The 57,671-nt window shown below is 38.7% G+C and carries 55 protein-coding genes (2 of these 55 cut by a window edge); 25 read left to right on the top strand and 30 right to left on the bottom strand.

Annotation, left to right across the window (positions count from 1 at the left end):
* The 6 genes in view from QJV27_RS04330 to QJV27_RS04305 are tightly spaced (at most 11 nt apart) and all read left to right on the top strand, a layout consistent with a single transcriptional unit that may run on beyond the window.
* Positions 1-648, top strand: partial view of a hypothetical protein gene (locus QJV27_RS04330; protein ID WP_281447747.1) — the 3' portion only. It extends 1,152 nt beyond the left edge of the window; the window shows 648 of its 1,800 coding nt (coding positions 1,153-1,800); its start codon lies beyond the left edge, outside the window; its stop codon occupies positions 646-648.
* A gap of 4 nt (positions 649-652) precedes the next feature.
* Positions 653-1,597 (top strand): hypothetical protein, encoded by a 945-nt coding sequence (locus QJV27_RS04325; protein ID WP_281447746.1) that lies wholly within the window; start codon positions 653-655, stop codon positions 1,595-1,597.
* 2 nt (positions 1,598-1,599) lie between these two features.
* Complete coding sequence (locus tag QJV27_RS04320) at positions 1,600-2,133, top strand: hypothetical protein (protein ID WP_281447745.1); 534 nt, start codon at positions 1,600-1,602, stop codon at positions 2,131-2,133.
* Between the two features lie 2 nt (positions 2,134-2,135).
* Positions 2,136-3,464, top strand: a complete 1,329-nt coding sequence (locus tag QJV27_RS04315) for a hypothetical protein (RefSeq protein WP_281447744.1) — start codon at positions 2,136-2,138, stop codon at positions 3,462-3,464.
* Positions 3,461-4,999, top strand: coding sequence for an NADH-quinone oxidoreductase subunit D-related protein (locus tag QJV27_RS04310; protein WP_281447743.1), 1,539 nt, complete (start codon positions 3,461-3,463; stop codon positions 4,997-4,999). The genes QJV27_RS04315 and QJV27_RS04310 overlap by 4 nt, the downstream gene beginning before the upstream one ends.
* Before the next feature lie 11 nt (positions 5,000-5,010).
* Positions 5,011-5,553, top strand: a complete 543-nt coding sequence (locus QJV27_RS04305) for an NADH-quinone oxidoreductase subunit B family protein (RefSeq protein ID WP_281447742.1) — start codon at positions 5,011-5,013, stop codon at positions 5,551-5,553.
* Here QJV27_RS04305 and QJV27_RS04300 read toward each other — a convergent pair.
* From QJV27_RS04300 to QJV27_RS04290, 3 genes are read right to left on the bottom strand one after another with little or no spacing between them, the layout of a single operon-like run.
* Complete coding sequence (locus tag QJV27_RS04300) at positions 5,438-6,346, bottom strand: CDP-alcohol phosphatidyltransferase family protein (protein WP_281447741.1); 909 nt, start codon at positions 6,344-6,346, stop codon at positions 5,438-5,440. The two genes, QJV27_RS04305 and QJV27_RS04300, sit on opposite strands and share 116 nt — an antisense overlap.
* Positions 6,330-7,007 carry a phosphatidylserine decarboxylase gene (locus QJV27_RS04295; protein WP_281447740.1) on the bottom strand — a complete coding sequence of 226 codons (678 nt, stop codon included), beginning with the start codon at positions 7,005-7,007 and terminating at the stop codon, positions 6,330-6,332. Before QJV27_RS04295 ends, QJV27_RS04300 begins: the two co-directional genes overlap by 17 nt.
* A gap of 27 nt (positions 7,008-7,034) precedes the next feature.
* Entirely contained in the window at positions 7,035-7,784 is a 750-nt protein-coding gene (locus QJV27_RS04290; protein WP_281447739.1) for a hypothetical protein, read from the bottom strand.
* Positions 7,785-7,852: 68 nt separating this feature from the next.
* Between QJV27_RS04290 and gloB the strand changes: the two genes are divergently transcribed.
* Entirely contained in the window at positions 7,853-8,590 is a 738-nt protein-coding gene (gene gloB, locus QJV27_RS04285; protein ID WP_281447738.1) for a hydroxyacylglutathione hydrolase, read from the top strand.
* On the opposite strand, the gene QJV27_RS04280 is transcribed toward gloB, so the two are convergent.
* The 6 genes from QJV27_RS04280 to QJV27_RS04255 form a co-directional block, all read right to left on the bottom strand.
* A complete protein-coding gene (locus QJV27_RS04280) occupies positions 8,578-9,480 on the bottom strand; it encodes a hypothetical protein (protein WP_281447737.1) in 903 nt (300 codons plus the stop codon). The genes gloB and QJV27_RS04280 overlap by 13 nt on opposite strands.
* 371 nt (positions 9,481-9,851) lie before the next feature.
* Positions 9,852-10,547 (bottom strand): lysophospholipid acyltransferase family protein, encoded by a 696-nt coding sequence (locus tag QJV27_RS04275; protein WP_281447736.1) that lies wholly within the window; start codon positions 10,545-10,547, stop codon positions 9,852-9,854.
* Between the two features lie 16 nt (positions 10,548-10,563).
* Complete coding sequence (locus tag QJV27_RS04270; protein WP_281447735.1) at positions 10,564-11,184, bottom strand: YdcF family protein; 621 nt, start codon at positions 11,182-11,184, stop codon at positions 10,564-10,566.
* A 2-nt stretch (positions 11,185-11,186) separates the two neighbouring features.
* On the bottom strand, positions 11,187-12,146 hold the full coding sequence (locus QJV27_RS04265; protein WP_281447734.1) for a cell division protein FtsX: 960 nt from the start codon (positions 12,144-12,146) through the stop codon (positions 11,187-11,189).
* Positions 12,136-12,801, bottom strand: coding sequence for a cell division ATP-binding protein FtsE (locus QJV27_RS04260; RefSeq protein ID WP_281447733.1), 666 nt, complete (start codon positions 12,799-12,801; stop codon positions 12,136-12,138). Before QJV27_RS04260 ends, QJV27_RS04265 begins: the two co-directional genes overlap by 11 nt.
* Positions 12,802-12,898: 97 nt before the next feature.
* On the bottom strand, positions 12,899-13,333 hold the full coding sequence (locus QJV27_RS04255) for a hypothetical protein (protein ID WP_281447732.1): 435 nt from the start codon (positions 13,331-13,333) through the stop codon (positions 12,899-12,901).
* 289 nt (positions 13,334-13,622) lie between these two features.
* Here QJV27_RS04255 and QJV27_RS04250 point away from each other — a divergent pair, with 289 nt between their 5' ends.
* The 6 genes from QJV27_RS04250 to QJV27_RS04225 all read left to right on the top strand — a co-directional run bounded on the left by QJV27_RS04250 (position 13,623) and on the right by QJV27_RS04225 (position 20,125).
* Positions 13,623-15,188, top strand: a complete 1,566-nt coding sequence (locus QJV27_RS04250) for an ATP-binding response regulator (protein ID WP_281447731.1) — start codon at positions 13,623-13,625, stop codon at positions 15,186-15,188.
* 277 nt (positions 15,189-15,465) lie between these two features.
* Complete coding sequence (locus tag QJV27_RS04245; RefSeq protein WP_281447730.1) at positions 15,466-15,852, top strand: response regulator; 387 nt, start codon at positions 15,466-15,468, stop codon at positions 15,850-15,852.
* Between the two features lie 47 nt (positions 15,853-15,899).
* Complete coding sequence (gene hslV / locus QJV27_RS04240; RefSeq protein WP_281447729.1) at positions 15,900-16,484, top strand: ATP-dependent protease subunit HslV; 585 nt, start codon at positions 15,900-15,902, stop codon at positions 16,482-16,484.
* On the top strand, positions 16,484-17,806 hold the full coding sequence (gene hslU, locus QJV27_RS04235) for an ATP-dependent protease ATPase subunit HslU (RefSeq protein ID WP_281447728.1): 1,323 nt from the start codon (positions 16,484-16,486) through the stop codon (positions 17,804-17,806). Before hslV ends, hslU begins: the two co-directional genes overlap by 1 nt.
* 36 nt (positions 17,807-17,842) lie before the next feature.
* Positions 17,843-18,280: a SufE family protein gene (locus QJV27_RS04230; RefSeq protein ID WP_281447727.1), complete on the top strand. Its 438-nt coding sequence runs from the start codon at positions 17,843-17,845 to the stop codon at positions 18,278-18,280.
* Positions 18,281-18,427: 147 nt separating this feature from the next.
* Positions 18,428-20,125 (top strand): alpha-keto acid decarboxylase family protein, encoded by a 1,698-nt coding sequence (locus QJV27_RS04225; RefSeq protein ID WP_281447726.1) that lies wholly within the window; start codon positions 18,428-18,430, stop codon positions 20,123-20,125.
* 74 nt (positions 20,126-20,199) lie between these two features.
* Here the strand turns inward: QJV27_RS04225 and minE are convergent, their stop codons facing one another.
* The 3 genes from minE to minC all read right to left on the bottom strand — a co-directional run bounded on the left by minE (position 20,200) and on the right by minC (position 22,081).
* Positions 20,200-20,466 (bottom strand): cell division topological specificity factor MinE, encoded by a 267-nt coding sequence (gene minE, locus QJV27_RS04220; protein WP_281447725.1) that lies wholly within the window; start codon positions 20,464-20,466, stop codon positions 20,200-20,202.
* On the bottom strand, positions 20,463-21,278 hold the full coding sequence (minD, locus tag QJV27_RS04215) for a septum site-determining protein MinD (RefSeq protein WP_281447724.1): 816 nt from the start codon (positions 21,276-21,278) through the stop codon (positions 20,463-20,465). The genes minE and minD overlap by 4 nt, the downstream gene beginning before the upstream one ends.
* Positions 21,279-21,373: 95 nt before the next feature.
* Entirely contained in the window at positions 21,374-22,081 is a 708-nt protein-coding gene (gene minC, locus QJV27_RS04210; protein ID WP_281447723.1) for a septum site-determining protein MinC, read from the bottom strand.
* Positions 22,082-22,358: 277 nt separating this feature from the next.
* On the opposite strand from minC, the gene QJV27_RS04205 reads away from it, so the two are divergent.
* The 6 genes from QJV27_RS04205 (at position 22,359) to QJV27_RS04180 (ending at position 30,563) form a co-directional block, all read left to right on the top strand.
* Positions 22,359-23,027, top strand: coding sequence for a glutathione S-transferase family protein (locus QJV27_RS04205; protein WP_281447722.1), 669 nt, complete (start codon positions 22,359-22,361; stop codon positions 23,025-23,027).
* 19 nt (positions 23,028-23,046) lie between these two features.
* Positions 23,047-24,213 (top strand): glycosyltransferase family 4 protein, encoded by a 1,167-nt coding sequence (locus tag QJV27_RS04200; RefSeq protein WP_281447721.1) that lies wholly within the window; start codon positions 23,047-23,049, stop codon positions 24,211-24,213.
* Entirely contained in the window at positions 24,210-25,127 is a 918-nt protein-coding gene (locus QJV27_RS04195; protein WP_281447720.1) for a glycosyltransferase family 9 protein, read from the top strand. The genes QJV27_RS04200 and QJV27_RS04195 overlap by 4 nt, the downstream gene beginning before the upstream one ends.
* Before the next feature lie 49 nt (positions 25,128-25,176).
* Positions 25,177-27,144 carry a threonine--tRNA ligase gene (gene thrS / locus QJV27_RS04190; RefSeq protein ID WP_281447719.1) on the top strand — a complete coding sequence of 656 codons (1,968 nt, stop codon included), beginning with the start codon at positions 25,177-25,179 and terminating at the stop codon, positions 27,142-27,144.
* Between the two features lie 167 nt (positions 27,145-27,311).
* Positions 27,312-27,848: a translation initiation factor IF-3 gene (gene infC, locus QJV27_RS04185; protein WP_281448969.1), complete on the top strand. Its 537-nt coding sequence runs from the start codon at positions 27,312-27,314 to the stop codon at positions 27,846-27,848.
* Between the two features lie 138 nt (positions 27,849-27,986).
* Positions 27,987-30,563 (top strand): glycosyltransferase family 2 protein, encoded by a 2,577-nt coding sequence (locus QJV27_RS04180; RefSeq protein ID WP_281447718.1) that lies wholly within the window; start codon positions 27,987-27,989, stop codon positions 30,561-30,563.
* Positions 30,564-30,565: 2 nt separating this feature from the next.
* Here the strand turns inward: QJV27_RS04180 and glyS are convergent, their stop codons facing one another.
* Positions 30,566-32,626 (bottom strand): glycine--tRNA ligase subunit beta, encoded by a 2,061-nt coding sequence (glyS, locus tag QJV27_RS04175; RefSeq protein ID WP_281447717.1) that lies wholly within the window; start codon positions 32,624-32,626, stop codon positions 30,566-30,568.
* A 1-nt stretch (position 32,627) separates the two neighbouring features.
* The gene (locus QJV27_RS04170) at positions 32,628-33,512 is read right to left on the bottom strand and encodes a glycine--tRNA ligase subunit alpha (RefSeq protein WP_281448968.1); all 885 of its coding nucleotides are present in this window, start codon (positions 33,510-33,512) and stop codon (positions 32,628-32,630) included.
* Positions 33,513-33,716: 204 nt separating this feature from the next.
* Here QJV27_RS04170 and QJV27_RS04165 point away from each other — a divergent pair, with 204 nt between their 5' ends.
* On the top strand, positions 33,717-34,652 hold the full coding sequence (locus QJV27_RS04165; protein ID WP_281447716.1) for a DUF2076 domain-containing protein: 936 nt from the start codon (positions 33,717-33,719) through the stop codon (positions 34,650-34,652).
* A 74-nt stretch (positions 34,653-34,726) separates the two neighbouring features.
* Here the strand turns inward: QJV27_RS04165 and QJV27_RS04160 are convergent, their stop codons facing one another.
* The 3 genes from QJV27_RS04160 to alaS form a co-directional block, all read right to left on the bottom strand.
* A complete protein-coding gene (locus tag QJV27_RS04160; RefSeq protein ID WP_281447715.1) occupies positions 34,727-35,605 on the bottom strand; it encodes an endonuclease/exonuclease/phosphatase family protein in 879 nt (292 codons plus the stop codon).
* Between the two features lie 23 nt (positions 35,606-35,628).
* Positions 35,629-36,303 (bottom strand): carbonic anhydrase, encoded by a 675-nt coding sequence (locus tag QJV27_RS04155; protein WP_281447714.1) that lies wholly within the window; start codon positions 36,301-36,303, stop codon positions 35,629-35,631.
* Between the two features lie 155 nt (positions 36,304-36,458).
* Complete coding sequence (gene alaS / locus QJV27_RS04150; protein ID WP_281447713.1) at positions 36,459-39,104, bottom strand: alanine--tRNA ligase; 2,646 nt, start codon at positions 39,102-39,104, stop codon at positions 36,459-36,461.
* 158 nt (positions 39,105-39,262) lie between these two features.
* Here alaS and tenA point away from each other — a divergent pair, with 158 nt between their 5' ends.
* A complete protein-coding gene (tenA, locus tag QJV27_RS04145; protein ID WP_281447712.1) occupies positions 39,263-39,967 on the top strand; it encodes a thiaminase II in 705 nt (234 codons plus the stop codon).
* 5 nt (positions 39,968-39,972) lie between these two features.
* Here the strand turns inward: tenA and QJV27_RS04140 are convergent, their stop codons facing one another.
* From QJV27_RS04140 to aroB, 3 genes are all read right to left on the bottom strand, one after another.
* Positions 39,973-40,425 (bottom strand): GtrA family protein, encoded by a 453-nt coding sequence (locus QJV27_RS04140; protein WP_281447711.1) that lies wholly within the window; start codon positions 40,423-40,425, stop codon positions 39,973-39,975.
* A 78-nt stretch (positions 40,426-40,503) separates the two neighbouring features.
* Positions 40,504-41,646, bottom strand: a complete 1,143-nt coding sequence (locus QJV27_RS04135; RefSeq protein ID WP_281447710.1) for an OmpA family protein — start codon at positions 41,644-41,646, stop codon at positions 40,504-40,506.
* Positions 41,647-41,952: 306 nt separating this feature from the next.
* Positions 41,953-43,599, bottom strand: a complete 1,647-nt coding sequence (gene aroB, locus QJV27_RS04130) for a 3-dehydroquinate synthase (protein ID WP_281447709.1) — start codon at positions 43,597-43,599, stop codon at positions 41,953-41,955.
* A 185-nt stretch (positions 43,600-43,784) separates the two neighbouring features.
* On the opposite strand from aroB, the gene QJV27_RS04125 reads away from it, so the two are divergent.
* The 3 genes from QJV27_RS04125 (at position 43,785) to QJV27_RS04115 (ending at position 46,316) form a co-directional block, all read left to right on the top strand.
* Positions 43,785-44,348: a hypothetical protein gene (locus QJV27_RS04125; protein ID WP_281447708.1), complete on the top strand. Its 564-nt coding sequence runs from the start codon at positions 43,785-43,787 to the stop codon at positions 44,346-44,348.
* Positions 44,349-44,367: 19 nt separating this feature from the next.
* Positions 44,368-45,270 (top strand): site-specific tyrosine recombinase XerD, encoded by a 903-nt coding sequence (locus QJV27_RS04120; protein WP_281447707.1) that lies wholly within the window; start codon positions 44,368-44,370, stop codon positions 45,268-45,270.
* An 89-nt stretch (positions 45,271-45,359) separates the two neighbouring features.
* A complete protein-coding gene (locus tag QJV27_RS04115; RefSeq protein ID WP_281447706.1) occupies positions 45,360-46,316 on the top strand; it encodes an acetyl-CoA carboxylase carboxyltransferase subunit alpha in 957 nt (318 codons plus the stop codon).
* 2 nt (positions 46,317-46,318) lie between these two features.
* Here QJV27_RS04115 and QJV27_RS04110 read toward each other — a convergent pair whose 3' ends face one another.
* Complete coding sequence (locus tag QJV27_RS04110) at positions 46,319-47,074, bottom strand: competence/damage-inducible protein A (protein WP_281447705.1); 756 nt, start codon at positions 47,072-47,074, stop codon at positions 46,319-46,321.
* A gap of 74 nt (positions 47,075-47,148) precedes the next feature.
* Between QJV27_RS04110 and QJV27_RS04105 the strand changes: the two genes are divergently transcribed.
* Entirely contained in the window at positions 47,149-48,069 is a 921-nt protein-coding gene (locus QJV27_RS04105; RefSeq protein WP_281447704.1) for an SMP-30/gluconolactonase/LRE family protein, read from the top strand.
* Here QJV27_RS04105 and QJV27_RS04100 read toward each other — a convergent pair.
* The 9 genes from QJV27_RS04100 to QJV27_RS04060 form a co-directional block, all read right to left on the bottom strand.
* Complete coding sequence (locus QJV27_RS04100) at positions 48,049-49,053, bottom strand: bifunctional GNAT family N-acetyltransferase/(deoxy)nucleoside triphosphate pyrophosphohydrolase (RefSeq protein WP_281447703.1); 1,005 nt, start codon at positions 49,051-49,053, stop codon at positions 48,049-48,051. The two genes, QJV27_RS04105 and QJV27_RS04100, sit on opposite strands and share 21 nt — an antisense overlap.
* Positions 49,054-49,097: 44 nt before the next feature.
* Complete coding sequence (locus QJV27_RS04095; RefSeq protein ID WP_281447702.1) at positions 49,098-49,838, bottom strand: TlyA family RNA methyltransferase; 741 nt, start codon at positions 49,836-49,838, stop codon at positions 49,098-49,100.
* A gap of 76 nt (positions 49,839-49,914) precedes the next feature.
* Positions 49,915-50,832, bottom strand: a complete 918-nt coding sequence (locus QJV27_RS04090) for a polyprenyl synthetase family protein (RefSeq protein ID WP_281447701.1) — start codon at positions 50,830-50,832, stop codon at positions 49,915-49,917.
* A gap of 18 nt (positions 50,833-50,850) precedes the next feature.
* Entirely contained in the window at positions 50,851-51,081 is a 231-nt protein-coding gene (locus QJV27_RS04085) for an exodeoxyribonuclease VII small subunit (protein WP_281447700.1), read from the bottom strand.
* Positions 51,082-51,177: 96 nt separating this feature from the next.
* Complete coding sequence (locus QJV27_RS04080) at positions 51,178-51,402, bottom strand: sulfurtransferase TusA family protein (protein WP_281447699.1); 225 nt, start codon at positions 51,400-51,402, stop codon at positions 51,178-51,180.
* Between the two features lie 84 nt (positions 51,403-51,486).
* The gene (locus tag QJV27_RS04075; protein ID WP_281447698.1) at positions 51,487-52,917 is read right to left on the bottom strand and encodes an amino acid permease; all 1,431 of its coding nucleotides are present in this window, start codon (positions 52,915-52,917) and stop codon (positions 51,487-51,489) included.
* A gap of 628 nt (positions 52,918-53,545) precedes the next feature.
* Positions 53,546-55,366, bottom strand: a complete 1,821-nt coding sequence (gene aspS / locus QJV27_RS04070) for an aspartate--tRNA ligase (RefSeq protein WP_281447697.1) — start codon at positions 55,364-55,366, stop codon at positions 53,546-53,548.
* Between the two features lie 131 nt (positions 55,367-55,497).
* Positions 55,498-55,953 (bottom strand): RrF2 family transcriptional regulator, encoded by a 456-nt coding sequence (locus tag QJV27_RS04065; RefSeq protein WP_281447696.1) that lies wholly within the window; start codon positions 55,951-55,953, stop codon positions 55,498-55,500.
* 124 nt (positions 55,954-56,077) lie between these two features.
* Positions 56,078-57,671, bottom strand: partial view of an Rne/Rng family ribonuclease gene (locus QJV27_RS04060; protein WP_281447695.1) — the 3' portion only. 1,055 nt of this gene lie beyond the right edge of the window; the window shows 1,594 of its 2,649 coding nt (coding positions 1,056-2,649); its start codon lies beyond the right edge, outside the window — the gene reads right to left on this strand; its stop codon occupies positions 56,078-56,080.

Below are 57,671 nucleotides of genomic sequence, written 5' to 3'. Positions count from 1 at the left end.
TTTATTTTGTCGATATTAGGATGGATGCGATTGATTTTAACTGGTGGTATTCCTGCTCTACAAAATGCTGTTATAACTTTTCCTGATTATTTTTCCCGTCGTAATTTTGATTCTGTTAAGGGTTGGTTGCTGCTTTTATTATTGTTTTCACTGGTCCCTGGCTTGATTTTAAGTATGGCGCGTATGATTTCAACGCAAGTTATGGGATTAACTGATTATTCACATGCTTTTCTTACTTTCAGTAATGTCGTTAATCATGTGACCTTTACACCCTGGGAGGTCATCTTACTATTTATTGGTATTGTAATGGTCATTGGCTGGATAGCGAAGCGCGAGCATAAAAAGAATTCAAATTTACCCATTAGTTCTTTTAAAGGGGCAACCTATTCGCCACGTATAAAAAATATTGATGAAACTTCTTTTGGATTTGGCCAAGCTAGCTTTCAATTTATGCTAGAAAGCCGCTTTCCTTTTGTTCATCCCGCTATTACCAGCGCACGTTATTTAGGAATACAATGGATTTATTTCCAGCGTAGGTATTTTAGGTTTACGAACAAAGTAAATATAGTGATTTGGCAGTATCAGGACCAATTAATATTGGTAATGGTTGGATTGGGATTATTATCAATTAGTTTGATCGCACGGTAAAATCATGGGGTTTTGGTTAATTGTATTGGTTGCAACGATTTTTCACTTAGCAATTATTTTATTAATTGCCCCTTGGATTATGGGGGTTGAAAAATGGATGGAATCAAAAATTCAAGGCTTGCCAACAGTACCATTTTGGTTTTACTGGGGTGAAATTTATTCAGTAAATATAAAAAAATTATCAGGTTTTTTGACAAGCAGTTATTCATATACCTCTTTATTACCTTTTATTGCATTGGGATCGGTAATTATTGCCGCTTTGTTGGTGCCCAGCTTTACAGCGGGGATGATTACTGCATCAATATCTGATTTTTTGCTTGTTACTTGTTTATTAATGATTATTCCCATATCCTTTTTTTTAATTGCTTTGCGATATCCATCCTTAAAAAGTTTGAAATTATTACAACGTAACTTAATAGATATGTTGTTCTTTTTGCCTGTGTTATTATTTATATTAACCATTTTACGCTTCAGTACAGGCAGTACTTTATTAAATGAAGTTGTTGTTTTTTTCCATCAACCCGGCGACTTTCAAATTATGGCTTTTTGCCCATTACTTATTGGGGCAAGTTCCCTATTTTTTTTGATATGGGACATGCCAAATTTCCCAAGCAGAGAAGGAATGGATGGTTTTGGTGGTGCAGATCGTGGATTGTTATTATATGTTAATGATGTGCAATTCTTGGTGTGGCTATCGCTTATCGCTTTTTGTCTGTGGCCACAAAGTATAGCCATTTTGGATGATAATCCTCATAATTTAATGGTTTGGTTGAAGGCTGTGCCTTTTGCTTTGATGGCATGGTTAACCAAAATTATATTCGAATGTTTTGTCTTGGCGATGATGCGCAGTTTATTGTTAGTATCTAATGGTATTTATCGTGTGGGGATCGCTGTAGTACTAAGTTTTTTGGCGATTATTGTGTATTTCGCGGGATTGAGTGGAGAGTAAAGATGTGGCTTTCCTTGTTTATGAGTATCTTGTTACTAGCAACAATTGGTGGGGTATCACATCCTTCTGTTCAGGTTATCTTTCATGCGTTTTTAACAGTATTTTGTCTGTGGGCGGGGTACGCCACTGCCCTAGATCCTGTGATAACATTGTGGTGCATGGGTCTGTCATGTGTTTCAGGGATCAGTTTGACCATTATTTTGAGATGGCAATCCTTTTATCGCTCGTTTGTTGAGTTATTTTTGGCCCTAGTATTTATCATTTTGGCTGTATCTTTAATTGTTTATATTTTACCGCCATCCCTTCCCAGGCTGGAATATGGCATTGTGTTTTCAATTATTCTTGTAGGAATGGTGTATAGCATCTTAAGTAAAACGATCGGAGGGCAAATTGTAGGTATAGCCTGTGCATTGAATGCCTTATCTTTGGTGGTGGGATTAAACGGCCAATTTTTTGCCTTTATTACGCTTATGGTGTTTTATGGGGTATTTTTACTTATGTCTTTTATTATTGTTCATAGAATAGGGCGGTTTTAATTGTGCAAACATCCAATGATTTGGCAAAAATACTTTATTGGGCTTGTGTGATTTGGCCATTTGTTGGGGTTATTGGAATCTTTGCCTGTGAGGGGGCCGCGGCGCGGGCAAGGTGCCATTTTATTGTATCTGGTATCTTAGTCATTTTAACAGGACTTTCAGCCTGTATGGCTGACAATTTCTTTCTATCTGTGGTGTGGAGCAGCGATGGTTTAACCCGTTTTTTACGGTTGATTATTGCAGTGGGGGCGGGGGTATCGACCCTGTTATTAACATTTTGGTCACCACGCAGTCTGTTTTTTGATAAATCAGAAAAACGGCACTTATGGACGTTGTTATTATTTCATATTATTACCGCCACAGCAATTTTGGCTGTAGGGGTTAATAATCTTTTTATTGCACTCCTCTTTATTGTGGTTTTAGCTGCTTTATTGATGATGGGATGTATTTTAAATCAAGGAGGAAGCAGTTTAAAAGCAGGGTGGGCGGTTTTTCGATATATATTGTTATTAATTATTATGGCGTTGATAGGAGCTTTTTTACTGGCAGCTGTTCCTGTGGACAATGCACCTTTTCTAGCACAGTTGAGTAGTGTCGTTTTAAGTCTTGGTGTGGTGTTAGCAGCAGGGTTGTTTCCAATGTCTATTTCTTTTCTAAGATTAAATGTTGAAATGCCAATTACACTGGGGGGGATCGGTTCATTTATTTTATCGATACCTGTAATTGCAACGTTGTTAAGATTACATCAGATCCCCAGTTATGACCCTTCTGAACCTTTGTTAATGGCTTTAGTGATTATTAGTTTATGTTTTATTTTGTTAAATGAGCAAAATCGTGAACGGTCTTCTCTTTACTTAAGTGCTAACTTATTGATTACTTTGGCTATTTGTGGCGGTATTTTTGCTAATCACCCCGAAGGTGTTTATATATCTTGTTTATTTATGATGGCACTGGTGATTTTTGCCCCACTTGGATATATGGTCAGTAAAAAAGAAACAAATAATTTGTCTTCATTTGAAAGCTGGATCATGTTGGGATTATCGGGGTTTCCCCCGATTGGAATATTTTGGGCTTGTTCCTTATTAATGTCATATTTAATGATCTGGATGCCTTGGGTTGGAATCGGTGTTTTATGTCTATTGCTGATTAGGGGATACGTTTTATTTCAAAGAGGAGGTGTATTTTTCTTCCCTAAATTTCCATTAACGAAAGAGGCAAAAGTCATTATTGGTCTACTGATATTACAGACAGTATTACTGCCTATTTTTACATCCAAGTGGCTACATATGATTGCAATTGAATTTGTAAAACTTCATGGAGGTTCACCTTGACCTCTTTATCTCAGGCTCCAGTGACGCACACGAAAGCGACTGATTTAATTAAAAAACATCAGCGTGAGAGCAAGTTTTTCTTTCGGGTCGAGGAACCAGAATGGCGGGAAATTATTTCAAAATTATTGCATGATCGTCTGGTCTTTTTGGCAATGTGGTGTGATCAGATGGATTTAAATGTTTTATTTTTGGAAAATGGTTTTCGTCCCTTAGGTGTAAAAGTTGCGTTGTCTGTTGATCGATATTGGGCTGTGTCATCTGTCAGGCCCGCAGCTATTATCTATGAGCGTATGATTTGGGATTTATGGGGTAAAGAAGCTATGAACGCCATAATGGAGCTGCGCCCTTGGCTGGATCGAGGAATGTGGAAAAATACGTGGCCATTATCTGACAAACCTGGGCCTGTTGCCAGTTCGATTGAACCCTATGACTATAATATTCCTGGTGATTTAGAACAAAAAGGAGGGGAGGTTTCTATTATTGATCCCTCTTCTTGTAATGGTATATCTCCGTCATTATGGCATTTTTCTGTAATGGGGGAACAAATTATGAAGGCAAATGCCTTGTATGGTTATACCCACCGCGGGATTTTATCTAATTTATATGGCAAGAATGTTTTACAGGTACAACCTCTAATCAGTCGAATTAATGCTGTCGATAGTATTGCCCATCAAATTGCATTCTCTCACGCGATAGAGGATGTGGCACAATTTATTCCCAGTACGTATGTTTTACGTCAACGTGTTATTTTATCTGAAATATCCAAAGTTATTGCCCATTTATTATATTTATCTCATTTATTTAGGGGGTTAGGTATTGGTATTATTGCAACCCGTTGTGAATTAGCGCGCGAGCTTTTAATGCGTTGGTGCGCGCATTATTATGGTCATCGCTGGTTGATGGATTGTGTTTTCCCTGGCACAGTGCGTCCCTCAACTCTCAATGGTGAAGAAGATAAGGAAACATTACCAAATAAGGTTAAATATCTTTACTGTGAGGCTAAGAAATTAAGCCAAGGTTTCCCAGGGTTAATTGATAGCTTGCAATCGGTTGGTGTGTTAAGTGTTGAGCAAGCCATTCGTTTTAATATTGGGGGTATAATCGGCCGGGCATCGGGAAGGGATATTGATATCCGTCGTTATATGCCTGAATACCGTTTGGAATGGCTATCCCCGCGTACTTTTACAACTGGGGATGTTTTAGCGCGCATGCAATTGCGATTTCAAGAAATTGACAATGCGTTTGAAATTATTGAAACCATTTTGCAAGATGTCGAGGATGAAGATTCAAGCCAACCCAATAAAATCATTGTTGAAACATTATACGGAGAGGGGATTGGTGTTTGCGAAGGGGTTCAAGGCGATTTATGGTATTATGTAAAGGTCGAAGCTGGGAAAATTAAGGATATTTTTATTCGTGATCCTGCGGCTAATCAAGCCTATGTTTTACGAGATCTGTTACAAAACGAGACATGGGAAAACCAATCAATAATCAGATCTTCATTTGGTATTTTATCAACTGGGGTTGATTTATAAAAGGACTTTAAATGGCTATTTTACGTGCATTGGTTGATTCTGTTTTTGGAAAAATAAAGCCTCTTGATAAAACCATTGGAAGTAACAATCAGATCTTACATCTATTTCCTGTGCCTTGTGGTGATTGCAATGGATGTATTTTAGAGCTGTTGGCATTAAGGGGAGGGGCATTTGATATCACTGCCAGTGGCATTGCATTTGTTGATCACCCTGCAATTGCAAACATAATGTTAATTAGTGGTGTTTTAACCCGTGCAATGATTCCGTATTTAGAGAAAAATTGGGCTTTGATGCCAGAACCCAAGGCGATTGTAACCATTGGGTTTTGTGCAATTGATAAAGGGGTTTTCGAAGAAAACTATGCCGTTTTAAAAGAAACTACAGGGGGAGATGACTGTATTTTACAAATTGAAGGCTGTCCCCCGGCCCCCCAGCAAATCATGGAGGGGTTGTTAAAGTTGCTTGGTCTTCCTCATCCTGATCATCAGCCTCGTCAGCCTCCTTCTCAAGTGCAGCAGCATCAGCCTTCAGTTGGCGAAAGCTGCGATAGCTAAAGGGAATAGAGCAAAGATATAAAAGACCACTAAAAGCAAGAGTTCCCCACGGATCAGCAACCAGAACTGTTGCATAAATTGCAGTGCCTAAAAACAAAGGTAACAAGTATGCAGCGGGGATCTTAAAGTTTTTAAACGACCATATGGGAACAGTTGAAATTAACAAAAACGAAACAACAACCAAGGTAATCATTGTCAAAATCTGAGAATTGGCAATATCGATTAAGAAATCCCATTGTAATTTTTCAGCTTCTAATCCTAAAAATATCGGAAATAAAACCATCCCAGCCCCGGCAGGCGCAGGAACACCTGTAAAAAAGTTGCTGGCATATTTTGGTTTATCAATATCGTCTAAGGCTGCGTTAAACCGTGCCAATCTTAATGCCATACAAACTGTAAACATGGCACAAGGGACAAAGGCATATCCCCCCCCATCTTTTAAAGCCCACATGTAAAGAATGAAGCTTGGGGTAATTCCAAATGATAAGAAATCAGCCAAGCTGTCCAATTCTGCACCAAATCGGCTGGTGCCACGTAATAAACGGGCAATACGTCCATCCAATCCATCGAAACAGCCTGCAATCAATACAGCAATAGCAGCTTCAGCGAATTGTCCATGAATGGCGCTTCGAATACCAATCAATCCTGCGCATAATCCCAATAATGTTAAAAGGTTAGGAATAACACGGTTGAAAGATATACCTTTGACCCTTGGTCGTATTTTTTGACGCAATAACAATTTACGCCGAGCACGACGTAAGTTAGGACGGATATTATTAGAGTTTAGAGACAATAGTTTCCCCACCGATCATGGTTTGCCCAACCTGCACATTCGGTTGACATCCTTCTGGTAAATATAAATCAACCCGTGATCCAAAACGAATTAAACCATAAATATCGCCCATATTGTAATTATTTTCAACCACAGCGTTACAAACAATCCGTCTTGCGATTAATCCGGCAATTTGAACAACAATTAGTTTTTGCTGATTGGGCAAGGTCAGACAGATTGCATTGCGTTCATTATGTTCTGATGCTTTGTCTAAAGAGGCATTTAAGAATTTCCCTTCAATATAGCTACGTGCTGTCACTTTGCCCTTGGCGGGGATACGTTGTAAATGAACATTCAATACCGACAAGAAAATAGAAACGCGCCAAACTGGTTTTTCATCCATACCTAAATTGGCTGGTGGCATTACACAGTCAATTGAGGAAACCGTTCCATCAGCAGGGGAGACAATATTTTGATCATCAGTAGGAATAACCCGTTTGGGATTACGAAAGAAATACCAACAAAAGCCAAAAAATAGTACACTCAGCTTACCAATTAATCGGGTAATACGCCACGGAGACATACGCCCTAAAATTGCAATAAGGCCAGAACAAATCAAAAAAGGATGGCTTGCGGCATGGGGTTTACAGATACTTGAACGGATCGAGTGCAAAATAGACATTAAAATAACCTTACAGATAATAATCCTCTAGGAGGAATGCTTACGGTTCCAACTAGATTTTGATAATTCACTTTGTAGTATATATTTTTTTTTCAAAGGTGCCACTGTAATTGGCGCACAAAGATTTTTTTCGATTTCAATCAAATGATATCCACCCAAAAAAGGAACAAAAAATAATCCTAAGAACTCGAGTATTCTATTTGAACGTAAGGACATATTATTCATCAGTTTAGGGGGGAAGTACAAAACCCGTTCGTAATGACTGATACGGAAAAGATGTTGGGTTAAAATACGATTAAGTTTTTGCATTAGAAATGTATTGCGATATCGTAAAGAAAGGTTATCGATCAATGACCACCATCCAAGTTTGTTGGGTAGCAGCATAATGATTTTGCCGCTATCATCCAGTGTTTTCCAACATGAACGCAGCAGTTGTTCAAATTGATCTTTGGTGATGAAATCATCGTAAATATATACAATACGATCAAAGCTGCACTCTTGGAACGGAAATGATTCGATTAAAAAACAACAAGCCTGTTGTTTTGATATAGACATAGCATTGTATAAAATCGGGTTATTTGTGTTCAATTGCCCGTGAATGTGATAAGAAGGATACCAAATTGTTTCTGGCGTTAAGGTTGTTGTTTGCCCCAAAGTCAGTAAAGATAAACCATACAAATTAGGCCATATTTGCGCCAGTTTATATTGAATGTAGGTTGCAATTCCGTGTTTTGCATCGGACGATTGTGGTAAAATAGAGTTGAAATCGTAAGTCATTGCAACCTTTGTCCTAGTTGAGCGGTTTAGAGTATAAAAAAGGATAATGGTATAAATAAGGAGGATTGATGTCTGTTGTTATTGAACCTGTTGCGTTTTTTGATACAAATTATGCTTGGCTGTTATATGATAATCATACGAAAAATGCAGTTGTCGTAGATCCTGGTGATGCAGCTCCTGTTTTAAAAACTATAAAGGGTAAAGGTCTTTTACTACAAACTATTCTTATCACACATTTTCATTCTGACCATATTGGGGGTATTGAAGAATTAAAAAAAATTTTTCAATGTAAAGTCATAGCCCCTTTAAAAGAAGAAGGTAAAATTCCCGCTGTTGATCAAGCAGTTCGTGATCATGATACTGTTTCGTTAGAGGTCTTGGGAGTAGGGGATGCGCAGGTTATAGAAACACCAGGTCATACTTTGGGATCAATTTGTTATTATATTCCAGCGATAAAATCTGTTTTTACAGGCGATACATTATTTAGTATGGGATGTGGACGTTTGTTCGAAGGAACAGCAGAACAAATGTATCATAGTTTTGAGCGACTTAAGGTTTTGCCAGATGATACTTTGATTTATTGTGCTCACGAATATACTCAAGATAATGCCCGCTTTGCGGCATCATTGTTTCCAGATAACAGGATTTTACAAAAACGGATCGAACAAGTACAGGCTTTGCGCAAAAGTGATGATCCAACGTTACCCGTATTGCTTTCAGAAGAAAAACAGACAAACCCATTTTTAATTGCAAAAACAGCAACCGAATTTGCCAAATACCGCAATATCAAAGATCATTTTGCATAACGTTTCAATATCGTATCCATATTTTGGAATAATGAGGATTCAAGCGGGATGGTGCCTAGATAAATAGTCCCATCCCGTATTGGTATTGAAATGTATAATTGTGAGGGAACCGGAATTTGCGATAGTTCCCTTTTCAAATTAAAACAACAATTTATTTTTGATATCTCGTTATAAAGAGTCTTTGGGATATTTTGCAGATTTGTATTTAATTCACCAGTAGGACGAAGATTTGGAAAGGGAAAAGAAACTTTTCCCATTGTTGTTACTATCGTTTCTTTCCACGTGAACTTAAGCTTTTGAATAAGTAATTTGTATAAAAGCTGGTTGGATTGCACAATATTTATTGCATCATGTTGTTTGCCTGTAAGGGCAAACTGTCCCTCAATATTGTTAAGATACTGAGGGGTAAGAGAGTTAAAGATAATTAAAGTTTGTTGAATATCAAACTGCGTAAAAAATAGGCTTTTATTGTAATCTGCTTTTAAATTCCAATGAAATTGTCCTTGAATATTTTTCAATTCTATAAGCTGAGGAGTGAAAGAAACATTTTTTGCGTTATTATAAAATGATTGAGGGCATGAAAAAAAGAGTGTGCTTTCTTGAATGTGGAAGAAAAGGGGTATTTGTAATTGCCAAGGATAACCGTGTATTTGAAAGCACTTGTTTGTAAAAGGTGGACAAAAAATTTGTTCCCCGTCCACGGTTATTGAAATGCTTAAAGGATGGCGCAAACTATAAAATAAAGTTACTTTCCTGGCTTGCCAAATAATTTTTGGATGGTTTTGCTCGTCAATAGTTTGGATAATGGGGGATATAACTGTTTTACTTGGGAAAACAGACCAATGATCTTGGCCCTTGCCTTGAAACTGCAAACTTATACGAGATTGCATCAAAGGAGTATTAATGAATTGGCCCATGATATGATTGAGGTAATGGTATACACCCAAGTATAATCCCACAAAACATAATAACCCGATACAGCACTTCACTTTTCTTGATAAAGAACGATCTTGTTTGAATAAGCGTCTGGAGCGATATCGCATACATGACCAACTTTGGTATTTATATTAAAATAGAATGGGTGAAAAAATCCACAAGCTTAATTTTTTTTATTTTCCCTAAAATTAGGTAATTTTTCTTGTTTACTTTTCGAATTAAGTTAGGTGAAACAAGCCTTGTATCGATTCTATTGAAAAGCTGATAGAATCGATATCGTTATATTACCTACAAAAAATCCACCAAGTTATCCACAGGGTATTAACTACGATTCCGTGCTACTCCAACTGCGTTCGATAGCTTCCAGCGTTGCTTTACGGTTACTGGTATCTTGAATAGGGGGATGAATGGTTATGTGGATAATTCCAGGGCGTTTTAGAAAAGCATTTCGTGGCCAATACAAACCAGAGTCAATACTTACTGGCACAATTTTCAGATTTAATTGATTTGCGATGGCTATTGCACCAGCATGAAGTTTGGTTTTTTCGCCAATGTTGGTGCGGGTTCCTTCGGGAAAAATAATGATTTGTCTAAGATCATTAACCGCTTTTTGACATTCTTGTATTAACGTCTTTAAAGCCTTAATCCCTCCTTGTCGATCGAGGGGGATCATTCCTGATAAGAGCAACATGGGACCAACAAGGGGAATGCGTGTTAGCTCTTGCTTCATGATATAAGCTGGTCGTGGTAAAAGATTCATCCATACTAAGGTATCAAAAGCCGATTGATGTTGGGATGCAATTAAGAAAGAAGTATCTTGAGGAAGATTCTCTTGTCCTATAATTTTTGTGGAGATATGACAGATTTTTTTTAATCCAAGTAAGGATAATTTTGTCCATAACTGTGCATAGGAAAGGGCATATTTTTTCGCACAAAACCGAATGAAAAAAGCAATGATCCCCATAACCATCGTTAATAGAAAAAAATAAAGAGCAAATAGGAAAGAGCGAATAAAAATCATAGTATTAAGCTTTGGTTTACAGTGTGTTTTGAAGCAAATTCTCTTTGGATTTAGTTGTATGAATTAATCCAGTATAAGCAGCTAGTAATTTGTTATACTCTAAAAACAATAATCGAAACGAGTGTAAATGCGAAAAAAAATCTTGGTTATCAGAACGGGCAACATAAGGGAACAACTGCACATCATACAATAAATCCTGCATTTCAAGTAGTGCACGTCGAATATGATAACTAGAGGTTACAATAATTAAGGAATTAATTTTATAGTGATGGGCCCAAGCCGCAGTTTCGATTGCATTTCCCATCGTAGAGGTAGCACTATACCCCAAAGTGATGCGTTCTTGATCGCTAGCTGGGATTTTATAAGATAAAATATGTTCTAAGTCTTTTAAAGTTGTTGTTTTCTGAACACCGGAAATTAACAAATATTTTCCATGATGGGATTGTAACAGCTTAATTGCAGTATCAATTCTGCGCGCCCCCCCTGTTAAGACGACGATTCCTTCGGCCGTGGGAATTGGGGGTGTATAAACAAGTGTATCAACAATAAATAGTAAAAATCCACCCAGCCAAAGCCCTAAGACAATTAAAACACCCCAAAATAGTGATTGCTTTGAACGATGATAGAATTTGGTCATGGTTAAGTTAAATGTCTGAGCCAAAAATATACAATGAAAGTGGTTGTAATCCAGCCAATCACGTAATTACATATAGGCAGCAGGATAAAAAGAACAAGCAATTGTAGGGGCATTGCTGTTAAAAAATATAACCATCCCGCATTTGCCAATGCTTGCCAATTGGGATCACTGCTAAAAGGTAAGCTAAGATAGGTTAGAAATAAAAGCAGTGGAATTGAGAAAAAACTCCCGATCCCCCCACCAATGCAGGCCAAACGTGCACTTCTTTTGGCAAAACGAAAGGCAATATATCCATCAGAAGCCCCTAAATTATGCAAGATTTCAATGGTTTGCCGGCATTGCATTAATCCTGTGCGTGTTGATAATGCAATTACAGAAGCAGCAACAGAAATAACAATAAGTAATGAAATAAACGCACTGGTTTGCAAGCTATTTGCCAATGCATTCAAACGCTGATTCCAAAAGTTACTCTGCTCAATCATGATACCAGGGACGATTTCCTGCATAGCAGTCTTCAATTCTTTTGATAGGTGATTACTGTCATCATTAAGGTGCAGCTCGATAATTGCAGGAATAGGTAAAGCAAAAGATTGGATACTTTCGTGCAACCAGGGGGCAAGTAATGTGTCAATTTCCTGGTCTGTCAAACGATGAAAAGATGATAATTCTTTTGACGTGGAAAGCAATGCAATAATTGCTTGTATTTTGGTCTGTGTTACTGGTGTTTTATCTTTATTTTTAGAATCACTATTGGCAGGCGGATCATTGGGTTGAGGTATTTGCAAAATAATCGTGGATGCTGCTCCTGCACTCCACCGTGTTGCTAATTGTTGGCTGGCATAAGCACCGGCAATAGTAATGGCCGCCAAAAAGGTCATGGCTGCAACCAGTGGGATTAAAAACTGTCCAGGCAGGGCACGATGTAGCTTTAAACCGTCAGATGTTTTGTATTTAAACAGCATCACTTGTCCATAATTGTCTGTTTTCCAATTTTAAGCGTGGGGCTGGGAATTGTCGAATCAGGCTGTCATTATGGGTTGCCATAATAATGGTGCATCCTAAATCATTCAGATCATAAAACAAATCCATTAATCGCTTAACTTGGTGTTCATCTAATGCATTGGTCGGTTCATCAGCAAGTAATAAATCAGGTCGATGAATAACCGCACGTGCAATTGCAACCCGTTGTTGTTCGCCTCCAGAGAGAGTTTTGGGATAAATATGTTGCTTATGTTCCAAACCCATCCAGCCTAAAATACGGTTTGTCCATCTTTGCACTGTATCTTCATCGGTATTTTGTAACCTTAAGGGCAGAGCAATATTGTCAAAAACGGTCAGGTTGGGGATTAATTTAAAATCTTGGTAAACGATACCTATGCGTTGTTTCAATCGGCACAGGGTTGATCGGCGTGCCTGATTGGTGGGGGTGTCCAATACGGTCAGTAGCCCTGTGCTGGGCTGCTTTTCTAGATGCAGCATACGTAAAAAAGTGGATTTTCCAACGCCAGATGGGCCAGTAAGCCAGCAAAAACTGCCTTGAGGAATGTACAGATCTACATTATCCAAGAGGGAAACATCATTTTTATAGTTTAAACTGACACCATCAAGTTGAATCATTCGAACACGCGTTACGGAACCTTTGGTAATGTAGAAAGATTAATTTTAGTAGGCTTTAAATAACTTTCCTAGAAAAATTATTATATCTTGATAATGATTATATTCTTCTTCCTAAGAAAGCAGTAATAGTTGCACAGAGCGCTGTTAAGGCCAGCAGTAAAAAACCATCAAAAATCAAAGACGAGGCTGATATAGTGTGGCCAGCAACAGTAAGAGATGTGGGGATCAATTCTGTTCCTCGTCCCACCATGTCACGGATTTGTGGGTCTGCAGAATCTACCATGTGGGTTGCTGTTTGAACTAGGTTTGGAATAATTTTCCATATGATGCCCATAATTAGCAGTATAGGAGCAAATATTTCTGCAACTTGTTGAAGAAAATAGAAAACAAAATGAAAAACTGCCCATATAATGGTTAATATCATTTTAGGAAAAGGTGTATTACGTTTAAAAGACGTGTTTGACATAGAATGTTCGACTGATGAAGAGTGTAAGCGGTCGTTTGCTCGGCCAGGTTCTGTTGGTATATTCACGAAGTAGTCCTCAAATAGATAACGAATTTGGATTGATTATCTTAATCTTGGACTTAATATGCAAGACTTTAAAAAGCAATGTGTTTTTTGTTACAATCAGACAAATATTGTAATAAAAAAAGTGAAATACGAGTAACAATGGTTTGAAAAATTGTAAATTTATCCATGTTTTTATAAATAAATCATAATTTAAATTTCAACTTTTTTGAATAATCATTTTATTCATTATTAAATTAAGATAAAAGCATTCTAATGTGAAAAATAATCATGCAGAAATAGGAGGGCGGGTATGAACACGCTTCCAGCCATTTTGGTGGTGGATGATGACCCGAATATTTTAAAGACCTTAAAAGAAATTTTGAAGCAGCATTTTGATGTGCATGTGACAGAATCCCCTTATTGTGCGTTAGATATGATTAAAAGAGGTGTTCATTTCTCTGCTATTTTATATAATTATTGCATGCCTTCCATGTTTGGAAATGTTTTTTTTGCGCGCGTGCGTAATATTACCGTTGCGACGCGTATCTTGTTGGCAGAAAAAAATAGAACGGATGTACTGATTTCAGCATTAAATCAGGGTGGGATTTCTTTCTTTATTCCAAAACCATTGGATCCTTTTTTAGTAAAGGAAATTGTTCAACGCGCCGTGGAACGATCACAGTATCGTCGTCAATTACGTCATGAAAAATTGCTGCTAACAGGCCTTTTAGAGCATCTGCCTTATGGTTTGGCTTTTAAGGATGAGCAGGGTAAATTTACCCGTATGAATGACCTTGCCGCAGCGCGCAGAGGGTTGACTGTAGAAGAGTGCTTGGGAAAAACAGAGGAAGAGATAGAGCCCTCCTTCAAAGCCCATGAATTAGAAGAATTTAATAACCGTCTTCAAAAAGAGGAGCGTTTTGTTGCAACTTTAGAAGTGCCTTCCCAGCACATGTATGATTCTTCTAAATGGTTTGTTATTACTCGTCTATTACTGGGCAGGGCAAAGGGTGAAATTGCGCGTCCTTCAGTGATTATGGAGTTGGATATTACAGACCAAAAGAAATTAGAATCACAATTACAACAGGCAGAAAAGCTGCAAGCTTTGGGAACAATGGCTGGTAGTATTGCCCATGATTTTAATAATTTATTGACCACAATTATCGGGTCGCTTGAATTATCTGAAGATTTTTTAGATCAGAGTAATATTGGCGATCGCCAAATCCAATCTTTGCAAAAATTATTAGCAAATGCTTTAAATGCAGCTCAAAAGGGATCTACTCTGACTGAGCGATTATTAAGTTTTAGTCGCCGAAAAAAATTATCACTGCAAAAAGTCGATATCTTTCAACTAATCGAAGATAATTACGAGCTTTTGCTGCAAACCTTATCTATGCGTCATTCTTCACGTTCTAAGGAGTTAGGACAGTCAGAAAAAAAACATAAAGTGACGTTAAATGTTCAACGTTTATGTACGCAAACTATTATTGTTAAAACTGATCCTTCTCAATTGGAATTGGCTGTAATGAATTTATGTATTAACTCTGCAGATGCGATGCCAAATGGTGGAGCAATTACAATTATTTTGCGTAAAGAAGCCATTACCGATCCATCGGGGGAATATCATCACTTAGCTGTGGGGGATTACGCGGTTATAACCGTAAAAGATGAGGGAGAAGGTATGTCTGTTGAAACGATCGCACATATTTTCGAGCCATTTTTTACGACCAAAGCGGTAGGATGGGGGACGGGTTTGGGATTGGCAATGGTGTATGGTTTTGCCAAACAATCCGGCGGGGATGTCATTGTAAAAAGTCAAATAGGTCAAGGATCTGCAATTAGTATTTACCTGCCCATTATTGATAAAATTTTTTGATGTAGTGTCGTAAAAACGAAATGAAAATTATTAAATTTTGTTTATAATATTTATGTAAAACATAGTTACTAACCCAAGAGTAAAGATAAGTAATTAAATAGGTTCAATATTTTTCAATAAAGCCAGCTACTAAAAAAGTGACTATGATTTATCGACTCTGATATTGATTTTATAAGTTTTTTCTTGAAAATAAAGGGAGTATTATTTGGGGTGCAGTTAAGATTAAGAGAGGATTTAATAAACCCGATCTTTTTTTTCAAGCTGAAGGAATAAAATAGTGAGTGAAGAAAAAGATAAAAAACTCATTTTGATCGTTGAAGACGATGCTGTCTTGCGTCCATTATTGGTTGAGCTATTATGCGAAATGGAATTCGAAGTTTTGGTTGCTGAAGACGGGCAATCAGCATTATCTTTATTACAAGATTTAAATTATAAACATGATCATATTGATTTATTATTAACAGATATTGGTCTGCCTGGTATGAATGGTAAGGATCTGGCCAAAACAGCGCGTGAGCTGTGGCCAGAACTATCCATATTGTTTATTACAGGATATGCTCATGGAGTTGGTGTTTTGCCAACGGATGAAAAAATTAAGTTAATAACGAAACCTTTTTCATTGGGTGCTTTAACAAAGAGAGTTGAAGAACTAACCACAAGGTAATAAATTAAGGTTAGTTATATATTTTATAAAAAGGCTATTAAATACTAATGCAAAATCATAATTTGTCTTCACATGATCCCATTCAGTGGCATGGAACAACGATTTTGTGTGTCCGCCGTGATGACCAGGTTACCATTGCTGGTGATGGCCAGGTTACGTTGGGACATACAGTTGTTAAGGGAAATGCCAAAAAAGTAAGAAGAATTGGTGCTGGTGGTAATATTTTAGCAGGATTTGCAGGTGCTACTGCAGATGCATTTACTTTATTAGAAAGATTAGAGAAAAAACTGGAACGATACCCAAATCAACTTGAACGTGCCTGTGTCGAATTAGCACAAGATTGGCGAACGGATCGTTATCTGCGAAGATTAGAAGCAATGTTGTTGGTTGCTGACAAAATGCATTCTTATACATTAACTGGTAATGGGGATGTTTTAGAACCAGAAGATGGTGTTGTTGCGATTGGTTCTGGTGGGAATTATGCATTGGCGGCTGCTCGTGCATTATTGGATGTTGATGGTTTAACCTCAGAAGATATCGCGCGTAAAGCGATGGCAATTGCAGGCGATATTTGTATTTATACGAATTCCTCACTTGTTGTAGAGACATTGCCAGCCAAAGGTACTAAATAATGAATATTCCTACTTATTCTCCAAAAGAGATTGTCGCCGAATTAGATCGCTATATTGTCGGTCAAGATGATGCCAAACGTGCAGTATCCATCGCCCTACGTAATCGTTGGAGACGAGCAAAGTTAGCAGATAGTATGCGCGAGGAAGTGGTTCCAAAAAATATTTTAATGATCGGACCAACTGGATGCGGGAAAACAGAAATTGCACGTCGTTTGGCAAAATTATCCCAAGCACCTTTTCTAAAAGTCGAAGCAACTAAATTTACCGAAGTTGGTTATGTCGGTCGTGATGTTGAAAGTATTATTCGTGATTTGGTAGAAGCATCGCTGGTTATGCTGCGTGATATTAAGCGTCGTGACGTCAAAGGAAAAGCCAAAGATGCCGCCAATCAACGTCTTGTCGTCGCATTGGTAGGAGAGGGAGCATCCGCAGAAACGAAGAACAAGTTTTTGCAAATGCTATTAAATGGAGAATTGGAAGACAAAGAAATCGAAATTAGCTTGGCCGATACGTCTTCCCCAGTTAATCAGTTCGATATTCCTGGAATGCCGTCCGCACAGGTCATCAATTTCACAGATATGATGAAGGGATTTATGAACCGCCCTGAAAAATCTCGTAAAATGACCGTAGCAAAGGCAAGGGAAGCTTTAATTCGAGAAGAATCTGACAAGCTCTTGGATAATGATGCTTTGGTACAAGAGGCCATTCAACGTGCCCAAAATCACGGTATTGTATTTTTGGATGAAATTGATAAGGTTTGTGCCCGTTCTTACGAGGGTGGAGGCGGACGTGGAGGCGCGGATGTCTCTCGTGAAGGGGTACAGCGTGATTTACTGCCATTAATCGAAGGAACCACAGTTTCAACGAAATATGGATTGGTAAAAACTGATCATATTTTGTTTATTGCATCTGGGGCGTTTCACTTAGCAAAACCTTCTGATTTACTGCCTGAGTTACAGGGGCGTCTACCCATTCGTGTTGAATTATCGGCATTAACTTGTGAAGATATGCGTCGTATTTTGACCGAGCCAGAACATTCCTTGTTAAAGCAATATATTGCTTTGATGCAAACAGAAGGTGTTCAGTTACACTTTACTGAAGACGCTATTGATGCAATCGCACGTCTGGCAACGGATATTAATGATCGTGTGGAAAATATCGGTGCACGACGCTTGGCAACTGTTATGGAAAAATTGTTGGAAGAGGTCTCTTTCACAGCTTCTGAACGTTCAGGGGAAACGATTGAAATTACCCCAACAGATGTGCAGGAACGTGTTGCTTCTTTAGCTGATAAAAGTGATTTAAGTCGTTTCATTTTATAATTTTTTACCATAGCCAATAACAAGATTGATTTTATAATGTCTGACCCCTTTATTTTACCACAAGAAGAAACCGCGCTTGAGGCTATTGAAGCCATTAAAGATGAGTTGGATTTATTTGATGATTGGATGCAGCGTTATAGTTATTTAATTGACCTTGGGGAAAAACTGCCAGATTTTCCCCAGGATTGGCAAAATGATAGCTTTCGAGTGATGGGGTGTCAAAGTCAAGTATGGCTGAATTTCTGTCAAAAAGAGGATAAAATCTTTTTTGCAGGGAGTTCTGATGCTGCAATCGTGAAGGGGTTGGTATCTTTATTATTGCGTATTTATTCTGGACGATCAGCACCAGAGATTTTGGCAGTCGATCCTGAATTTATTAAAGATTTAGGATTGTCTGGAGCCTTATCAGCCAATCGCAGCAATGGCGTAGCATCTATGGTAAAAGCCATACAATCAATTGCATCTCAAAAATAACAACGCAAGAGATTCTCCTCTTTTGAATTTGGACAAAAAATACAGCTAAACGCAGAATTGTGATTTTCTTTTCCCAATACAACGCGGTAAAGGTAAAAGAAATCCACTTTTTCTTTATATTAAAGAAAAGAATTAGAGAGGCCGTAAATGAAAAGGACTGTAGGGGATTTTCTATTAGACAGATTATCCCAAATTGGTGTTAAAGATATCCTTGGTGTTCCTGGAGATTATAATCTTCAATTCTTAATTCAGATGGAAAGAAGAAAAGATGTAAGATTTGTTGGAACTCGTAATGAGCTGAACGGGGCATATGCTGCTGATGGATATGCGCGGTTAAATGGCATTTCAGCATTATTAACAACATATGGGGTGGGTGATCTTAGCGCCATTAATGGTATTGCTGGTGCTTTTGCAGAATATGTACCGGTTGTATGTATCGTTGGTGCACCTCCTTTGAACAGTGTTAACCGTCATCGTTATCTTCATCATACGACTGCTGAGGGCAATTTTGAAGATATGATGGATTGTTATCGTCCTTTTACGGTAGCCCAGGCTAGGATTACCCCACAAAATGCAGTAGAAGAGATTGATCGTGTGTTGCGTGCATGCGTACGTGAAAAACGGCCCGTTTATTTACAGCTACCTTCTGATATTACGTTTTTTGAAATTGACGTACATAACGAGGTTTTATCATTAAGACAACAAACCAGCGATACCAAGCAATTAAATGCGTTGTTGGATCGTATCACTGAAAAACTTAGCAAAGCTCAAAATCCTTCTGCATTGTTGGGAATGGCATTGGATCGGTTCGGATTACGGGATTTGACACAATCAGCAATCGAAAATTTAAAGATTCCGTTTGCGACATTGTCTGCAGCACAATGTGTGCTGGATGGGGATCATCCCCAATGGATCGGGGGGTATAGTGGCCGTTCCTCCTCTGATGCAGTGAAACACGCTATTGAGCAATCAGATTGTTTGTTTGGATTAAATGTTAAATTCACGGATAGCAATTCCAGTTATTTTACACAAAAAATTCCAGATGATATGATTAATATTCAACCCTTTAGAACCATTATAGGGCATGAGGTATTTGAAGGGGTTTCAGCAATTGAATTACTGGAGCGCCTGTCCGAAATAACTCCTCCGAAACAATATCAAAATTGTAAGCCCCCTGTTGCCAAGGTCGAGGATCCTTGGGTTGCAAAGGCTGGGGAGAAGTTAATTCAAAATCGTTTTTGGAAACGTGTTGAAAAATTTATTAAACCCAATGATGTCGTTGTAACCGAAGCAGGTACTTCAATGCGTGGGGTGAAAATAATGGATATGCCGTCTGGCATTACAATTATCAGTCAACCCTTGTGGTTATCTATTGGGTATTCTTTACCTGCTCTGTTTGGTTCTTTGATGGCTAAACCTGATAGACGTCAAGTTATTTTTATTGGTGATGGCTCCTTCCAACTGACGGCTCAAGAAGTATCTTCGTTCTTTGAACATGATTTAAAACCGATCATTTTCTTGATTAATAATAAAGGTTACACCATTGAACGTGCAATTATGGGCTTTCATTCTGCCTATAATGATATTCCAAATTGGAATTACCGTCAGTTATTTGAAGCTTTTAGTGATGGAAAATCTTTCTTTTCACGCCAAGTCATTACCGAAGACGATTTTGAAAAGGCGTTAAATGACGCTGATAAGGCATCTGATCAGCTGTGTTTAATTGAAATTATGTTTGATCCATTGGATATTCCAAAAGCGGTTCAAACTTCTGCAAATATGGTAGCAGCTTTTAATTATGGACCAAGAGGATTAAAAGAGCTTGATAAGAATATTGACGATTAGTTGATGAGTGATCGTAACATCAAAAAAGCCAGTATTTATACTGGCTTTTTTGCAATTATAGTCACTTTTTTGTTCTATGATTGTATATTATCTTGCTGAGGAACTTCAATATCGATTTCTAAGGTTGAAAAATCGTTTCCTCGATCAACCTTAATATGTATTTTTTCTTGATCAATAGAGATATGTTTTTGGATAACGGCCATAATTTCTTTTTGCAATTTTTGCAAAAGATCAGAGTTCCCCTGCGCAGAAGAACGTTCATGAGCCAAAAGAATTTGTAAGCGATCTTTGGCCACGGGGGCGGTATTTCGTTTGGAAAAAAAATTGGAAAAAAAACTCATGACCCGCTCCTTCCCATTAACCAGTCAAAGAACCCTTTTTTATCTTTAGGGACAGTAACTTCAATCTTTTCTCCTTGTAACCTTTTTACTGCTTCACTATAAGCGCGCGCAGCATTAGAGTTCGGAGAAGATAAAGTAATTGGAGCTCCTAGATTTGATGCTTTTAATACATCTTCACTTTCTGGAATAATTCCAACCAAGGGAATAGAAAGAATATCCAAAATGTCATCTGTATTTAACATATCACCCCGTGCCGCGCGATTGGCTGCATAACGCGTGATTAATAAATGCTTTTCCATTTTTTCGCCTCTTTGCGATTTGGCCGTTGTACTATCCAAAATACCAATAATACGATCACTGTCTCTGACTGATGATACTTCCGGATTCGTAATGATAATCGCTTCATCAGCAAAATGCATAGCCATTTTTGCACCGCGCTCAATACCTGCGGGACTATCGCAGATAATCCAGTCGAATTTTTCTCTTAGTTCTTCGATAACCTTTTCAACGCCCTCTTTGGTTAAGGCATCTTTATCTCGTGTTTGGGATGCGGCAAGGATATAAAGATTTTCAAGACGTTTGTCTTTAATAAGTGCTTGAGATAGGGTTGCTTCACCTTGAATAACGTTGACAAAATCAAAAACAACACGTCGTTCAGCACCCATAACCAAATCAAGGTTTCTTAGCCCAACATCAAAATCAACGACGACAACTTTATTGCCTGTTTGTGCTAATGCAGCCCCAATTGCTGCTGTTGATGTTGTTTTACCAACCCCACCTTTTCCAGAGGTAACTACGATTACCTTTGCCATATTTTATCCCTTTAAATCAAATCTTTATATAATTGATAGAGTAATTACTGTATCACGAAGCAGAGCACCAGAGGTTAAACACGAATGTGATGAAATTATTTGATTTTTAACAAAGGTGCAACGGTCATCATATCATCATCTAGAAAAACTTGTGCCGGTTTTGTATTGAGTTCTTCTGGAATTTCTTCTGCAGTCATATAAAAGCCATCAATAGCCATTAATTCTGCAGCCAGTTGGTAAGCAAAAATTCTGGATTCATGCTGACCACTTATACCAGCAATTGCCCTGCCGCGTAATGCACCATAGACATGAATTGATCCGCCAGCCACAATTTCGGCACCCGAAGCAACAGAACTAGTAATAATAACATCGCCCTCTGGGAAAAAGATGCTTTGCCCCGATCGGACTTGTTCATCAACAATAAAACAGGGCGTGGCCTCAGTTTTTGTGGGTGGATCAGCAGGTAAATCAAGATTATCAATGTCTTTGCCATTGCCAAATATAAAGGTCTTGGGCCAATTTTGTAATGCTGGCCAAGATGAGGAGCCACCTTCTACGCATATAATTTGAATGTTGCGTTGTGCTAGTGCAGTGTGCAACAGTTCTAATCCTTCTTCTTTTCCTGTAAGAAGTTCCAAATTTAAAATAACGGGTTTACCCAAAAAAAAGAATGAGGATCGTTGAAGTTGATTATCTAAGCCTTGTAGCCAATTGGCAAGAGGGGCTTCTGGCAAGAGTACCAATGCTAAAAAAGATCGTCCTCTTATCCGAATTTGGGGCAGGGTTTGGGATGTGTTTGCCACGAATAATAATTCCTATTATACAAGCAGAAAATAATGTCGGGATTAATTTATCGATTTTTTTTTCAGATGAAAATTAAAAATGTAATTTTTTGGTAAAATCCTGAATCCTGTCACTTAATATCTATAATATTGTGATTTACACTATAATAATACTGTAATAATAAAGAGAATTTATATAGATAAACCTTTATAACAATGATAAAGCTGTTTTATCTTGAATTGAAGATGTTATATTATTTTTGGTTAACGATATTATTACAGAAAATGGCCAAGTTACATGCGTATATTGTATCATCTGCCTCTTTGCCCTTTTAGTCGTAAAGTTCGTTTGGTTATGGCAGAAAAGCGTCTGTCATTCGAGCTAATGACTGAGACTGTTTGGAAAAGACGGCCTGAATTCCTTGCAATTAATAATGCTGGATCTGTTCCCGTGTTGGTCGAAGAAACAGGATTAACCATCCCTGATTCTTATGCAATTTGTGAATATTTAGAAGAAGCATATCCAGATACGTCATTGATGGGCAGAACCTTGGCTGAACGTGTTGAAGTACGAAGGCTTACCGCGTGGTTCGATGATAAGTTTAATCGTGAAGTAACGCAGAATTTATTATTTGAGAAAACATTTAAACGCTTCTTTGGCAATAGTAATCCCAATGCACAAGCATTAAGAGAGGGGTATAATAATATCAAATTCCATTTGGATTATATTGCCGAATTAACAGAAAATCGGGTATGGTTGGCTGGCAGCAACTTATCGATGGCTGATTTTGCAGCAGTGGCGCATTTATCAGCATTAGATTATATTGGTGATATTAATTGGGATAAGAACCCTGTTGTTAAAGATTGGTATGCACGTATTAAATCTCGTCCTAGTTTCCGCCCATTATTAAATGATCGAGTTAGCGGTATTATACCCCCTAAATATTATGCTGATTTGGATTTCTGACGGATCAAAGTGAAATTCTATGATATCCAATAAACCTGTGATTTTACAAGTCTTACCTGCTTTGGGAACGGGGGGGGTGGAACGTGGTACGATCGACATGGCGCAGGCAATTATGAGGGCTGGGGGAATTGCTATTGTTGCCAGTGCAGATGGGATATGGAAAAATTCCTTAGAGCGTATGGGAGCTATTTATATCAACCTGCCGCTGAATTCCAAAAAGCCATGGGTAATTTGGAAAAACCAGTATGCATTGGAAAAAATTATACGTTCTTATCATGTGGATGTTGTTCATGTTAGATCTCGAGGTCCCGCATGGTCCGCTTGGCTTGCAGTTAAGAAATGTAAAACCAGCTTTATAACAACGTGGCATGGTGTTTATAGTGAAACTTGGTTGGGAAAGCGCTATTATAATAAAGTAATGACTAAGGGAGAGCGAGTTATTGCCATTAGTCATTACATTGCCAAACGATTACACGATCATTATGGAGTGGAAAAAGAACGTTTGCGTGTGATTCATCGAGGGGTTGATGTAACGGCTTTTGATCCTGAAATGCCTTTGGGGGAGCGGGTTAGCGAGCTTGCAAAGAAATGGCAGATCCCTGAGGATAAGAAAATCATTCTATTACCTGGTCGTTTGACACCTTGGAAAGGTCAAGAATTATTAATACGTGCCTTTGTGACGTTAAAAGAACGATATCCAAATTGGGTTTGTGTCTTTGTCGGTCCCGCGAAAGCTAAAGATCAATTTAGCAAAAGATTACTTATATTAGCCAATCAATTAAAAGTACGTGATCGTTTATATTTTGTTGGTGACTGTCAGGATATGCCAGCAGCTTTGACACTTGCAAATATTGTGGTGGTACCCTCTTTAAAGCCAGAACCTTTCGGACGGGTTGTGATAGAGGCACAGGCTATGGAACGTCCTGTTGTTGTTGCCAATCACGGAGGTGCTGCGGAAACGGTGATAGAAGGACAAAGTGGTTATCTATTTGAACCAGGTAATATTCAAAGTTTTGCAGAAATATTGGAATTCTTGATGCAAAGATCTGAGCCTGATTTGCACTGGATTGGACGTTTGTCCAGAGAGGCTGTTCAACAATATTATACTCTGGATCAAATGCAGCGTGCAACTTTAAAAGTATATAATGAAGTTTTGCCAGATGCTAAACAGTTTGTGATTGAATGAAAAAGCCCTTAAAAATTTTAGTTATTCGTTTGGGTGCATTGGGGGATTTCGTACAAAGTTTTTATCCTTTTGCGGCTATTCGAAAGCATCATATAAATGATCATATCACGTTATTGACCACATCACCTTTTGCTGAATTGGCGCAACAGTCGCCATGGTTCAATCAGGTTGTGCTGGATCATAAACCTCACTTATTAAATATTATTGGGTTTTTAAAATTAAAAAAATTGCTGCAAGGCTATGATTTGGTTTATGATTTGCAGACATCTCGTCGTTCTACACGTTATTTTTGCTTGGCAGGACGTCCTTTATGGTCAGGTATTGCAAAAAAATCCCCATATTTCCATAATAATCCCAATCGAAATAATATGCATACGCTGGATCGGCAAAAAGATCAGCTACAATATGCTGGAATTCAACAGTTTCCAGAACCAGATTTATCATGGTTTATGGATAAAAATGTAGCAATTGACCTACCACGTCCCTATGCAATTTTGGTGCCAGGATGTTCCATCAAACGTCTTGAAAAACGGTGGCCAGTCGAACATTATGCCGAAATTGCACAATTATGTATGCAACGAGGAGTTCATCCCGTGCTTGCTGGTGGCGCAGCAGAGTTGGAATTGGGACAACAGATTAAAATACGTTGTCCTCAAATATTTAGTTTAATTGGACAAACAACTTTGTTACAATTAGGGGCTGTTATGACACATGCGCAATTTGCATTGGGTAATGATACAGGGCTAATGCATATTGCTGCGATGGTGGGATGTCCAAGTGTTGTTTTATTTTCGTCAGCCAGCAACCCATCATTAACAGCCCCACAAGGCAAAAGTGTAAAAATACTGTATCAAGCAGATTTAACCGATCTGAGTGTAAAAAAGGTTGCGCAAGAACTCAACTGGGTTCATTAACGTTTATTATAAAAAGACTTGATTTATATTATGTTCTGGAGATTTGATTATGCTGTCTATTACCTTGCCTGATGGATCCATTCGTCAATATGAGGGACCCACTACAGGACTTTCGATTGCGCAATCTATTGGGGCAGGGTTGGCTAAAGCTGCTTTGGCAATGGAGTTAAATGGCAAATTGGTTGATTTGTCTACGGAGATTGCAGAAGATTCCGCTGTAAAGTTTATCACCAGAAAAGATGAAGATGCTTTAGAGCTTATTCGCCATGATGCAGCCCATATATTGGCCCAAGCAGTGCAAGAATTATATCCAGGAACGCAGGTTACAATCGGCCCTGCAATCGAGAATGGATTTTACTATGATTTTGCTCGTGACGAACCATTTAAACCAGAGGATTTGGAAGGGATTGAACGGCGCATGCATGAAATTGTTGCGCGTAACGAACCTTTTATTCGTCAGGTGATGCCTCGTGACGAAGCCATTCATTATTTTGAAAAAATTGGTGAACATTACAAGGCTGAACTTATTCGAGATTTGCCTGAAACTGAAACTATCTCTGTCTATCAGCAGGGGCCTTGGCTGGATTTATGTCGTGGCCCGCACATGCGAACCACCGCTGATGTCGGTAATGCATTTAAATTGACCAAAGTTGCTGGGGCTTATTGGCGCGGTGATTCTAAAAACGCAATGCTATCAAGAATTTATGGAACGGCTTGGCGCGACAAAAAAGAATTAGATGCGTATCTAACTCAATTAGAAGAGGCTGCACGTCGTGACCATCGACGCATTGGTAAAGAGATGGATCTGTTTCATTTACAAGACGATGCCGCAGGATCTATTTTTTGGCACCCTAAAGGATGGCAATTATACACAACATTGCAAAATTATATTCAACGTATGCAACGTCGCTATGGGTATGTAGAGGTACGGACACCTCAATTATTAGATCGCTCTCTGTGGGAGGCCTCTGGTCATTGGGAAAAATTTAGGGAAAATATGTTTATTGCGTCAGTTGAGGACGAGGATCGTACCTACGCATTAAAACCAATGAATTGTCCATGTCATATTCAGATCTTTAATCATACTTTACGCTCATATCGTGAACTTCCTTTACGTATGGCAGAATTTGGGGCTTGTCATCGTTATGAGCCTTCGGGTGCGTTGCATGGAATTATGCGCGTGCGTTCATTCGTTCAAGATGATGCACATATTTTTTGTACAGAAGATCAAATCACCGATGAAACAGCATTGTTTGTTCATATGCTTTCTGAAGTTTACAAAGATCTAGGGTTCGAAAGTTTTCGTGTAAAATTCTCTGATCGTCCAGAAAAAAGAGCAGGGGACGACGCAACCTGGGATCGTGCTGAAAATAGTCTAAAAGCTGCATGTGAAAAGGTTAATGTAGCGTTCGAACTAAACAAAGGCGAGGGGGCGTTTTACGGACCTAAGTTGGAATTTGTTTTACGCGATGCGATTGGTCGTGATTGGCAGTGCGGGACTTTACAGGTTGATTACGTTTTGCCAGAGCGGTTAAAAGCATCATATATTGGTGAAGACAGTGCACGTCATCGTCCTGTTATGTTGCATCGTGCAATTGTTGGGTCTTTTGAACGGTTTCTTGGAATCTTAATTGAACAATATGCTGGATCTTTCCCTTTGTGGCTTGCACCCGTTCAAGTTGTCGTTGCAACCATTGTTAATGATGCCGAAGCCTATGCCCAAGAAGTTGTTGAGTTGTTGCAAGCAAAAGGAATGAATGTAGAACTTGACGCGCGCAATGAAAAAATTAATGCAAAAATTCGTGAGCATAGTTTACAGCATGTGCCAGTGATTTTAGTCGTAGGTCGTAAAGAGGTAGAAGAACGTAAAGTCGCCGTACGCAGGTTGGGTGGTGCCGCACAGCAGGTCATAGAATTAAACGAAATTGTTGAACAGTTGGGTAAAGAAGCCACACCCCCTGATATAAATCGCACACCTATTGCGAAGCAGAAATTAAATCTTCAATGTGAAGGCTAGATCGTTTAAAAAAAATAGGGTATAATAACCACTGAATCGAAAAATAATTATGATAACCCTTAGAAAAGATTACGCTTATAACGGACAGGCAATTATATTGTCTCATCGTTTTATGCCGCAATTAGGTTATGCTTTTCTAGGGGGCAAGCTTAGAAGGAACAGTAACCATAGTAAAAACATCGACACCCCCCACGACAAACCGCGAAGGTCCGCTTGTTGATGAGGAAATTCGTGCACCTCAGGTTCGTCTTGTTGGTGCTGAAGGCGAAATGTTAGGCATCGTTGCCACGCGTGAAGCTTTGAAAATGGCGCACGCCATTGGATTAAATCTATTAGAGGTCAGTCCAAACGCAGAACCGCCAGTGGCAAAGATTCTCGATTACGGTAAGTTTAAATACGAGCAACAAAAAAAGAAAAATGAAGCGCGTAAAAAACAAAAAGTTATCGATATTAAAGAAATTAAAGTCCGACCAAATATTGATGAAAACGACTATCAGGTAAAGTTAAATGCTGCAAAGCGCTTTATTGGTGGTGGTGACAAGGTTAAGGTAACCCTGCGTTTTCGAGGACGTGAAATGGCTCACCAAGAACTGGGTGTCCAGTTGCTTGAACGTTTTCGTTTAGACATGGAGGCCGACACAAAGGTCGAGCAAATGCCTAAACTTGAAAATCGACAGATGATTATGGTTTTAGCACCACGCTAAAATAACAAAAGGTATGTAAGAAATTACATACCTTTTTTGTTTTTAATTTTAATGTAAATAAATCTCGCTTTTTAAAAGATGATCGACTAGGTTGATATCAATTCATTACGATTACTTAGAAGGTGAAGGGATATCTTTATGAGCATTCAATCTCGTTTTACTGGTTTTTGCCAAGAAGTCAAAGAAGGTATTATTGCTGGTTGGGCCATAAATATTGCTGCACCCAAAAGGCATGCAATAATTTTTGCTTTTATTGATGATTATAAGGTCGCTGAGATCAAATGTGATTTGGTCAGAGAAGATATCCAAGAAAAAATTAACTTTCTACGCAGCGACATTGGATTTGAATTTACTATACCTAATGAATTTAGAGATAATGTGCCACACCGATTACTATTTCGATTTCAAGATGGTAATATTTTATCAATGATAACGTTGCAGCAACCTGTCCAAAAGTCAGGCGAAAATGTTATTTCTATGATGAAGTTAGAACAGCCTACCCAAAAAATAGAAGCATTAATTTTTAAGCTTGAAAAACCAGAAGTTAAAAGTTTGTCTTGTATGGATGGGTGGAAAAACGGGGCCATTCACGGGTGGGTGCTACGGCAAGATAACGTAACAGGGAAATATACTGGCAAGTGTCAAATTATGGTGACAATGGATGGTCGTCATTTAAAAACAATAGAAGCCAATCAATTTCGCGGTGATGTTGCCAGTGCTGTAAACGCGGATGCACGTTGTGGTTTTTCCGTTGTGGTGCCCAGAGCTTTGCGTAAACGGGTGCGTTCTGTATTTCGCGTATTTTTAATGCCAGAACAAATTGAATTACAAGGCAGCCCCTATGAAACAACATTAATTGATGACGTTTTGGAACAGCAGCTGCTAGTGATTAATAATCAGCTGGATTTAATGTTTAAAGAAATGTCATCATTGCGCAAGCAATTTAAACGACTGATCAGCAGCTCTAATTTCATAATTACGGAGTATGGCGCATGGGCAAAGAAATATTATGCGTTATTACCTAAACGTGTTGAAAAATTACATCAAGCGTTACAATTAAAAGATATACAAATCGACCAGTCTATAATCTCGATTATTTGCCCTGTTTATCAACCAGAAGTAGGTTTTTTTAAGACCGCTGTAGAATCTGTCTTGAAACAAACATATCAACATTGGGAATTAATATTAATAGATGATGGTGGGAAATCTGCGGTTATTCAAAAAGAGATAAAACGATTTGTCCAGCAAGATAGCAGGATTAAATCTGTTACATTTAAAGAAAACAAAGGAATTTCAGCGGCAACGAATGCCGGAATTAAGAAAGCCATTGGGCAATGGATTGCTTTTTTTGATCATGATGACGTGTTGGTCCCTCAGGCGTTGGAAATTATGTTACTGTCGGCGCAGTTATACCAAGCACAAATGGTCTATTCTGATGAAGATAAGATCGATAATCATGGTGCTTATATAGATCCGCATTTTAAACCTGATTTTAATTATCGATATTTACTAGGGCTTAATTATATATGCCATTTTGTAATGGTGAAAACAGATGCTGTTAAACAAATAGGGATGTTACGCTCCAAATATGACGGTGCCCAAGATCACGATTTTTTATTACGGTTAACAGAAGTCATTCCTCACGATTCTATTTTTCATGTTCCAGAGGTTTTGTATCACTGGCGAAAAACTGAGGGGTCAACGGCTGAAACCGTGGAAAATAAAGATTATGCAGTCAATGCTGGTATAAGTTGTGTCCAAGATCATTTAAAACGTATTAAAAAACCTGCGATAATATCTTCGATCAACGGATTTACGGCTTACCACGTTGCATGGAAAAAACAACCTTCTGATCTTGTTACTATTATCATTCCGTTTAAAGATCAAGTTCAGACAACCAAAGAATGTGTTGATCGGTTATTGGAATATACCAACTATCAAAATTATCGTATTATTTTGGTTGATAATGGCTCGATAGAATCAGAAACTTTGTCATTCTTGGACGAATATGCGCATCATCATTTAATTGAAGTCTTACCTATTCACGAGGAATTTAATTTTTCAAGGTTAAATAACATCGCAACACAGCAGTATGCCAGTGACTATTATTTATTTTTAAATAACGATGTGTTTGTAGAGGATCCAAATTGGTTATCAATTTTGGTCAATGAAGCCGCATTATCTGATGATGTGGGGATTGTGGGTGCCAAATTATTATATCCTGATGGGCGCGTGCAACACGGTGGCGTGGTTGTTGGCCCTGAGGTTATAGGCGATCATATGAATAGAGGTCTAGAACGAGATGAATTTGGATATGCCTGTCGTTCGGTCCTAACTCAAGAGTTAACAGCAGTTACAGCAGCGATGATGTTGGTAAAGGCTGATCTTTTTCATAAACTGGGCGGGTTTAACGAAAATCACTTAAAGGTCGCATTCAACGATGTTGATTTGTGTTTGCGCGTTAAGATGGCAGGTTATAAAGTCGTTTTTAGTGCGGATTGTATGGCCATACATCATGAAAGCCTTTCTCGTGGCAGTGACGATAGACCAGAGCATGAAGAACGCTTCTCATACGAAAAAGAATATATGAATAACAGTTGGGGGCAAAAGGCGATCTATGCTTGCGATCCTGCTTACTCCCCTAATTTTGTTGTAAGACCTCCGCTTTTTTATGAATTAAGTAATCCTGAAAAAGCAGAGGGAGCAGAGCATTAATCTTATCGTTCGATAAGGTTAAAATCAGCAATCATACTGGCTGCTTGATCAATTTGAGAAAGCAGCTTTAAGCGGTTTAAACGAATATCTGGGTTACTATCATTAATTGTAACTTTGTCAAAAAAGACGTCCAGTGTATTTCTTAATGTTGAAATGCTGTTCATGGCCTCTTCAAACAGTTCTTGCTTCACAGCTTTATCAATATCGGAAATAGCACTTCCTAAAGCTGTATCCAGATCTTTTTCTTCGTTTTGAACGAATAATTTATGATCAGGTTTTCCTTGATGAGGGCCGTCTTTTTTATCTTCAATACGTAAAATGTTACTGGCACGTTTGACCGCAGCTAGCAGATCCTTACCATCACTGGTTTCAAGGAATTTAGTGATGGCTTCGACTTTTTTCAAAAGCTCTACCAAATCTGTAAATTGCTTGGTTGGTGCAACAGCTGAAAGAATATCATAACGAGAGCCTTCGCTACGCAATTGCACATAAAGGCGTTCATAGATAAACTCAACCAATCCATTCATATCAGACGAGGCTTGCAGAGGTGAAGGCAACCCAGCAATTGCAAATTTGAATAAAGCTTTGATATCTAATCGAATTGAGTTTTCACGAATAATTCGAATAATACCCAGTGCTGCCCGACGTAAGGCATAAGGATCACCAGAGCCACTGGGCTTTTCACCAATGGCAAAAAATGCAGTTAACAGATCTATTTTATCAGCTAAGGCAGTAATCACAGATAAAATCTGTGATGGAACCGTATCGCTGGGGCCGCAGGGTTTATAATGTTCTGTAATTGCTAATGCAACTTCGGGGGCCTCTTGATCATGTTTTGCGTAATAGCCACCCATGATGCCCTGAACCTCTGGAAATTCACCAACCATTCCTGTGGTAAGATCAGCTTTACATAAGAGTGCAGCACGTTTTGCTAATTGTTCATCAGCGTTAAGTTGTTGGGCTAAATATCCAGCCAATCTTTCTAGACGTTGCACTCTTTCGTATTGATTGCCTAATTTTGCGTGAAAGATCACGTTTTTAAGATTGAGATTTCTATTTTCAAGTGATGTTTTGCGATCTTGGTCCCAAAAATAACGTGCATCTGCAAATCGGGCACGTAGCACACGCTCATTGCCTGCAATAATCAAGGCACCATTATCATCGGGAATAATATTAGCAACAAAAGCAAAAAAATTAGCGGGGGTGCCATCTTGGTTTTTTAATGCAAAATAGCGTTGGTTAACCCGCATGGAAACCTGCATGACCTCTTGTGGCAGATCCATAAAGATGGGATCGATTTTACCTAATAACGCTACGGGCCATTCTACTAATCCTGTAACTTCATTTAATAATCCCTCATCAGGAACTAATTGTAGATTTTTTTGATGAGCTAGGGCAGTAAGATCAGTTTGGATCTTTTCGCGGCGTTGATCAGCATCGGCAATAACAAAATGAGTATATAGTGTTTCTTGCCATTGTTTTGCATTGTCGATGTTAAATACTTGTGGGGCTAAGAAGCGGTGACCTTCACTTTGACCGCCGGAAACCAAGCCATGCCCGTCGTCATCAATAGTGGCAAGATTAAACGGAATAACCTGACCTTCCAGCAAACAGGTAATGCGATGTAAGGGACGTACCCAAGTAAACTGGCTGCCATTTCCCCAGCGTTGAGATTTAGGCCATGGAAATTTCCATAAAATTTGGGGTAAATTTTGAGCAATAAAATCTGCTGCAGAAACAGCAGCAACATGTTTGTTTAAAATCCAGAAACCATTTTCCTCTATCAAATCTGAATGTTGTGCTTGGTGTTTACGTAAAAACCCTTCTAATGCTTTTTCAGGAGCGGTAGTACGAGGTCCACGTTCTTGTATAGATTTTGCAGGAATACTGGCTTGAATATCGCAACGAATGGCAATACGACGTGGCGTGCTGAAGGTTTTTGCATTTTCAGGGGAAAGATCGCTGAGCATATCCCATAAAAGACGTTGCAAATTTTCTGTGGCTTGCTTTTGCATCCGCGCTGGAATTTCCTCAGAAAAGAGCTCAATAAATAATTCTGACATTTTATTTCTCTCCTGCCAGCCAGGTTTCACAACATTGTTTGGCCAAGTTACGAATACGTCCGATGTAGGATGCTCTTTCATTGACACTAATAACACCACGTGCATCTAATAAATTGAATAAATGACTGGCTTTTAAACAATGATCATAAGCAGGTTGAGCTAATTTTTGTTCTGCAAGTGCCTTTGACTCTTTTTCTGCATCTTTGAAATGGCTAAACAATATGTCTGTGTCTGCATGTTCAAAGTTATATCGCGAGTAATCTTGTTCAGCGCGCAAGAAGACCTCACCATAGGTTAGTCCATGATCGTTAAAAGCAAGATCATAGACATTTTCAATTCCTTGGATATACATGGCCAGACGTTCCAATCCATAAGTCAGTTCGGTGGATGGAACTGTGGTGGTAATACCACCAACTTGTTGGAAATAAGTAAATTGGGTAACTTCCATACCATCACACCAGACCTCCCATCCTAGGCCCCAAGCACCAATGGTTGGATTTTCCCAGTCATCTTCGACAAAGCGAATATCATGTTTTTTGGGATCAATACCAATGGCTTTATAACTCTCCAGTAACAAATCTTGACTGTCTTTTGGGGACGGTTTTAATAAAACTTGATATTGATAATAATGTTGTAAGCGATTTGGATTTTCCCCATAACGACCATCTGTTGGTCTGCGACATGGTTGTACGTACGCTGCTTTCCAAGGGGTATCCCCCAATGCGCGTAAGGTCGTATGAGGGGACAAGGTCCCCGCACCAATTTCAAGATCATAAGGTTGTAAAATGGCACATCCTTTGGAATCCCAAAATTCGTGCAGTTTTAAGATAAGCCCCTGAAAGGATAAAGGCCGTTGGGATGAATGAGAAATCGTATTCGAAGGCATGAAAACTATAATTCCAAGAAAACGAAAAGAAACAATGATCCAGATGATATTATCCATGATAAATGTTTCTTAAGTGTAAATAAATAAATTCAATAATATTATATAGGAAATAACACAAGAAAAGTGAAAAAAAACTTGTTAATTTTGCTATAAAAACCACATACTATTTAAAGATATCAATCTTACCGATGAGGTTATGTATAAATGAATAACGAAGAACGCGAGCTTATAAACAAGTTTTTCGAGAGGGTAGGGGGTAAATCTTCCGCCCAACCAGGTTCCGTTCCTGCAACGAATCAATTGCCGCCTTTGGATCCAGAGGCTGATCAGTTAATTACGGATAATTTTCGTAAATACCCAGAGGCAGGATATCGGGTTACCCAAATGGCTGTTGTCCAAGAGGCAGCATTGGTCGAAGCACAAAATCGTATTCGTCAATTAGAATGGCAATTACAACAAACGTCCCAACAGTTACAACAGGCCCAACAACAACAGCAATCCCAGCAACAACGTCCTGCAGGTGGGGGATTTTTGGGCGGTTTATTTGGTGGAAATAATCGCCAGCAATCTCAGGGCCCACAACAAAATCAGATGCCGCCTCCAGGATGGGGTGCACCTAATCAACAACAATATCAGGGACAACCAGGGCGTCCATATCCAGGACAGCAAGGTCCGTACGGAGGACAACAAGGATATGCGGGGCCACCCCCTAATTATCCCCCTGGATATCAACAAGGCATGTTTAACCGAGGTGGCAGCGGATTTTTAGGCAGTGCTTTGACAACTGCTGCGGGTGTTGCTGGTGGGATGTTTGCCTATAACGCAATTAGTGGTCTTTTCAGTGGTGGGCACGGTGGTGCTGCAGCTGGTGGAATGGACCCAAGTGCAGGTATTGGCGCAGCTGACCCATTTTCAGGTGCAGCCGATCCCTTTGCAGGGGCAGGGACAAGTGTTGATCCTGGTTTTGATGCAGGGGCAGGCGGCATTGCCGATGAATCTGGCTGGGGTGGTGCTGGCACAGACGCAGGCTGGGATAATTCTGGGGCCGATGCTGGTTGGGGTGACAATGCCGATACTGCTGATACTGGCAGCGACTGGGGTGGTGGCGATGATAGCGGTTGGGGAGATGATAGTTTCTAGCATCTTCTTGACTGACAGAATATTGCCAAATATTAGATAATTACCTATTAATTCGGTAATATCTTACAGTAACGTTAAGGTATTTCTAATTGAATTGAAACAGGGCAATGATCAGACAGTGTTTTTGGTGTCTCATTGCCTTGTTCTTTATACACCATCACCCGCAAAGAGTTGGGAACCAACCAATGACTGGCTTGGGGATCTAAAATAAACCCATCAATAAAATAATTTCCATCCCCACAGGGTGTTGCCATACCTGCCGTAGGAATAGTCAAATGCGTATCAGGTGAAGTAGAGGTAAGTGTATCAAAAAAAGGATCGTGTGCAGAGAGAACGCGATTAAAATCCCCTATAATAATAAAGGCTTGATGTTCATTTAGACGATCGCTAATCCATTTTTTTAAAATTGGATGCTGCTGTTTTAATATAAGGCATGCTGTTTTTTTACTGTTCAGTAGCTGATCACGGCATCCTGATTTTAAGTGAACCACAAGGATCCTGAAGCTGTGATTATTTTTATAAATTGTAATATCCAACCCACTGCGTAGGGGATGGGGTGGAGATATGTGACCTAATTCCGTCAAATCAGAATTACGCTGAATACGATCGAAGAAATTATTACGCACGGCCAAAGCAGTATGTTGAGCAATGGTATCGCCTGTGATAAAAAAAACATACTGATTATTAGGAAATATGGACTGTAACGTTTGAAGGGAACCAATCTCTTGTAAGGCGATAATATCAGCATTCAGTTTTTGAGTATAGAATGCCAGCTTTTTAAAATCTTGTGCATTTCTTAATGCTAAACCACTGGGGACTTTGAAATTTTGTTTATCTTGCAAAGAAAGAAGCCACTCGATATTCCAAGTGGCTATTTTAAAAGGTTGAGCATAGACAGGTAATGTCAGAAAATAGAATAAGATTAAAGTTATTTGAAGAAAAATCTTATTCATAAAAGCATATTACTGATTAAGTATTATTTTAATTGCTGCTCTAAAATAGAAATTGCTTCTGTAACAGTCATATCGTGACGGGTTTCTTCGTTTAGGATATAAACTTTTCCATTAGGGATATCGTAATACCAACCTTGTAAGGCTAATTCATTACGTGCCAATGCTGCAGCAACAGATGGATGTGTCCGTAAATGGTTTAATTGTAATAGAACGTTATGCTCGGTTAATGCCTGAATGCTTTCAGGGCCGACATCTGTTGCCGTTAAGGCATCGGTTACGGCATGGGCAGTTTCTGCAAACTGTAACCAGTTACGAACGGCTGGCATTGAGGCTGTTTTTTCTGGATGAATCAAAGCATCCATTGCCCCACAATCAGAGTGGCCACAAATAATGATTGTGGATACTTTCAACGCACAAACCGCATACTCAACGGCAGAGGTAACACCCCCCATTGCGTTTCCATAAGCAGGAATAATATTCCCAATATTACGTAAAACAAATAAGTTCCCTGGCGGTTGATCTGTTAATAATTCAGGATCAATACGACTATCTGCACAGGTAATGAATAGGGTTTTAGGGGATTGACCATTTGCCAGCTGACCAAATAATTCTCTTCGTTCAGGAAAACTTTCCTCTTTAAATCTTTTTACACCATGTAAAATATCAAGCAATGTTTGCTTAGGTTTAGTATCTGGCATATGAATTCTTTCTGTTGTTGTTTAACCAAGAAGCTGTATATCAGCAAGAAGATAAAAACAGTGTAAGGATAATCATTTTTATGACAATGACATATTTATGAATTTTTTGTTACATAAAGAAATAGCAGGTCATAAGACCTGCTATGGCAATACTATTAAATTAAAGTTTCAAGATGCTTCTTTATAGCATCGAAGGCCAGTTGATATTGTTGAACATCAGGCCCCCCCGCTTGTGCCATATCGGGTCTGCCTCCGCCCCCTTTACCGCCAACTGCAGTACTTGCAATTTTAACAAGATCAACGGCACTTAGTGTTTTGGATAATTCAGGGGTTACTGCAACAACAAATGAAGCTTTTTCACCAAATGAAGAAAAAACAACAGCGATCCCATGTTCTAATTTTTTCACCAATCCTTCGGCTAATGATTTTAGCTCCTTAGGGGAAACATCACCGATATTGCGCATGATATATTGAATATTGCCTATTTTTTCGACATCACTTTGTTCGCTACCGCCAATGGCAATTTGATGTTGTAATTTTGATATTTGTTGTTTTAAAGTTTTTCTTTCCTCTAACAATTGTTGTAATCGTTCAATTAATTGAGGTTGAGATGTATTTAAAATATTGGCAATTTCGTTTAAGTTACGTTCCGCTTGTTTAAAATATGTTTCTGCTGCTATTCCAGCTACAGCCTCAATGCGGCGGATTCCTGCTGCAACTCCACTTTCAGAGATAATATGGAATAATCCGATGTCTCCTGTACGGCTGACATGCGTTCCGCCACAAAGCTCGATTGACCATGCTTTTTGTCTGTCCTGATCGCTGCCCATTGAAACAACGCGAACTTCTTCACCATATTTTTCACCAAACAAGGCCATAGCCCCCATTTCAATCGCTTCATCAGGGGTCATAATGCGTGTAATAACAGGAACATTTTTGCGGATTTCGGCATTAACGGCGGCTTCTACGGCGGTTAACTCTTCTGCAGTTATTGGTTTGGAGTGGCTGATATCAAAGCGTAAGCGATCAGTTGAGTTTAAGCTGCCTTTTTGGGTAACATGTTCCCCCAATTGGTTTCTGAGAGCTTGGTGCAATAAATGGGTTGCAGAGTGATGTGCTTTGATTGCTTGTCGAGCTTCATGATCAATTGAGGCGGTAACGGATTCACCAACTTGCAAAGAACCTTTGGTAATCTTACCATAATGGATAATTAAATCCCCCAGTTTCTTTTGCGTATTTGTAATACTAATTTGTCCATTTTTACCAGTGATATAACCCGTATCGCCAGCTTGACCACCACTTTCACCGTAAAAAGGAGTTTGGTTTAAAAGTATTGCGACCTCAGCGCCTTCATCGGCAGATTGTACTGTTTGATTACCGACAATGATGGCTTGGATCTCTGCGTCAGCATTTTCATTTTTATAACCAAGAAATTCAGTGGCACCTAATTGATCTTTAAATTCGAACCACACGGTTTCTGTTGCATTGTCGCCTGATCCAACCCAAGCTGCTCTGGCTCTGGCTCGTTGTTCATTCATGGCGTTATCAAAGCCTTCTTGATCAACCGAGAAGCCCTTTTCACGTAGGGCATCAGCAGTTAAATCTAAAGGAAATCCATAAGTATCATATAATTTAAATGCTATATCACCAGGTAATTTTCCATTGCTAGATAGTTTTTTAGTTTCTTCTGTTAAAAGAGAAAGACCTCTGTCTAACATTGTTTTAAAGCGTTCTTCTTCGCCCTTTAGGGTCTCTGTAATTAATGCTTCAGCTTGATGTAATTCTGGATAGGCAGTACCCATTTCAGTGATTAGTGCAGGAAGTAATTTATAAAAAACTGGTTCTTGAGTTCCAATTATATGTAGATGCCGCATTGCACGGCGCATAATCCTGCGCAACACGTAGCCACGTCCATCTTTGGAAGGAAGAATACCATCGGCAATTAAAAAGGCAGCTGAACGCAGATGATCCGCAACGACACGATGACTGACCTTATATGGTCCAAAAGGGTCTGTTTTTGTAACTTCGGCAGAGGCGCGAATAAGGGCTTGAAAAGTATCGATATCAAAATTATCGCGTTTACCCTGCATAATTGCTGCAAAGCGTTCTAATCCCATTCCTGTGTCAATAGAAGGGCGGGGAAGTGGGGATCGGGTACCTGGTGGGTTTTCAAAATACTGCATGAAAACTAGATTCCAGATTTCTACAAAACGGTCACCATCCTCGTCTGGGGAGCCTGGTGGGCCGCCAAATACATCTTCCCCATGGTCATAAAATATTTCAGAACATGGTCCACATGGGCCCGTATCCCCCATACGCCAAAAATTATCAGAGGTATTAATACGAATAATACGATCATCAGAAAATCCAGCAATTTTTTTCCATAAAGCTGCTGCTTCTTCATCTTCTGCATATACAGTTACTAAAAGTTTTTCCTTGGCTAGGCCAAACTCTTTTGTAATTAAATTCCAAGCAAGATCAATAGCCCCTTCTTTAAAGTAGTCACCAAAAGAAAAGTTTCCGAGCATTTCAAAAAAAGTATGATGACGTGCAGTATATCCTACATTATCAAGATCGTTATGCTTACCACCCGCACGAACAACCTTTTGAGCGGTTGTGGCACGTGAATAGGGGCGTTGTTCCTGCCCAGTAAACACGTTTTTAAATTGAACCATTCCTGCATTCGTAAAAAGTAGTGTAGGGTCATTTTGAGGGACTAGGGAAGATGAAGGCACGATTTGATGATTATTTTTTGAGAAATAATCAAGAAAGGTTGAACGTATTTTGTTTGTACTGGGCATGATAAAGCAGACGATCCTAATCAGAATTAAAACATAATGTTTTTAAAACATTCTTGGATAAAAAAATAGAGTAATAAATCTTTATAAGCTATTTCACTATTTTTCTGATAATTTTCAAGTCAAGGACTTCAAACTTCTATCGTGAAAGTTAAGAATTTATGTCGGCTGTTATTAAAAATACACTATCTTTATTAGATCAGGGATTAATTGGGCGTTTTCGTGCCGATTGTGGTCAGGATTGGCAGCAATTTACACAACATCGATTTGTGAAAGAATTGGCCTTGGGGACTCTGAATCAGGAAGAATTTAAGAAGTTTTTAGTTCAGGATTATTTGTATTTACTTGATTATTGTCGTGTAGAGGCTTTGGCTGTTTACAAGAGCGATCAATTTCAAGATATGCAATATTTTTCATCTTTACTTCATGGATTGGTTAATATCGAATTGCCACTACATATAAAATATTGTCAAGAATGGGGAATGTCTGAAAAAGAGGTAAATTCCAGCCCTAAAACTTTAGAATTACTAGCATATACTCAATATCTTTTAAGCAAGGCGATGCAAGGGGATTTACTAGATTTAATCGTCTTATTGATGCCGTGTCTGGTTGGGTATGGAGAGATTGGACTAAAAATGTTAATAGATCCTAATACCAATCAAATGAATAACCCATATCAATCTTGGATTGATCTTTATGCAGGGAATGAATATTTAGAGCTTATTCACACAAGCTTAACCGTTCTCGAGCGTTTGGCTCGACAAAGAGGGGGCGAGGAACGGTATTCAATGTTATTGGAACAATTCAGAACGGCGGTGAAATTGGAAACGGCCTTTTGGAATGTAGGACGTTCGCAATATTTATAAAATTGCTAATCATTCTTAGAAAATAGATCCGTATAGACTAGCTTGCGTGATAGATTAAAATTGGCAAGCATTCCCATGATTGCCCCTGCAATTAATGCAATATAGATATGTTGACGGCAAGTATTGCTAAGAAAAAATAATAAAAAAACAGTACCGCGGTTTAAACAAAAGCCCATACTATTCGTTGCTATAAAACGTAGCCACTGTGAAAGCAAAGAATGGTCGGCTTTTACAGTATGAAAAGTCCATAAACGATTAACAATCCAATTGGAACTTGCAGCAATAAAATATCCCGCTATGGTTGCAAATGTTAATCCAATATAGGGGCGTAGCATATATACCGTTAACGTATCAATTAACAGTCCAGAAGACCCTACCATACCAAATTTGATAAACTGTACAAGTAAAGCACGATGCTTAAAGAATGTTTGTCGAAGTAATATTTTGGGATTAATCATATAAATACGTTTATCAATAAAAAAAGGAGATACCGTGAGATATCTCCTTTTTAAAAAATTTTCTTAAATTAGAAAAACTTATTTAAGAATAATTTCTACGCGACGGTTTTGTGGTTCACGTACATTTGGTCCTGTTGGAACCAATGGATGAGATTCACCATATCCTTGAACGCTGATTGCACTAGCTGGGACACCATCACGAATCAACTCAGCTTTAACGCTGTTTGCACGTCTAACAGAAAGACCCATGTTATAACGGGCACCTGCTGCACCACCGCGTGCAGAAGAGGTATCTGTGTAACCGTTAACTTCGATACGTGTTGTTTGAACGCGAGTAGAAGCTTGAGCTGCTTCACGAACGATTTCACGAGCGCGTGGTGTCAAAGAAGATTTATCGAAGTCAAAGAATACCAAGTAAGTGCGAGCAACTTGTTGTTGTGTTGGTACAACTGTAGGAGGTGCTACTGGAGGAGCTGGAGGTGCTGTGTCAAATGCATAACGCAGACCTAAGATAAATTGGTGGTTGAAACGATGATCAACTTTAGCGTTACCTTTATATACGCCGCTACCAACCCAAGCTGTTGATTTATAAGCTTCTTGATCCAATTGACCCATCATGCGATATTCTGTTGTAACAGCAAGACCTGGAACACCTGGAATGTCGTAAGCAGCACCGACGATACCTTGGTAAGCAAAGCCACCATTTGTTCCGCCAACACGGTTTACGCTACCATTACGATAGTTTGTTTGTAATGGTCCCATATCTTGCCAAAGGTAACCAGCACCAACACCAACGAATGGTGTAATGGGAACATCGATACCAAATTGACGTAAATCAATGTCGTAAAGTACGTTTACTAATCCACCATAACCTTGGTCATGACCTTTGGTTTTATATGCAGGTGCTTCGGTACCTTTACGGCCGTTAATGTTAGAATAGTTGTAAACACCTTCAACTTCTACGCGAAGGCCGTTACCAAAACCCCAACCAGCTGATCCAAAGGTTGTGAATCCTGTACCATGACGGTATTGAGATTTGCTTCCTGCTGCGGTGTTAACACCATTTGCACGTGTGCTAGGTGAAAAAGTTGCGTGTTGGTTTTGAACTAAGTTATAACCACCACCCAAGCTAACATAAGGGCCAGTAATTGTGCTAGCCATCGCTGCAGCGGGAGTGGCCACTGCAAAAGTCGTTGCAAGTAATGCATTACGAAGACGCATCTTGACTTATCCTTTTTATTACGTGTTGAGCGATAGACCGCCAATTAAGGCGGAAGCTCTTCCAAAATGAAACTCTACAACTAGATATATTATAATCTAATCTATTTTTAAGTAAAAACTAAAGACAATTTATGTAACGTCTGTCGTTCCATAATTATATGTATTAAAAATAACACATATTTGTTTTAGCTCGAACATCAAAGATCAAACGCATTGTATTTAAGTTTTGAGTGGATGACAATCGTTGAAATGACTTTAACAATTTAGAATTGTATAGATGTGTTTTCTATACAACAAAACTTTATATCAAATACATCCGTCATCAATAAGTAATTGATACAGATCATTTTCTGTAACCTCTTGAGATGTAAAGGTTTTTCCAATGCCATTAACTAAAATAAATAATATTTTTCCATCCTTAACCTTTTTATCATGTTTTAGATGAGTCAATAAGTTTGATGCAGATAATTTTGTTGGTAATCCTTTAATAGATGTTGGTAAACCAATGGCACTAAAGTGCTGAATCACGCGATGCGTATCAGATTCTGGACACAGTCCCATTTTCGTGCATAGCTTAAAAATTAAACAGCATCCTAAAGCAACAGCTTCACCATGTAGCATCCGACCATCATAACCCAATTCTGCCTCTAGAGTATGGCCTAAACTATGTCCAAGGTTTAATAAATTGCGACCTTTTGAATTTTGTTCGTATTCATCATTTTTAATGATTCTGGCTTTAAAGGCACATGCCTTTTCAATGGCTGTAGTTAGATATTTTTGATCTTTTTGAATAATATACTGACCATATTTTTCACACCATTCAAATAATTCAACATCGTCAATTAACCCTGCCTTAACAATTTCTGCATATCCCGCTTTAAGTTCTCTTATGGGCAAGGTATCTAAGGTGTGAGTATCAGCAATTACAATTTCAGGTTGATAAAATGCACCAATTAGGTTTTTTCCTGTGGGTGTATTAATACCTGTTTTTCCACCTACAGAAGAATCCACTTGTGAAAGTAAGGTTGTCGGGATTTGAATAAAAGGAACACCACGCAAGGTTGTTGCTGCTGCAAATCCGCTGAGATCGCCTGTTACACCACCGCCTAAGGCGATGATTGGGGTCTTGCGTTCAATCCCTCTTTCTAGCAACTGATTGGTGACAATTTCGTAGTTGTGAATAGATTTTGTATTTTCGCCAGGAGGAATCAGTATGGTTTCATATGAAATTTGAGCTAAATTTAAACTGTCTGTTAAGGTATTTAAATGTAAAGCAGCAACATTTTCATCGGCAATGATAAAAACTTTTTTTACGGATAATAAGGACGAAATTAAGGGGCCTGCTTGTTGTAATATATGCGAACCAATATGAACATTATAACTGGTATTTGATAGTTTAATGGGAAGAATATGCATTTGATTGACTTTATCCAGTAAAAATAAAATTTGCGTTAATGTCGTCTCAATCTGATTATGTTGACAGGAAATGATCCAGTCCGCTTTGGCATAAACAGGGTAACGCTTGTCCATAAGGTTCAATAAGATTTCTCGTTTATCGCCTGAATTTAAAAGTGGACGATGGGTATGATGCGATATCCGATCTAAAATTGTATCAACATCACAATGTAACCAGATTGTTGTTGCTTTTTCTTTTAATAGATTTCTGGTTTGCTCGTGCATAAAGGCGCCACCACCCGTGGCTAGAATTGCGGGGGATTGCCCTACTAATCGTCGCATAACCTGATGTTCTAGGCGTCGAAATTCATTTTCACCATATTGTTCAAATATATCTGCAATAGTACAGCCTGCTGTTTTTTCAATCTCGTAATCCGAATCGATAAAAGGAACAGAAAGGTAATGCGCCAACTTTTTACCAATCGTTGTTTTGCCAGCACCCATTAAACCAATCAAAACAATAGGGCGGTTAAGGGTTAATTTTGGTAGATTAGACATTGATTATTCCAAGTATAAATATTTTCTATTTAAATATATCTGACTTAAAAAGAATAATGAAATTATAAAATAGCTTGATTTTAACGAAAACATCCTATCACAAATAGGGGGGGTTATGTTATGAAAGATTTTTTAATTGTAACGATTAGACCATAAAAGCAACAGCTTTGATTTTCTAGGGAAAGATGATGCGTCGATTATTTTTAATTATTGTTAGTTTGATTATCATATTGTTTGTTATTTTTATTGTCGTTTTTGGCTTGAAAAGCCCTGAAATGCCGATCCAAGAAGTGCATAAAGTTATCCCTATTTCCAAATTTCAAAAGCAAGCAACGACGCCGGCTTTGCCAACTGTTCCAGCAATGAATGTTCCAGCAAGTTCTGTCCCTGGCAATGTAAATGCTCAACAGGCCCCACAACAGGTTCTCCCATCATCTTTGCCCCAACCTGGTAATGTGCCAGGTAATGCCATAGGGACGGCGCCCAATAATCAACCACTACCACCTGTTGGTAATCCAGCGCCTCAAACGCAGCCTGTTGCCCCACCTGTTGTCGTTCCGCAATCTGGTTCTACACAACAACAAGGGGCTAATCTTCAACAATTACCTCAACCTCAGCAGCCCGCCCCTGTTATTATCCCCCAACCTGGTACCACACAGCAACAGCCAAATAACCCCACACAGCAAACACAATTACCACAACCAGGTCCAGTACCTGGAAATGCAACGGGTAATCCTGCAGGTAGGTAAAGAAGTAATTAATTAAGTTATGGACCTAGCGCAAATTGATTCCTTTTTGGAAATGTTGGTGGCTGAACGTGGAGCAACGAAAAACACGGTAAAAGCATATCAAGCAGATTTGGAAGATTTCCTAGTATATATACAAAATAAAAAAGGAAGCCTTGCTTCTGCTTCTCAAGCAGCCATTCAAAATTATTTTGAATGGTTGGGACAAGAAGGAAAAACTGCCCGCACGGCTGCTAGACGATTATCTTGCTTGCGGCAATTTTATTTATTTTTGGTCAAAGAGGGTGTACGTGGTGATGATCCAACTCATTTGCTACAAAACCCTCATCTACCACAAACTCTTCCTAAATATTTAACCGAATCTGAAGTTGACCTTTTACTAAATGCTTGCGATATATTGGATGATGACCGACGTGCATTGGTTGCAAGGGCGGCTTTAGAAATTTTATATAGTTCCGGTTTACGAATTTCCGAACTTTTAAAGATTCGCAAAGATAGCGTTCAGCCAGATACCAAAATTTTACGAATTTATGGTAAAGGGGGAAGGGAGCGTTTAATTCCAATATCGGATTCGGCTGTTAAATCAGCGATAACGTTGAAGCAATATGATCACCATTTGAAAAGTATTTTTTTATTTCCTGGGCGAAACCCTGACCAACATTTAACGAGGCAGGGTTTTGATAAAATACTGTATCAGGTCGCTTTACAGGCTGATTTGGATCCAAAAAGAATTTCACCACATGTTTTACGACATTCTTTTGCCAGTCACATGTTGGCACGCGGTGCAGATTTACGCTCTTTACAAATGATGCTTGGTCATGCTGATATCTCTACAACACAGATTTATACCCATGTTCAAACTGAACAACTGCACGAAATTGTACGAACACATCATCCCCTAGCGCACGAAAGAGAAAAGAAATGATGATAGAATTATTACACTAATATAAAAAAAATCGTTTTTGATTTTTTGAAGCTGTTGATTTTTACTTACTTGTGATATGCCCAATTATTATGCGTCAATTTTTAGATTTTGAAAAAACAGTTGCTGAACTTGAAACCAAAATATTCGAGTTACAGCACGTTGAGAACTCCTCAGATGTTAATATTTCAGAAGAGTTACAACAACTTACCGACAAAGCTGAGAAGCAACTGCGTACTTTATATGCCAAGCTTACCCCTTGGCAAAAAGTTCAGGTGGCTCGACATGCACAACGTCCCCATACATTAGATTATATCAATGCTTTTATAGAAGATTTCGTGCCATTGGCTGGGGATCGCCTGTTTGCTGAAGACCATGCGATTATTGGTGGCATAGGACGTTTTCGTGGGCAAACAATAGTCGTCATTGGAATTGAACGAGGGGCTGATCTTGATACCCGTTTAAAACACAATTTTGGTATGGCTCGCCCCGAAGGATATCGCAAAGCACAGCGTTTAATGCGTATGGCAAGCCAGTTTGATGTTCCTATCGTTACTTTTGTTGATACTCCTGGCGCGTGGCCTGGGATTGATGCAGAAGAACGTGGACAAGCCGAAGCCATTGCGAAGTCTATTGAAACCTGCCTACGCGCAACAGTGCCCATTATCTCGGTCATCATTGGTGAAGGGGGATCTGGCGGGGCAATTGCGCTAGCAACAGCAGATAAAATTTTAATGTTAGAGCATTCTATTTATTCTGTTATTTCACCAGAAGCATGTTCTTCGATTTTATGGCGTGATGCATCACAAGCCGCTCAAGCTGCTGGTGCTTTATGTCTAACCGCACAAGATCTATTACGTTTAAAACTAGTGGATCAAGTCATAGATGAACCCTTGGGTGGGGCGCAACGTGATGCGAGTGCAGCAATTACCTCTGTAGAGCAAGCAATTGCAGAAGCTTTATCCGAACTTGAGAATATTCCACAACAAGCCCTGCAAGCTAAGAGAAGAGAAAAGTTCTTAGCTATGGGGCGTGAAGAGTTAACATAGATTTATTTTTGGGGTTCACCTTCATGAGGTTGATACCCCATATTTACCAATAAATTATAAATATCTTGTGCAGCATTTTCGACAGCTTGTTGATCTTGCCCCTTTACGACTAATGCGACGCCATTTTGTTTGCTCTCATTATAAAAGGGATAAGATCCAATATCAGTTTGTGGAAATTTCTTTTGAATAGCTTCAAGATCTTTCGCAACTTTTCCTTCAGAAGCTTGGTATGCGTACCAACTTTTTGAAAGAATTGGTTTTCCATGGCGCAATGTGGGGATAATGTTGTCCAACATTGCTTGCATAATTTGTGGCACGCCTGCCATAACGTAAACATTACCGATAACATAGCCTGGTGCGATGGAAACTGGATTAGCAATAGGTTTCGCCCCTCGTGGCAGATAAGCCATACGTTGGCGGGCCTCATTGAAATTTTCGGCACCAATATAATGCTCTAGAAGCTTAAATGATTCCGGATGAATTTCATTAGGTACTCCAAAGGCTTCTGCGACACAGTCAGACGTGATGTCATCGTGGGTTGGTCCAATACCGCCAGTGGTAAAAACATAATCTACGGCGGCTCTGAGTTTATTTACTGTATTTATAATGACGTGGCGATCATCAGGAATAATGCGTGCCTCTTTTAATTTAATACCCGCTATGGCTAATTTTTGTGCAATATGATTAATATTAATGTCTTGGGTACGGCCTGAAAGAATTTCATTGCCAATGACGATAATAGCTGCTGTGGGACTCATAGACTGGTTCCTATAATACAATATTTTTCGATATATCTTCAGATAAACATCTTATTATAAGCGAAGGATACGTAATGATACATACAAAAATGATGAAACCAGAGTGTTTGTGGGATCTAAAAGCTTCGTTAGGAGAAGGGGTGGTTTGGATTGAATCTGAACAAAGTGTGTATTTTGTCAGTATATTCGACAAGAAGATATATCGATATCATCCAGAAAGCCAAGAAAAACAAATATGGGATACCCACAAACAGCCAACTTTTGTTCTCCCCACCACATCTACGTACTTATTGTGTGGAATGGAGGATGGTTTATATTGGTTCAATCCTGTACACGGACAATTGATCCGATGGTTAGAAATGGATGAAGGAATTACCAATAATCGTCTTAATGACGGATATATTGATTCCTTGGGGCGCCTGTGGTTTGGAACGATGGATAGAAACGAGCAAGATCCAAAGGGTTCGTTATATTTGTTAGAGTGGGATTCAACGGGAACGCCAGTATTGTCTAAAAAGGACTCAAATTATGTGGTTACAAATGGTCCGTTGTTGACGAACAGTCAACGCCTCTATCACAATCATTCTAATGCTCAGCATATTTATTCCTTCACAGTGATTGATACAAATATTTTATCCAATAAGCAGATTTTTGTTCATTTGGATCAAGGATATCCAGATGGTATGGCCTTGGACTGTAAAGAGCGATTATGGGTATGTTTATATAATGGTTGGGGAATAAATGTTTATGACTCACATGGGGAAATGGTTGAAAATATTCCATTCCCTTGCCCTAATGTCACAAAAATTGCTTTTGGTGGTAAAGACTATACCACAGCTTATGTCACGACAGCTCGTAAGGGAATGACATCTGAACAAGGAAAAGAAGCTCCGCTAGCAGGAGGTTTATTTAGTTTCAAGGTGCCAGTTTCAGGACAACCTCAATATAAATTTAAAATTCCTGAAATAGTGAAACTAGAACATCAAATCTTTTAATAACGGAATAAAGGGTTTGTCTGCTTCCATTACAAGGTAATGGTCTAGTTCCTCGCAGTTGACCCATGCAAGTTGTTGATTTTCTTTTGGTTCTGGTACATTTTTCCATTTATGACAGACATACAAAGGCATTAATAGATGAAAGTCAGCATATTCATGTGATGCAAATGTAAAAGGTGCCAGACAACTTTGCGATACATCAATATTGATTTCTTCTTTTAGCTCGCGGATTAATGCGGCCTCTGGCGTTTCATTTGGTTCAACTTTTCCTCCAGGAAATTCCCACATACCAGCCATAGATTTACCCTCAGGACGACGTGCTAATAATAGTTGCCCATCAATATCAATCAAGGCTGCTGCGACAACAAGTAAAATTTTCTTTGGTTTTAAAAGAGTATTATTCATGGGGATCGGAGACTTTCCTGGGCAAATATCTTCTCGTTGTAATAGAAAATAAGATACTGATTGTTCAACAGCACGGGCAAGGAATTTTTCCTTGCCTTGACCAAAGGGTTGATAACCACATTTTTTTAAAACAGCAATAGAAGCCAAGTTATCATCAGCTGCTGTTGCGTGAATATAATTAATATTCAAATTGGCCAAGGCCCAAGAGCTAAGACGTTGCAAGGCACGACTGGCAATTTGTTTCCCCCAGTATTTTTGTCCAAGCCAATAACCAATTTTTCCCAATTGATCTTTGGTGTTCAGACGAATACCAATACATCCTACAATGACAGGTTTTTCAAATGAACGGTCAAAGATCGTGAAATGATAAGAGATACCATCCTTCATTTCTTGGATCATTGTGTTGATCCATTGATCTAACAAAGTTTTAGAATAAGGAAAAGGAACCTGGCTTAACATTCTTACGACGTTCCAATCATTAATCAAACTATGCAGTGAGGAGGCGTCTGTTTGCTCGATCGGTCGTAAGGTATAATGATCAAAGGTTAAGGGGGCAGGTAACTTATGATTATTTGACATTATTGAACCTTAGAACGCTATGTCGTGAAGTATATAAATTGCGTTTATATTTTTTGGGCAGCAATTAAGAACTCAATATTGCCCTCTGGACCTGTAATGGGGCTGGTTTCAACACCAAGAACTTTCCAATTCGGCAATGACTGCCACCATTCTTGAATGGTTGTGCATACTTGTTGATGAATAGTGGGGTCGCGTACAACCCCCTTGGATCCAACATGTTCCCGCCCGGCCTCAAACTGTGGTTTAATTAATGCAACAGCCCATCCTCCCGCCTGACATAAGGCAAGACCCGCTGGTAAAACAGTTTTTAAACTGATAAAACTGGCATCACAAACAACAGCTTGTACAGGGTCGGGAATCTGTTCTGCGGTCAAGTAACGAGCATTACATTTTTCATGCACGATAACTCTGGGATCACTACGTAATTTCCATGCTAATTGCCCGTGACCAACATCAACAGCGTAAACTTTATTAGCGCCATTGGTCAAAAGAACATCTGTAAATCCCCCTGTTGAGGCACCAATATCCAAGCAGGTCAAATTATTTGCAGATAGATTAAAAAAAGAGAGGGCATGATTAAGTTTCATCCCCCCCCGAGAAACCCAAGGATGTTCTTGTTGTTTAATACTAAGTTCGGTATCTTCGCGAACCATATCGCCTGCTTTGTTGATACGTTGCTCTTTATTAAAAACCAATCCAGCCATAATCAGAGCCTGCGCTTTTGCACGGCTTTCGACCATACCCCTGTCCACTAAAAGGACATCTATTCGTTTTTTACTGGCCATTTATCAAAGCTCTTTAAATATAATTGGACTGTTAAGATCAACGCAGTGTACTTTAAAGGTGGAAGATTATAAAAAACTAATTTTTTCGATAGACAACATATTCAGCCAAAGCACGTAAATTATCAGCAGCATCACCAAAGGGTTCTAAATGGCGAATAGCCTTGGCCACCAAGCGATCTGCCTCTTTTTTAGCATCATTAATTCCCAGTAAAGAAACAAAAGTGGACTTGCCAGCAGCTGTATCTTTTCCTGCAGTTTTTCCTAATTCTTCTGCACTGGCGGTGGCATCTAAGACATCATCAGCAATTTGGAATGCCGTACCTAAATCACGACCATAGCTGATAATATGATTATGTAACTCATGAGAGGCTTGTCCTAAAATAGCACCTGCTTCAGCAGAGTAACAAATCAAACGCCCTGTTTTCATAGCGTGTAGGTTCAGCACTTCTGGTAAAGTAAGATGCTTATTTTCCCCTTCCATGTCGATGACTTGACCGCCAACCATGCCAGTTGATCCACTGGCTTCTGCCAAAGCTTTAACCAGTTCGATACGAATTTTGGTACTTTCGTGCGTTTCCTCCATGGCCAAGATTTCGAATGCTTTGGTTTGCAGAGCATCGCCAGCTAAAATAGCAATAGCTTCTCCAAATTGTTTATGAGTTGAAGGTTTGCCACGGCGCAAATCGTCGTCATCCATGGCTGGAAGATCATCATGAATTAACGAGTAAGCATGTAACATTTCAACGGATGCACCGACGTATAATGCTCGGGTGACGGGGACGTTAAACAAGGACGCGACCTCGGTGACTAAATATCCTCTTAATCTTTTACCCCCCCCAAGCACTGCATAACGCATGGCTTCGATTAAATTTGCCTCTCCCCCTTTCATACGAGGAAGCAATTTGTTTAACGTTGCTTCAAGTTCAGCGGCGCGCTGCGTTAAAGAATTGCGAAGAGATTGAGCGTTTGTTGTCTCAGAAGAGGAGGAAGTCATAAGGTGTGACCTTTAAAATTATTCAACAGTTTCAGTATCAAGGCTGGAATCATCTTTCTTAACAATGATTTGTACTCTAGCCTCGGCTTCGTTAAGTTTTTTTTCACAATAGCGACGTAGTTCTGCGCCACGTTCATAAGAAACAATAGCTTCTTCTAATTTTTGTTGGCCTGTTTCTAAATTATGAACAATTTTTTCAAGCTCGCTAAGAGCATCCTCAAACGAAAGAGAGGAGAGATTGTCCGTCATTTTATTTTCCAATATATTTCACCTAAAAAACAATAAATAGTTTATCATTTTCTCTTCAATAAATCAGCATCAAGATTGTTTTCTGTAAGGAAATGGCTATTTTCGTTTGATAACAAAGGATAAGACCGTCCCCTGGTCGGAAAAAGCAATTAAAGAATGTCCCGTTTGACGACAAAATTCTTGAAAATCTTTAATAGTATTTCGATCCGTAGCCAAAATCCTTAGACTGTTGCCTGATTGTAATGATTTTAATGCACGATTAGCTTTTAAAACTGGTAAAGGGCAAAGAAGTTCTTTGACGTCTAAAACTGCCTCAATCATGAAAATTATCCTAAAAAAGACCTTGTTTCCAAGGTCTTCAATACTACACTATGGATAGATTGTATAGAAATAGATAAGAATTCTTTAGGGGGTTTTTCTGCGCGTTGTTCGGGTGTTGTTATTTAACCACATAATCCAACGACATATACCAATTACCCCTAAAATAGCACAGGTAATCAGAATTTGATTGCGTGAAGTACTATTAAACAACATTGCAATAACAACACCAGCCAAAGAGATTACTGTGATCCAAGATAAATATGGGAATAACCACATCTGGAAAATAGGTTTAATATTTTCTTTTTGCATTTTGTTTCGCACATTTATTTGTGATAATCCAATAGCAATATAAACGAACAAAATAATAGAACCAGCACAACTGAGAAGATAAGAAAAAGTATGGCTGGGAGAGATATAAGATGCAATAGAAATGATAATTCCAATTATAGATGCTGTAATAATGGCTCGTTTTGGCACACCATTACTGTTGGTGTGAATTAACCATCTTGGTGCATCATCATATTCAGCCAGTTCAAATAATGTTCGAGATGTTGCATAAATGGAGGAGTTCAAACAAGAGAGGATTGCAACAAGAATAGTAAATTCCATAATGTCAGAAGCATACGGGATCTTGAGTGCCTGTAGTGCCATCAAAAATGGCGAGATACCAGGAATTACTTCATCCCAAGGCACAATAGATAAAATCACAGCGATAGATAATACGTAAAACGCAACAATTCTAAAGATGATCGTTCGCGTTGCATAAGCAACATTTTCAGCTGGTTTATCAGATTCTGCTGCGGCAATAGTCGCAACTTCGGATCCTGTTACCGTAAATAATACGGTTGGGATTATTGTAAAGATCGCAATAAAGCCATTTGGGAAGAAACCATGATGTGACCAAATATTTTCAACATGTCCTTGGGTGAAGCCAAAAAGATGCACAACGGCAATACCCCCAACAACGATAAATGCAGCAATAGCGATAATCTTGATTAAAGCAAACCAGAATTCGAATTCGCCATATCCTCGCACTGAAAAAAGATTGGTTATCATCATGGCAATGACTAAAATAGGTCCTAAAATCATTGTTGCAGCAAAGCTGTATTCTTTGGGAATATGCATGTAATGCTGCAACATTTCGCCACCCGCAATTGATTCAGCAGCGATTGCAGAGATCCAAAACAACCAATATCCCCATCCTAAAACAAAGGTAATATTATGTCCCATTCCCCTGCGAATGTGATTTAAAAAGGATCCGACTTCAGGCTTTTCAATCACCAGTTCGCCCAGCATTCTCATTACAAAGAAAATAATCAGCCCCGTAATAACGTAGGATAGTAAAACAGCTGGTCCAGTTGCGTGAATAGAGGCAGAAGCACCGACAAAGAGACCAGCACCAATAATCCCCCCCATGGAAATCATGACAACATGACGGCGTTCCAAAGTGTGTGCTAGTTCCCCATCACGTAGTGGTGATGATACAATTTTTTCTTTCTGTTTCTTAGTTAGCAACGATAGGTCCTTTATTCTTAAATGGAGTGTTTGTATTTAATATTTGTCAAAAGATGAAATTTATTCAAAAAGAGGCTTAAATCAGACTTTAACAGCAGTCATATGGTAAAGAACACTATATGTACCCATCCTTAGATTGCAAAAGAGGGGTAGGTGCATGTGGTGTACTAAAACTCATATTAGCCATAGTTAAATATTGTTAAGTATTTTTGAAATTTTTTTCAAATAGATATTCTGTGACAAAGCACAGCTAGAAACATTAATTAACAATAATTCCAGAGTTTGTCTAAATACTATACAAAAATTTCTTAATAATAACGGAATTCAAAATTAATCCTTTCATTAAGATATTACAGTTTTAAAAAGCAATTATAAAGGATTTTGCAAATAGGTGCAAATTTGAACAAATTAGAATAAGTAGATAAGAGTATTTTGTATTGATAGAGTTAATAGCAGAAAGAAAAGATACGAATATTTACTAATTTGTATTCAATTTATGGCTAAATAGAACAACGATAATTAAAACTAAAAACTACCGTTAGAATAAACTTAAAGTTTTATATATATTTTAACGATCGCTGTACGAATATTCAGATTGCTTGTAATTTACAAGCAATCTGAATATTTTTTACTTCTTGTTTTCTTCGGAATTACTATCTGATTTTTTAACTGCAATCTTAGGAAGATTTAACGCTAATGAAAGTTCTTTTAATCGTTCTGGGGTCGTTGGGGCGGGCGCACACATCATTAAATCTTCACCTTGTTGATTTAATGGGAATAAAATGACCTCACGAATATTGGGTTCGTCAGTTAAAAGCATAACCATGCGATCGACACCTGGGGCTGCACCACCATGAGGAGGAGCACCATATCGAAATGCGTTTAACATGCCACCAAAACGTTTTTCAACTTCTTCTTCTGGATATCCAGCAATTTCAAAAGCACGGATCATAATATCAGGACGGTGATTTCGAATAGCGCCAGAAGATAATTCAATGCCATTGCAAACAATATCATATTGATATGCGTTGATTTCCAATGGATCTTGATTGTTTAATGCTTCTAGTCCCCCTTGTGGCATAGAAAATGGGTTGTGAGAAAAATCAACCAATCCTGTTTCTTCATTCAGTTCATACATGGGGAAATCAACAATCCAACAGAAACGGAATGCGTTCTTTTCAATTAAATCTAGTTCTGTGGCAATTTTTGTGCGTACTGTACCAGAAAATTTGACCATGTCTAGGCCTTTGCCTGCGACAAAAAAGACTGCATCTCCATTTTGTAGGTTACAAGCTTTCTTAATAGCTGCGCATCGATCTTCATCTAGATTTTTGGCAATAGGACCTTTGGCAGCACCTGTTTCGTCAAATGTAATATAGCCTAAACCACCTGCTTTTTCTTCTCTGGCCCAATTATTGAGTTTGTCAAAGAAGGAACGTGGTTTCCCTCCAGCCCTTGGTGCTGGGATAGCGCGAACCTCGCCACCATCGGCGGTAATTTTGGCAAATAATCCAAAACCAGATCCATCAAACGCGCTGGAAACATTGGTAATTTTTAAGGGGTTACGCAGGTCTGGTTTATCACTGCCGTATTCTTTCATTGCTTGCTTATAAGGAATACGGATAAATGGGGCAGGGCTGATTTCGTGGTTGGGGGCAAATTCTCTAAATACTCCTTCCATCACTGGTTCAATGGTTGCAAAAACGTCCTCTTGCGTTACAAAAGACATTTCAAAGTCTAATTGATAGAATTCACCAGGGGAACGATCAGCGCGTGCGGCTTCGTCACGAAAGCAAGGGGCAATTTGGAAATAACGGTCAAAACCAGCCACCATCGCTAATTGTTTAAATTGTTGAGGCGCTTGGGGTAAAGCATAAAATTTACCAGGATGCAACCGTGCTGGAACCAAGAAATCTCTGGCTCCTTCAGGAGAGGACGCCGTTAAAATTGGAGTTTGGAATTCGGTAAAGCCTTGTTCAATCATTCGACGTCGTAAACTTGCAATAATATTTGCACGCAGCATAATATTGCGATGGATACGATCGCGACGTAAATCGATGTAGCGATAGCTTAAACGCAAGTCTTCTGGATAATTTTCGTTGCCGTTCACTTGAAAGGGCAAGACTGCAGCAGAAGATAAAATTTCAATTTCGCTGGCTTGAATTTCAATTTCACCTGTAGGTAATTTTGGATTAACAGTATCGCCCTCACGCAGTACAACGTTGCCCGTAACGCATAAAACGCTTTCCACTCTAACTTTTTCAATCGTTTCAAGTAGTGAGGAATCCGCTGGGATAACAATTTGTGTGATTCCAAAATGGTCGCGTAAATCGATAAATAGCAAACCACCATGATCTCGTTTACTATGTACCCAACCAGAGAGTTTAACTGTTGATCCAACGTCGCTTGCTTTTAAAGCAGCACAATTATGGGTACGATAGCGATGCATTTATTTATCCTGTAGTTTTAAGTTTATTAATATATTAACGAAATAGGTATAAAGTTTTATAATGATAAAAGGACTTATAATCCTTTTAAAAACATATTTCGATCATAATTTTAGTTATTTAATAAAATTCGTTATGATAGGGGTGTAATAGGAGTGCAAGAAGGTTCCCTGCTTGATTTTAGCAGATGCTCCAGTTTTTCATAATCATGTAAAACATTTGCTAATGTGTATTTATCTAAAACCTCGTAAAAAGATTCAAATGCTTTGGTAACAATATCTTGGATGATACAACTATTTTGTATAAGACAATTGCCACACTTAATCGGCTTTTCAGCTTCTTCTGTATATCGAATAATACTGCCTAGGGTAATCTCGGCAGGGCTTTTATGAAGTTGTAATCCACCCCTACGGCCTCTTACTGTTTCTATAAAGTTCGCTTTACCAAGATCATGTACGATTTTCATCAAATGATTCTGTGAAATATCGTAACATGTTGCTATTTCATGAATAGAGCTCAGTCGGTCATTATGAATGCCAAGATAAATGAGGATTCTAAGGGCATAATCAGTATATCGAGAAAGCTGCATGTCACAATTCTTTATAAAAAAATTTATTAGGAATCAGTATTTTAACCGAAAATTTAAAAAAACTTAACAGTATTTTATCACTGTTAAGTTTTTTTAAATAAAGTGTATTTAATATATCAGTAGATCAACGGCTCCACCATCCTTTACGAGGGGTAGGTGCGGGGGCAGTTTCGTCAATGACGATTGGCTGAATAACAGCAGAATCATCCTCTTTTATTGACTTTGCTTTTTTATCACTAGCAGATTTTGTCTTTGTACTGGTTGTTTTTCGTGTTGTTGTCTTGGCTTTTGTTGTAGCCGTTTTGGTCGTGGTTGATTTTTTACGACCACGAGTTGTGGCTTTTTTTACAGGTTTTGTGTCAAGATCTTCAACAGCAGCAACCGCTACAGATACATTTTCAACCTGATGCGATGGAACATGATCATTGTTTTCGTTGTCGCTATTAACGGTATCTTTAATTTTCGTTGATGCTTTGCTTTTCGTTTTTGTCTGTGTTGACTTTGTTCCTTTACGTGTTCTCTTCACAGGTTTTACTACTTCTTCTTCCGCAACTTCACCTATAATTGAAGATTGATTTTCTATCAAAGCAAGGTGCTCACCTTTAGGCTGTACATCGATATTATCTCCAAGAACAACAGCAGACTGAGAATTATGCGCTGCCCCCGCTTGTGTAGCTGTGATGGAATTGTCTGTTTCATCAGGAGTAATCGCATCAATGGTGATAGGTGTTGCTTCTTCTTGATTATGTTCGCTGGGTTGGTATTTATTACGCTTCCATCTAGGCTGTCTGGGATATCGGTTAGAACGCTTTGGTGTTTCCTCACGCTTGGTTGCAAAATATTCATCTTGGTTAACAACGGGATGAAAACTAATATCTGGTTGTTCATCTTGTTGCTGAACAATTGTTTCCAATATTGAATCTGTTTCAGTTGTTAAAGCTGCATTTTGATAAGGTTGTTCTTCTTTTTGATAACGTGGATTGTTACCATTTCGTGAACGTTTATTTCGACGTCTATTCCGATTATAATGTTCTCTGTCTTCAGGCGAACTTTGTGAGTGAGTAATTTCAACGTTGGACTGGGACTGGATCGGAATTTCACGAATAAACGGACTTTCTTGTAGTAAGAAATCAGTTTTTTCTGCTTCAGCCTCGACTTCAATATCGGACGTTTCGTTGACTTCAAGTTTGCACTGAATTTGTGAGGCCTGAAGTGATGAGTCAATCTCTAGAATAATTTGTATTTTATACTTATTCTCAATATTTAACAACCAATTGCGTTTTTGATTTAAAATATAAAAAGCAATTTCATGCGACGAGGTTTGAACCGTTAAAATCCCAGGTTTGGATTTACGAGCTTCTTCATCGATTTGTCTAAGAATATGCAAACATTCATTTTCCGTAGTACGTATCACACCCGTGCCGTTACAATGATGACAAGGAGTAAAAGCAAATTCAGCAATAGATGGACGTAGGCGTTGTCTGGTCATCTCTAATAAGCCAAAAGAGGAAATGGATCCCACTTGGATTCTTGCACGATCTTTATGTAATGCAGATTTTAAACGCCGTTCGACCATATAGTTATGTTTTTTGTTTTCCATATCAATAAAGTCAATAACGATCAGACCTGCCAGATCTCGTAATCGTAATTGGCGAACGACCTCGTCCGCTGCCTCTTGGTTAGTACGCAATGCGGTTTCTTCTAAATCTCTTTCTTTG

It is taken from the genome of Commensalibacter oyaizuii (assembly GCF_029953265.1).
In the GTDB taxonomy this organism is placed as follows: domain Bacteria; phylum Pseudomonadota; class Alphaproteobacteria; order Acetobacterales; family Acetobacteraceae; genus Commensalibacter; species Commensalibacter oyaizuii.
Note: the sequence above shows the minus strand (reverse complement) of the source record. Positions and strands in the feature narration are given on the sequence as shown.

Coding starts and splice junctions, on each gene's coding strand:
- QJV27_RS04325 (WP_281447746.1), top strand. CDS start 653: ATGGGGTTTTGGTTAATTGTATTGGTTGCAACGATTTTTCACTTAGCA.
- QJV27_RS04320 (WP_281447745.1), top strand. CDS start 1,600: ATGTGGCTTTCCTTGTTTATGAGTATCTTGTTACTAGCAACAATTGGT.
- QJV27_RS04305 (WP_281447742.1), top strand. CDS start 5,011: ATGGCTATTTTACGTGCATTGGTTGATTCTGTTTTTGGAAAAATAAAG.
- QJV27_RS04295 (WP_281447740.1), bottom strand. CDS start 7,007: ATGTCTATTTTGCACTCGATCCGTTCAAGTATCTGTAAACCCCATGCC.
- QJV27_RS04290 (WP_281447739.1), bottom strand. CDS start 7,784: ATGACTTACGATTTCAACTCTATTTTACCACAATCGTCCGATGCAAAA.
- gloB (WP_281447738.1), top strand. CDS start 7,853: ATGTCTGTTGTTATTGAACCTGTTGCGTTTTTTGATACAAATTATGCT.
- QJV27_RS04280 (WP_281447737.1), bottom strand. CDS start 9,480: ATGCAATCTCGTATAAGTTTGCAGTTTCAAGGCAAGGGCCAAGATCAT.
- QJV27_RS04275 (WP_281447736.1), bottom strand. CDS start 10,547: ATGATTTTTATTCGCTCTTTCCTATTTGCTCTTTATTTTTTTCTATTA.
- QJV27_RS04270 (WP_281447735.1), bottom strand. CDS start 11,184: ATGACCAAATTCTATCATCGTTCAAAGCAATCACTATTTTGGGGTGTT.
- QJV27_RS04265 (WP_281447734.1), bottom strand. CDS start 12,146: ATGCTGTTTAAATACAAAACATCTGACGGTTTAAAGCTACATCGTGCC.
- QJV27_RS04260 (WP_281447733.1), bottom strand. CDS start 12,801: ATGATTCAACTTGATGGTGTCAGTTTAAACTATAAAAATGATGTTTCC.
- QJV27_RS04250 (WP_281447731.1), top strand. CDS start 13,623: ATGAACACGCTTCCAGCCATTTTGGTGGTGGATGATGACCCGAATATT.
- hslV (WP_281447729.1), top strand. CDS start 15,900: ATGCAAAATCATAATTTGTCTTCACATGATCCCATTCAGTGGCATGGA.
- hslU (WP_281447728.1), top strand. CDS start 16,484: ATGAATATTCCTACTTATTCTCCAAAAGAGATTGTCGCCGAATTAGAT.
- QJV27_RS04230 (WP_281447727.1), top strand. CDS start 17,843: ATGTCTGACCCCTTTATTTTACCACAAGAAGAAACCGCGCTTGAGGCT.
- QJV27_RS04225 (WP_281447726.1), top strand. CDS start 18,428: ATGAAAAGGACTGTAGGGGATTTTCTATTAGACAGATTATCCCAAATT.
- minE (WP_281447725.1), bottom strand. CDS start 20,466: ATGAGTTTTTTTTCCAATTTTTTTTCCAAACGAAATACCGCCCCCGTG.
- minD (WP_281447724.1), bottom strand. CDS start 21,278: ATGGCAAAGGTAATCGTAGTTACCTCTGGAAAAGGTGGGGTTGGTAAA.
- QJV27_RS04205 (WP_281447722.1), top strand. CDS start 22,359: ATGCGTATATTGTATCATCTGCCTCTTTGCCCTTTTAGTCGTAAAGTT.
- QJV27_RS04200 (WP_281447721.1), top strand. CDS start 23,047: ATGATATCCAATAAACCTGTGATTTTACAAGTCTTACCTGCTTTGGGA.
- QJV27_RS04195 (WP_281447720.1), top strand. CDS start 24,210: ATGAAAAAGCCCTTAAAAATTTTAGTTATTCGTTTGGGTGCATTGGGG.
- thrS (WP_281447719.1), top strand. CDS start 25,177: ATGCTGTCTATTACCTTGCCTGATGGATCCATTCGTCAATATGAGGGA.
- QJV27_RS04180 (WP_281447718.1), top strand. CDS start 27,987: ATGAGCATTCAATCTCGTTTTACTGGTTTTTGCCAAGAAGTCAAAGAA.
- glyS (WP_281447717.1), bottom strand. CDS start 32,626: ATGTCAGAATTATTTATTGAGCTCTTTTCTGAGGAAATTCCAGCGCGG.
- QJV27_RS04170 (WP_281448968.1), bottom strand. CDS start 33,512: ATGCCTTCGAATACGATTTCTCATTCATCCCAACGGCCTTTATCCTTT.
- QJV27_RS04165 (WP_281447716.1), top strand. CDS start 33,717: ATGAATAACGAAGAACGCGAGCTTATAAACAAGTTTTTCGAGAGGGTA.
- QJV27_RS04160 (WP_281447715.1), bottom strand. CDS start 35,605: ATGAATAAGATTTTTCTTCAAATAACTTTAATCTTATTCTATTTTCTG.
- QJV27_RS04155 (WP_281447714.1), bottom strand. CDS start 36,303: ATGCCAGATACTAAACCTAAGCAAACATTGCTTGATATTTTACATGGT.
- alaS (WP_281447713.1), bottom strand. CDS start 39,104: ATGCCCAGTACAAACAAAATACGTTCAACCTTTCTTGATTATTTCTCA.
- tenA (WP_281447712.1), top strand. CDS start 39,263: ATGTCGGCTGTTATTAAAAATACACTATCTTTATTAGATCAGGGATTA.
- QJV27_RS04140 (WP_281447711.1), bottom strand. CDS start 40,425: ATGATTAATCCCAAAATATTACTTCGACAAACATTCTTTAAGCATCGT.
- QJV27_RS04135 (WP_281447710.1), bottom strand. CDS start 41,646: ATGCGTCTTCGTAATGCATTACTTGCAACGACTTTTGCAGTGGCCACT.
- aroB (WP_281447709.1), bottom strand. CDS start 43,599: ATGTCTAATCTACCAAAATTAACCCTTAACCGCCCTATTGTTTTGATT.
- QJV27_RS04125 (WP_281447708.1), top strand. CDS start 43,785: ATGATGCGTCGATTATTTTTAATTATTGTTAGTTTGATTATCATATTG.
- QJV27_RS04120 (WP_281447707.1), top strand. CDS start 44,368: ATGGACCTAGCGCAAATTGATTCCTTTTTGGAAATGTTGGTGGCTGAA.
- QJV27_RS04115 (WP_281447706.1), top strand. CDS start 45,360: ATGCGTCAATTTTTAGATTTTGAAAAAACAGTTGCTGAACTTGAAACC.
- QJV27_RS04110 (WP_281447705.1), bottom strand. CDS start 47,074: ATGAGTCCCACAGCAGCTATTATCGTCATTGGCAATGAAATTCTTTCA.
- QJV27_RS04105 (WP_281447704.1), top strand. CDS start 47,149: ATGATACATACAAAAATGATGAAACCAGAGTGTTTGTGGGATCTAAAA.
- QJV27_RS04100 (WP_281447703.1), bottom strand. CDS start 49,053: ATGTCAAATAATCATAAGTTACCTGCCCCCTTAACCTTTGATCATTAT.
- QJV27_RS04095 (WP_281447702.1), bottom strand. CDS start 49,838: ATGGCCAGTAAAAAACGAATAGATGTCCTTTTAGTGGACAGGGGTATG.
- QJV27_RS04090 (WP_281447701.1), bottom strand. CDS start 50,832: ATGACTTCCTCCTCTTCTGAGACAACAAACGCTCAATCTCTTCGCAAT.
- QJV27_RS04085 (WP_281447700.1), bottom strand. CDS start 51,081: ATGACGGACAATCTCTCCTCTCTTTCGTTTGAGGATGCTCTTAGCGAG.
- QJV27_RS04080 (WP_281447699.1), bottom strand. CDS start 51,402: ATGATTGAGGCAGTTTTAGACGTCAAAGAACTTCTTTGCCCTTTACCA.
- aspS (WP_281447697.1), bottom strand. CDS start 55,366: ATGCATCGCTATCGTACCCATAATTGTGCTGCTTTAAAAGCAAGCGAC.
- QJV27_RS04065 (WP_281447696.1), bottom strand. CDS start 55,953: ATGCAGCTTTCTCGATATACTGATTATGCCCTTAGAATCCTCATTTAT.